The 57671-nt window shown below is 63.7% G+C and carries 46 protein-coding genes and 3 pseudogenes (1 of these 49 running past the window's edge); 26 read left to right on the top strand and 23 right to left on the bottom strand.

Features of this window, described 5'->3' with window-relative positions; genetic code table 11:
• The 3 genes in view from CFB24_RS18370 to CFB24_RS18360 are tightly spaced (at most 53 nt apart) and all read right to left on the bottom strand, a layout consistent with a single transcriptional unit that may run on beyond the window.
• Nucleotides 1–48, bottom strand: partial view of a HAMP domain-containing sensor histidine kinase gene (locus CFB24_RS18370; RefSeq protein ID WP_088522100.1) — the 5' end (the start) only. It extends 1260 nt beyond the left edge of the window; only the first 48 of its 1308 coding nucleotides appear in the window; the start codon lies at nucleotides 46–48; its stop codon lies off the left edge, out of view.
• Complete coding sequence (locus CFB24_RS18365) at nucleotides 45–731, bottom strand: response regulator (RefSeq protein ID WP_275936880.1); 687 nt, start codon at nucleotides 729–731, stop codon at nucleotides 45–47. Before CFB24_RS18365 ends, CFB24_RS18370 begins: the two co-directional genes overlap by 4 nt.
• Before the next feature lie 53 nt (nucleotides 732–784).
• The gene (locus tag CFB24_RS18360) at nucleotides 785–1294 is read right to left on the bottom strand and encodes a Spy/CpxP family protein refolding chaperone (protein ID WP_158255268.1); all 510 of its coding nucleotides are present in this window, start codon (nucleotides 1292–1294) and stop codon (nucleotides 785–787) included.
• 538 nt (nucleotides 1295–1832) lie between these two features.
• On the opposite strand from CFB24_RS18360, the gene CFB24_RS22675 reads away from it, so the two are divergent.
• The 7 genes and pseudogenes from CFB24_RS22675 (at nucleotide 1833) to CFB24_RS18325 (ending at nucleotide 9061) form a co-directional block, all read left to right on the top strand.
• Nucleotides 1833–2102 (top strand): hypothetical protein, encoded by a 270-nt coding sequence (locus CFB24_RS22675; protein ID WP_141098501.1) that lies wholly within the window; start codon nucleotides 1833–1835, stop codon nucleotides 2100–2102.
• A gap of 228 nt (nucleotides 2103–2330) precedes the next feature.
• Nucleotides 2331–5012 carry a two-partner secretion domain-containing protein gene (locus CFB24_RS18355; protein ID WP_088522097.1) on the top strand — a complete coding sequence of 894 codons (2682 nt, stop codon included), beginning with the start codon at nucleotides 2331–2333 and terminating at the stop codon, nucleotides 5010–5012.
• Between the two features lie 562 nt (nucleotides 5013–5574).
• On the top strand, nucleotides 5575–6492 hold the full coding sequence (locus tag CFB24_RS18345; protein ID WP_088522095.1) for a POTRA domain-containing protein: 918 nt from the start codon (nucleotides 5575–5577) through the stop codon (nucleotides 6490–6492).
• Nucleotides 6468–6728: pseudogene (locus CFB24_RS18340) on the top strand (PQQ-dependent dehydrogenase, methanol/ethanol family); the annotation flags it as partial. The gene CFB24_RS18345 and the pseudogene CFB24_RS18340, both read left to right, overlap by 25 nt.
• A gap of 220 nt (nucleotides 6729–6948) precedes the next feature.
• The gene (locus CFB24_RS18335) at nucleotides 6949–7563 is read left to right on the top strand and encodes a pentapeptide repeat-containing protein (RefSeq protein WP_244593260.1); all 615 of its coding nucleotides are present in this window, start codon (nucleotides 6949–6951) and stop codon (nucleotides 7561–7563) included.
• Nucleotides 7560–7964, top strand: a complete 405-nt coding sequence (locus tag CFB24_RS18330) for a hypothetical protein (RefSeq protein WP_141098500.1) — start codon at nucleotides 7560–7562, stop codon at nucleotides 7962–7964. Before CFB24_RS18335 ends, CFB24_RS18330 begins: the two co-directional genes overlap by 4 nt.
• Nucleotides 7937–9061, top strand: coding sequence for a DUF1194 domain-containing protein (locus CFB24_RS18325; RefSeq protein WP_088522093.1), 1125 nt, complete (start codon nucleotides 7937–7939; stop codon nucleotides 9059–9061). Before CFB24_RS18330 ends, CFB24_RS18325 begins: the two co-directional genes overlap by 28 nt.
• A 246-nt stretch (nucleotides 9062–9307) precedes the next feature.
• Here CFB24_RS18325 and CFB24_RS18315 read toward each other — a convergent pair whose 3' ends face one another.
• Genes CFB24_RS18315 through hemP form a run of 4 tightly spaced genes read right to left on the bottom strand, consistent with a single transcriptional unit; the run spans nucleotide 9308 to nucleotide 12574 of the window.
• Nucleotides 9308–10153, bottom strand: coding sequence for a heme ABC transporter ATP-binding protein (locus CFB24_RS18315; protein ID WP_088522091.1), 846 nt, complete (start codon nucleotides 10151–10153; stop codon nucleotides 9308–9310).
• Nucleotides 10150–11223 carry a FecCD family ABC transporter permease gene (locus tag CFB24_RS18310; protein ID WP_088522090.1) on the bottom strand — a complete coding sequence of 358 codons (1074 nt, stop codon included), beginning with the start codon at nucleotides 11221–11223 and terminating at the stop codon, nucleotides 10150–10152. Before CFB24_RS18310 ends, CFB24_RS18315 begins: the two co-directional genes overlap by 4 nt.
• The gene (locus CFB24_RS18305; protein ID WP_088522089.1) at nucleotides 11220–12119 is read right to left on the bottom strand and encodes a heme/hemin ABC transporter substrate-binding protein; all 900 of its coding nucleotides are present in this window, start codon (nucleotides 12117–12119) and stop codon (nucleotides 11220–11222) included. The genes CFB24_RS18310 and CFB24_RS18305 overlap by 4 nt, the downstream gene beginning before the upstream one ends.
• A 14-nt stretch (nucleotides 12120–12133) precedes the next feature.
• Nucleotides 12134–12574, bottom strand: coding sequence for a hemin uptake protein HemP (gene hemP, locus CFB24_RS23665; protein ID WP_244593261.1), 441 nt, complete (start codon nucleotides 12572–12574; stop codon nucleotides 12134–12136).
• Here hemP and CFB24_RS18295 point away from each other — a divergent pair.
• The 7 genes from CFB24_RS18295 (at nucleotide 12559) to CFB24_RS18265 (ending at nucleotide 19164) form a co-directional block, all read left to right on the top strand.
• Nucleotides 12559–14676, top strand: a complete 2118-nt coding sequence (locus CFB24_RS18295) for a TonB-dependent hemoglobin/transferrin/lactoferrin family receptor (RefSeq protein ID WP_088522087.1) — start codon at nucleotides 12559–12561, stop codon at nucleotides 14674–14676. The genes hemP and CFB24_RS18295 overlap by 16 nt on opposite strands.
• A 10-nt stretch (nucleotides 14677–14686) precedes the next feature.
• Nucleotides 14687–15523: an energy transducer TonB gene (locus tag CFB24_RS18290; protein ID WP_088522086.1), complete on the top strand. Its 837-nt coding sequence runs from the start codon at nucleotides 14687–14689 to the stop codon at nucleotides 15521–15523.
• An 18-nt stretch (nucleotides 15524–15541) separates the two neighbouring features.
• Nucleotides 15542–15883 carry a heme-degrading protein HmuQ gene (gene hmuQ, locus CFB24_RS18285; protein WP_088522085.1) on the top strand — a complete coding sequence of 114 codons (342 nt, stop codon included), beginning with the start codon at nucleotides 15542–15544 and terminating at the stop codon, nucleotides 15881–15883.
• Nucleotides 15880–16410: a ChuX/HutX family heme-like substrate-binding protein gene (locus CFB24_RS18280; protein WP_088522084.1), complete on the top strand. Its 531-nt coding sequence runs from the start codon at nucleotides 15880–15882 to the stop codon at nucleotides 16408–16410. The genes hmuQ and CFB24_RS18280 overlap by 4 nt, the downstream gene beginning before the upstream one ends.
• A 202-nt stretch (nucleotides 16411–16612) precedes the next feature.
• Complete coding sequence (hutX, locus tag CFB24_RS18275; protein ID WP_088522083.1) at nucleotides 16613–17170, top strand: heme utilization cystosolic carrier protein HutX; 558 nt, start codon at nucleotides 16613–16615, stop codon at nucleotides 17168–17170.
• Nucleotides 17171–18532 carry a heme anaerobic degradation radical SAM methyltransferase ChuW/HutW gene (gene hutW, locus CFB24_RS18270; RefSeq protein ID WP_088522082.1) on the top strand — a complete coding sequence of 454 codons (1362 nt, stop codon included), beginning with the start codon at nucleotides 17171–17173 and terminating at the stop codon, nucleotides 18530–18532.
• Nucleotides 18529–19164, top strand: coding sequence for an NAD(P)-dependent oxidoreductase (locus CFB24_RS18265; RefSeq protein ID WP_088522081.1), 636 nt, complete (start codon nucleotides 18529–18531; stop codon nucleotides 19162–19164). Before hutW ends, CFB24_RS18265 begins: the two co-directional genes overlap by 4 nt.
• A gap of 54 nt (nucleotides 19165–19218) precedes the next feature.
• On the opposite strand, the pseudogene CFB24_RS18260 reads toward CFB24_RS18265, so the two are convergent.
• The 3 genes and pseudogenes from CFB24_RS18260 to CFB24_RS18250 all read right to left on the bottom strand — a co-directional run.
• A pseudogene (locus CFB24_RS18260) lies at nucleotides 19219–19563 on the bottom strand (flavodoxin domain-containing protein); the annotation flags it as partial.
• A gap of 54 nt (nucleotides 19564–19617) precedes the next feature.
• Nucleotides 19618–21165 carry a DHA2 family efflux MFS transporter permease subunit gene (locus CFB24_RS18255; RefSeq protein WP_088522079.1) on the bottom strand — a complete coding sequence of 516 codons (1548 nt, stop codon included), beginning with the start codon at nucleotides 21163–21165 and terminating at the stop codon, nucleotides 19618–19620.
• Entirely contained in the window at nucleotides 21162–22319 is a 1158-nt protein-coding gene (locus tag CFB24_RS18250; RefSeq protein ID WP_158255270.1) for an HlyD family secretion protein, read from the bottom strand. The genes CFB24_RS18255 and CFB24_RS18250 overlap by 4 nt, the downstream gene beginning before the upstream one ends.
• 171 nt (nucleotides 22320–22490) lie before the next feature.
• Here CFB24_RS18250 and CFB24_RS18245 point away from each other — a divergent pair, with 171 nt between their 5' ends.
• Entirely contained in the window at nucleotides 22491–23159 is a 669-nt protein-coding gene (locus CFB24_RS18245) for a TetR/AcrR family transcriptional regulator (protein WP_158255271.1), read from the top strand.
• Between the two features lie 48 nt (nucleotides 23160–23207).
• On the opposite strand, the gene CFB24_RS18240 is transcribed toward CFB24_RS18245, so the two are convergent.
• Nucleotides 23208–23954 carry an SDR family oxidoreductase gene (locus CFB24_RS18240; protein ID WP_088522076.1) on the bottom strand — a complete coding sequence of 249 codons (747 nt, stop codon included), beginning with the start codon at nucleotides 23952–23954 and terminating at the stop codon, nucleotides 23208–23210.
• Nucleotides 23955–24056: 102 nt separating this feature from the next.
• Between CFB24_RS18240 and CFB24_RS18235 the strand changes: the two genes are divergently transcribed.
• On the top strand, nucleotides 24057–24452 hold the full coding sequence (locus tag CFB24_RS18235; protein WP_088522075.1) for a winged helix-turn-helix transcriptional regulator: 396 nt from the start codon (nucleotides 24057–24059) through the stop codon (nucleotides 24450–24452).
• Nucleotides 24453–24731: 279 nt separating this feature from the next.
• On the opposite strand, the gene CFB24_RS18230 is transcribed toward CFB24_RS18235, so the two are convergent.
• Entirely contained in the window at nucleotides 24732–25352 is a 621-nt protein-coding gene (locus tag CFB24_RS18230; protein ID WP_088522074.1) for a LysE family transporter, read from the bottom strand.
• Between the two features lie 716 nt (nucleotides 25353–26068).
• On the opposite strand from CFB24_RS18230, the gene CFB24_RS22665 reads away from it, so the two are divergent.
• The gene (locus CFB24_RS22665) at nucleotides 26069–26272 is read left to right on the top strand and encodes a hypothetical protein (RefSeq protein ID WP_141098499.1); all 204 of its coding nucleotides are present in this window, start codon (nucleotides 26069–26071) and stop codon (nucleotides 26270–26272) included.
• Between the two features lie 46 nt (nucleotides 26273–26318).
• On the opposite strand, the gene CFB24_RS18225 is transcribed toward CFB24_RS22665, so the two are convergent.
• Both CFB24_RS18225 and CFB24_RS23425 read right to left on the bottom strand, forming a co-directional pair.
• Nucleotides 26319–27266: a hypothetical protein gene (locus CFB24_RS18225; protein WP_206605485.1), complete on the bottom strand. Its 948-nt coding sequence runs from the start codon at nucleotides 27264–27266 to the stop codon at nucleotides 26319–26321.
• A 116-nt stretch (nucleotides 27267–27382) separates the two neighbouring features.
• Entirely contained in the window at nucleotides 27383–28456 is a 1074-nt protein-coding gene (locus tag CFB24_RS23425) for a hypothetical protein (protein ID WP_146610591.1), read from the bottom strand.
• 524 nt (nucleotides 28457–28980) lie between these two features.
• Here CFB24_RS23425 and CFB24_RS18215 point away from each other — a divergent pair.
• From CFB24_RS18215 to CFB24_RS18205, 3 genes are all read left to right on the top strand, one after another.
• On the top strand, nucleotides 28981–29820 hold the full coding sequence (locus CFB24_RS18215; RefSeq protein WP_088522071.1) for a hypothetical protein: 840 nt from the start codon (nucleotides 28981–28983) through the stop codon (nucleotides 29818–29820).
• A 96-nt stretch (nucleotides 29821–29916) separates the two neighbouring features.
• Nucleotides 29917–30123, top strand: a complete 207-nt coding sequence (tnpB, locus tag CFB24_RS18210; RefSeq protein ID WP_206605486.1) for an IS66 family insertion sequence element accessory protein TnpB — start codon at nucleotides 29917–29919, stop codon at nucleotides 30121–30123.
• Entirely contained in the window at nucleotides 30117–30788 is a 672-nt protein-coding gene (locus CFB24_RS18205; RefSeq protein ID WP_158255272.1) for a hypothetical protein, read from the top strand. Before tnpB ends, CFB24_RS18205 begins: the two co-directional genes overlap by 7 nt.
• A gap of 125 nt (nucleotides 30789–30913) precedes the next feature.
• Here the strand turns inward: CFB24_RS18205 and CFB24_RS18200 are convergent, their stop codons facing one another.
• The 5 genes from CFB24_RS18200 to betC form a co-directional block, all read right to left on the bottom strand.
• A complete protein-coding gene (locus CFB24_RS18200; RefSeq protein WP_088522069.1) occupies nucleotides 30914–31882 on the bottom strand; it encodes a magnesium and cobalt transport protein CorA in 969 nt (322 codons plus the stop codon).
• 262 nt (nucleotides 31883–32144) lie between these two features.
• Nucleotides 32145–33371, bottom strand: coding sequence for an anaerobic sulfatase maturase (locus CFB24_RS18195; RefSeq protein WP_088522068.1), 1227 nt, complete (start codon nucleotides 33369–33371; stop codon nucleotides 32145–32147).
• Complete coding sequence (locus CFB24_RS18190) at nucleotides 33368–34567, bottom strand: MFS transporter (protein ID WP_088522067.1); 1200 nt, start codon at nucleotides 34565–34567, stop codon at nucleotides 33368–33370. Before CFB24_RS18190 ends, CFB24_RS18195 begins: the two co-directional genes overlap by 4 nt.
• Before the next feature lie 2 nt (nucleotides 34568–34569).
• Nucleotides 34570–36909 carry a TonB-dependent receptor gene (locus CFB24_RS18185; RefSeq protein ID WP_088522066.1) on the bottom strand — a complete coding sequence of 780 codons (2340 nt, stop codon included), beginning with the start codon at nucleotides 36907–36909 and terminating at the stop codon, nucleotides 34570–34572.
• Between the two features lie 25 nt (nucleotides 36910–36934).
• The gene (betC, locus tag CFB24_RS18180; RefSeq protein WP_088522065.1) at nucleotides 36935–38440 is read right to left on the bottom strand and encodes a choline-sulfatase; all 1506 of its coding nucleotides are present in this window, start codon (nucleotides 38438–38440) and stop codon (nucleotides 36935–36937) included.
• A gap of 161 nt (nucleotides 38441–38601) precedes the next feature.
• Here betC and CFB24_RS18175 point away from each other — a divergent pair, with 161 nt between their 5' ends.
• A complete protein-coding gene (locus CFB24_RS18175; protein WP_088522064.1) occupies nucleotides 38602–39540 on the top strand; it encodes a LysR substrate-binding domain-containing protein in 939 nt (312 codons plus the stop codon).
• A 405-nt stretch (nucleotides 39541–39945) separates the two neighbouring features.
• On the opposite strand, the gene CFB24_RS18170 is transcribed toward CFB24_RS18175, so the two are convergent.
• The gene (locus tag CFB24_RS18170) at nucleotides 39946–44238 is read right to left on the bottom strand and encodes a cadherin domain-containing protein (RefSeq protein ID WP_088522063.1); all 4293 of its coding nucleotides are present in this window, start codon (nucleotides 44236–44238) and stop codon (nucleotides 39946–39948) included.
• 907 nt (nucleotides 44239–45145) lie between these two features.
• Here CFB24_RS18170 and CFB24_RS18165 point away from each other — a divergent pair.
• Complete coding sequence (locus tag CFB24_RS18165; protein ID WP_088522062.1) at nucleotides 45146–46915, top strand: PAS domain-containing sensor histidine kinase; 1770 nt, start codon at nucleotides 45146–45148, stop codon at nucleotides 46913–46915.
• A 132-nt stretch (nucleotides 46916–47047) separates the two neighbouring features.
• Here CFB24_RS18165 and CFB24_RS18160 read toward each other — a convergent pair whose 3' ends face one another.
• Together CFB24_RS18160 and CFB24_RS18155 are read right to left on the bottom strand one after the other, a co-directional pair.
• On the bottom strand, nucleotides 47048–49006 hold the full coding sequence (locus CFB24_RS18160; RefSeq protein WP_088522061.1) for a M48 family metalloprotease: 1959 nt from the start codon (nucleotides 49004–49006) through the stop codon (nucleotides 47048–47050).
• A gap of 135 nt (nucleotides 49007–49141) precedes the next feature.
• On the bottom strand, nucleotides 49142–49813 hold the full coding sequence (locus tag CFB24_RS18155) for a PspA/IM30 family protein (protein ID WP_141098495.1): 672 nt from the start codon (nucleotides 49811–49813) through the stop codon (nucleotides 49142–49144).
• Between the two features lie 275 nt (nucleotides 49814–50088).
• On the opposite strand from CFB24_RS18155, the gene CFB24_RS18150 reads away from it, so the two are divergent.
• Nucleotides 50089–50604 (top strand): LemA family protein, encoded by a 516-nt coding sequence (locus CFB24_RS18150; RefSeq protein ID WP_244593262.1) that lies wholly within the window; start codon nucleotides 50089–50091, stop codon nucleotides 50602–50604.
• Nucleotides 50605–50850: 246 nt separating this feature from the next.
• Here the strand turns inward: CFB24_RS18150 and CFB24_RS18145 are convergent, their stop codons facing one another.
• Nucleotides 50851–54297, bottom strand: a complete 3447-nt coding sequence (locus CFB24_RS18145) for a PAS domain-containing hybrid sensor histidine kinase/response regulator (RefSeq protein WP_088522058.1) — start codon at nucleotides 54295–54297, stop codon at nucleotides 50851–50853.
• A 1146-nt stretch (nucleotides 54298–55443) separates the two neighbouring features.
• Between CFB24_RS18145 and CFB24_RS18140 the strand changes: the two genes are divergently transcribed.
• The 3 genes and pseudogenes from CFB24_RS18140 to CFB24_RS18130 form a co-directional block, all read left to right on the top strand.
• Complete coding sequence (locus CFB24_RS18140; protein WP_141098494.1) at nucleotides 55444–55701, top strand: hypothetical protein; 258 nt, start codon at nucleotides 55444–55446, stop codon at nucleotides 55699–55701.
• 236 nt (nucleotides 55702–55937) lie between these two features.
• On the top strand, nucleotides 55938–56792 hold the full coding sequence (locus CFB24_RS18135; protein ID WP_206605487.1) for a class I SAM-dependent methyltransferase: 855 nt from the start codon (nucleotides 55938–55940) through the stop codon (nucleotides 56790–56792).
• Between the two features lie 119 nt (nucleotides 56793–56911).
• Nucleotides 56912–57671 (top strand): annotated as a pseudogene (locus CFB24_RS18130) (IS256 family transposase); the annotation flags it as partial.

Genomic DNA, 57671 nt, shown 5'->3' with positions numbered 1-57671 from the left:
GAGGCTTGCAAAGAGCGCAAGGGTGATCCGAAGATAGAAGCGCCTCATCGGTCCTGCGCCTTTGCGAACACATAGCCGGCGCCGCGCACGGTCAGGATTCGGCGCGGGCGTTTCGGATCGTCTTCGAGGACCGCCCGAAGGCGCGCGATGTGGACGTCGATCGAACGATCGAACGCAGGGTCGTAGTCCTCGCCGCCGCGCACAAGGTCGGCGAGCGTTTCGCGAGACAGGACGCGGCCGGCGCGCTCGGCCATAGCGTTGAGAAGATCGAACTGGTAGCTCGTAAGCGGCTTCTCCTCGTCCCCGATCCGCACGATGCGGCTGCTCCGGTCGATTTCGAGACGCCCGAAGCGAAGACTGTCGGACGGCGCCGGCGCGCCCCGCCGCAGCACCACGCGGATGCGCGCCAGAAGCTCGCGCGGCTCGAAGGGTTTTGCGACGTAATCCTCCGCGCCGATTTCGAGGCCGACAACCTTGTCCATGGGATCGCCCCGCGCCGTGAGCATGATGATGGGAACGCGGGCTGCGGACAAAGGTCTGAACAGCGTGAGGCCATCCGTATCCGGCAACATCAGATCGAGCAGGATCAGATCGAAGTTTTGCCGCCTGATCGCGGCGAGGCCTGCGGCGCCCGTCGCGGCGTGCAAAACCTCGAACTGATGGTCGCGCAGATAGTCCGCGACCATGGCGGCGAGCCGGGCGTCGTCGTCGATGAGAAGGATGCTGGGCACGGGCTCCCCACAGATTGGATCATGCCATCCATGCCCAGCGCTGCGCAGAAAAGCTAGCTCGAAACGCGGCGGTTCCAGCGTTCGGTCAGGTCTCGACGCTGTTCGGGCGTCAGCACCTGGCCCGCCTCGGCGACGGCTTGCGCGATACGCTTTGTCGCCGCGTCCCATTTCGTGCTTTGCTCGGCGCGAAGCGCTTCGATGGCGTCGGGATCGATCTGGTCCGCCCGGAAGAGGTTTAGAAATTTTGTTCGGCTTTCACGAGGCGTGAAGCCGAGCTTCGACAGGTCGGCGACGGCCGCTCTCGCGATGGCGTTCACTTTCGCTTTCTGTTCGTCGGTCGCGTCTACACGCGAGAGCACATGGTCCACCTTGCGCTCGACCATGGAGGCGGTTTCTTCCGGGGTCAGCTTGTCCGGCGCCATCGCATGCCAGAAGAAAGATGACGTCTTATACGCGCCCAGGGCAAAGCCTCCGGCGCCGCCAAGTCCCAGCAGCAGCGCCGCCGCCAGGACCGTTCTTCCCCAGCGCCGCGGCGGCTGGGGCGTTTGCGTTTCAATTGTCATGTCGATCTCCCTCGCCGATGAATTCATGCACATGAACATGTGCACGGGAGGAAGGTGAGGGGTTCATGTTTCTGGGAAAGGCGACGACTGTAAAGTTTTGTAAACGCGAGCCGACAGATGCGCGCACCATAAAACCTGGCGTTAGATCGCCGTCATTCACTGCGGCCATCGTCCGTCCCCATCGCCGCCAGTTTGCCGAGCGGCAAGCTGCGCGATGGGAACTTTAGACCCAGCGCGTGTAGCCCCTAACGCAATCCGTCAGCACTTACTTCCGGACCCTCGCTGTAACGTCGGAATGAGCCGAGAGCGCAAGTTCGAGCTTGGACGTCACTTTAATCCTGCAACGGTCGAAGCATCCGGCGCTTGCCGGCGGATTACGACATGATGGTCCCACCGGCGGGAGTCGCTCACTCAGCGGACGTTCCGGGAGCAAGATAAACTCACACTCATGACCCTAAGCCGTCGAGGATCAAAAGTATGTATGGCGTCGCGTGACCGATAGCAGTCGTTTAGGACGAATGACCAAGGGAGCAGGGTGGTGGCGCATCGTTTCGTCAAAAGGGCTGGCGACGCGCCTGTTTGCTGCGAGCGCGTCGATCGCCCGGCGGCGCGGTCATTTCACGGCTTTGATCGCCTCGAAGGTCAGCGGCTCCTTGCCGGCGTCGGCGGATTCCAGCACGCGAGCAATGTGAATGCCCTCTTTGGTCCGGATCGGCGGCGAAATATCGCCCTTCTTCGCCTTGGCGAGGCCGGCGCGGAAGGGGAGAACTCCAGCAGCAAGACCGGTATAGGGAAATTAAGTAGTTAGCGCAGATCAAGCGAATGCCAGAAAATATGGCGAAATATCAGGCGTATATTGCTTAAAACAGCAACATGCCAACGAAACGCTACCCCTACGCCTGACTATAGGCAGTCATAAAATCATTTAAAAACAGCATCGAAGGCGTTTTGCTGGATGTAAAAATTAAGGCTGCCCTTGGCGCGAGCTTTACCTTACGTAAAGCAATGTATCTAAATTACATGAATCGAGACTTGTATGACGGATCAAGCGGATTGCCCATCACAGGCATCGCTGAAAGAGAACGAATTCCAAGTTCATTTTCAATATTGTCCCAGCCTCGGTGGGACCGGCTCCGCGCGGTCCGTCAAGTGTCTGCTTTTGGCCACTACGGCGCTGGTTGGCGTCGCTGTCTTCGTCCGACCGGTTCACGCCGGCCCGCAGGGCGGCTCAGTCGTTGCCGGCTCGGCGACCATTTCGGCGCCGACTTCCACTGCGACCGTCATCACCCAAGCCACCAGCAAAGCTATTATTAACTGGCAGGGCTTTTCCATCAATCAAGGGGAAAGCGTCAGCTTCAACCAACCGGGCGCCTCCTCGGTCATACTGAACCGCGTCACTGGGCCTGAGGCCTCGACCATCGCTGGCTCGCTCAACGCCAACGGCCAGGTGTTCCTCATCAACCCGAATGGCGTGCTGTTCGCCAAGGGCGCCTCGGTCAATGTTGGCGGCCTCGTCGCGTCGACACTTGATATTTCCAACGCGGATTTCCTCGCCGGAAAATATACGTTCGCCGGCAATTCCTCGGCCGCGGTCGTCAACCAGGGCAAAATCGCGGCTTCCGCGGGCGGCTATGTCTCGCTGATGGGCAAGACGGTCTCGAACAGCGGGGCGATTACCGCCGATTACGGCGCGGTGGCGATGACGGCCGGCAGTAAGATCACCCTCAATTTCGAGGGCGATTCGCTGTTTGACGTGACCATCGACAAGGGCGTGATGAATGCGCTGGTCGAAAACAAGCAAATGATCCGCGCCGACGGCGGCAAGGTCATCATGACCGCGAAGGCCGCCGACGCCATTCTGTCGGCGCAGGTCAACAACAGCGGCATCGTGCAGGCGCGCACCATGGCGGCGCTCACAGGCGGCGGCTACAAGTCCGGCGCGATCAAGCTTTACGCCCATGGCGGCAAGACCAGGGTCTCCGGCAAGCTCGACGCGTCGGCGCGCAAGGGCGGCGACGGCGGGACCATCGAAACATCCGGCGATCATGTCTCCATCGCCGATAAGGCAAAAATCACGACGTCGGCGGCGCTCGGCAAGACCGGGACATGGACGCTTGATCCTACCGATTTCACCGTCGCGGCCTCGGGCGGCGACATGAGCGCCGCAACGCTGAACGCGCGGTTGGGCAGCAACAACATTGTCCTTTCCACAACGATGGGCGCTACGGGAGCCTCCGGTAATTTCTATGTCAACGACGCCCTGTCGTGGTCGGCGAATACGTCCTTGACCCTCGCTGCGGCCAACAATCTCTATATCAACAAGACGATCACGGCGACCGGCGACAAGGCCGCGCTCAATCTCACCGCTGCGGCGGGAACCGTGGTGTTGCGCGACATCGGTCTCGTTGACGCGAATGTCAGTGGATACGGCTATGTGGGGGCGCTGATCGGCGGCATTTACGGCTTTGTCAGCGAAAAAACCAACGTGACCATAACCAACAGCTATGTTGGTGGGAACAGTACAGTTACAGGAAACAATCATGTCGGCGGTCTGGCGGGCAGCGCCAATACGATCGACTATGCCTATTCAACGGCAAACGTGACGGGTTCTACGGCTGGCGGGCTGGTGGGGTTCGTGTATGCGGACACCGATGACGAAGGGTTTTCGATTTCCTCGCGTGTGTCGCACGCCCATGCCACAGGGCCTGTGTCGGCCGACGGCGGTTTGATTGGCGAAGCCGTCGATACGACGATAGACCTTGTCTATTCTACGGGACCTGTAAATGGATCTGACGGGCTTATTGGCAGTTTAACTTTGAGTACGTCGATATTCAACCCTTCACTTACCAATTCATTTTCGACGGGTAACGTTATTGGCGGCTCAATGGCGGGCGGCCTGATCGGACGCGTGAACGGCGCCTATGGCGACGAGCGACTCGCCGGCAAGACCATAACCATCGCAAATGTCTATGCGACCGGCAACGTGACAGCGAACGATACAACGCCTTACGGCGCCGCCGCCGGGGGGCTCATCGGCGATGTCGACCTCGGTTACTGGCATATGGACCTTTTCCCCAATGCCCCGACCTTCTCCATTACTGGCGCCCTTGCGACAGGCAACGTGACGGTCGTCAGCACCATCGACAACTCAGGCGCCAACATAACCGGCGCCGGCGGGTTGGTCGGGAAGATTGAAGGCAGCCGCTATTCTGCTGCATCCGGCGGCGCGGATACGGGTTCTGGCCTGATGGGGACCATTACAAACAGCCATGCGACAGGAAATGTCGACGCCTCCGGGGTGACTGTGGCTGTCGGTTACAGCGTCGGCGGTCTGGTCGGATCCTCGACCGAGACAAGCTATAGCGGCGTCAGCGCCACCGGGGCTCTCACGGGCGCTTCGTCGTCGGCGGGCCGGATCGGCGGCCTTGCGGGCTTTTTCACCAATGGCGCCATATCCAACTCCTTCAGCAATGTCACCATGTCCGGGGGCGCGCGCTCGCAAGGAGGATTGATCGGGCACGCGGCGAACGCCGAGATCGACAGCACGACATTTTATAACTCCGACGCCAACGCCAATGGCGTCGGCTTTGGGACAAACAACGTCGAGAACAATGGGGTCGGCCTGACGACGTCGCAAATGGCCGACATCAAATATTACCTGGACGGCACGATCGGTCAGGTGCTGGCTGATCGCGCCGACAAAGCCGCTGCGGATTAAAGGCCGCGCAAGACGCCAAGGCTGCTCAAGACGCCAAAGCCGCGCAAGACGCCAAGGCCGCGCAAGACGCCAAGGCCGCGCAAGACGCAAAGGCGGCTAACGCCCAAGCCGCCGCCGCAGTCCAGGCGGCTGGGGCGGGCACGCGGCAGGCGCTGGCCAACGACGCCGGCCCGTCCGCCGCGACCACGGCGCCTGAACCCGCCAATGTCGGGCAAACGCCCGCGCCGAAGTTCGACGCCGCCAATCAGATCGCGCTGGATCCGAGCGACGCGGCGCCGACCGCGCCGGCGCCTCTGCCGTCCGAGCCGGAAGAAAAGCGCCGTCCGAAGGACAAGGCCGGGGATCACGGCCGAGGCGATGGCGCCTCTGGCGGTGGGTCCGGTGGAGCCAGCAACTATGGCGCGACCATCCGCTCGCTCGACGTCGGCGGCCGTCATTTCGATCTCGACAAGACCGGCGCGCCCGCCGCTGGGCCGGCGAACGGCGCGCCGTCCCCGGCCCAACCGGCGACGTCCGTTCCCACGGCTCCAGCTCAGACTCCGACTCCGGCGGGAGCCAACTGATGGCGTCCCGCCTGCGCTTCCGCACCCTGCCGATTTCGCGCTTACAGATGTCTCCTGTCGGATTTGTACTCATGTCTGCTCCTGCCCGCCGCTACCTGGCCACCGCGCTCTGCGGCTCGGGCCTCGCCCTACTGGCGAGCGCGCCCGCCCTGGCCCAAAGCGCGGCGGGCGCGGCTTCGGCCGCTGGCGCGGCCTCACGCGAGGCGGAGCAGTCGCGCCTCACCCAGCCCGTGCCTGAGCCGGCGCCGCGGCTGGCGCTGCCGCAACTGGTCGAGCCGCAATTGCGGCTCGACGCCAAGCAGAAGCTGCTGATCAAATCGGTGACGGTCGCCGGCGAACAGCCGCTTGGCGCCGAGGAAACGCGCGCCGTGCTCGCCCCCTATGAGGGCCGGAAACTGTCGATGGCCGAAATCTACGAGATGGCCGACAAGCTCACCAATCTCTATCGCAGCAAGGGCTATCTCGTCGCCAAGACGTACGTGCCCGCCCAGGACGCCCGCTCCGGCCAGTTGCGGCTCAAACTGCTGGTCGGCCAGTTCGGCGCCGTCACCGTCAGGAACGAGTCGCTTGTGAACGACGAACTGGTCAAGGGAACCATCGCGCAGGCTTTGGCCGGGGAGCCCAATATCCAGCAGTCGGCCATCGAACGGGCGCTGCTGTTGACACACGACCTCCCCGGCGCGGGCGTGCCCAAGGCGACCATCGGCGCTGGAGCCGCGCCCGGCAGTTCGGATTTCAATTTCGCCGTCCCGCCGGATCCGCGCTTCGCCGGCTATGTGATGGGCGACAATTGGGGCGCGCCCTCCACCGGGCGCGAGCGTCTGTCGGCGGCGCTCAGCGTCAATTCGCCGCTTTCGAGCTGCGCTATCAATTGCCGGAGGTTTTCGGGGTCACCGGCACATCAGACGGTTTCGTGAAAGCCTTCGACGCGCGCAACGGCAAGGAGCTGTGGAAGTTCCAGACCGGCTCGGGCGTGGTGTCGATCCCAATCACCTGGGAAGAGGACGGCAAGCAATATCTCGGCATTTCCTCGGGCTATGGCGGCGCCGTGCCGCTGTGGGGCGGCGATATGGCCGATCTGACCAAGCAGGTCAGCCAGGGCGGATCGTTCTGGGTCTTCGAATTGCCGCCCGAATTGGCCCAGTCGAAATAACCGTATCCCAGACAGGCTGGCCTCATTTCCTTCACGGCCGGTCTTTGCTCGCGTCGCCTCCCATCCCATTCCAGGCGGCGGCGCGCGTGGGCCAGCGAAACGTCCATGCGACATGGGCGCACAATCCTTACTCCCAAGAAGGACGTTGTTCATGTCACATGGCGGTCCATCCTGCAGCGCGACCGGTTCTCGCTGGCCCCTTTTTCTTTCCCGCTTCCTTTTGGCCGCGGCGCTGACATCCGCGCTCGGCGCGCCGGCGCGCGCTTACGATGTCATCGTCAACAAGGAGCCCCGGCCCGACCCCTGGGTGGAGAACGGCTGCGCGATCGCGCCCAAAACCCAATGCCCCGGCGTCGATCTGCGCCATGTCGATCTCAAGGACGCCAACCTGTCCGGGGCCAATTTGTCGGGCGCTAATCTGGCGCGCGCCGACTTGCGCCACGCCAACCTCACCGGCGCCAATCTCGAAGGCGCCAACCTCGAAGGCGCCAAGCTCTGGGCCGCCTTCATGCAAAGTTCGAACGTGAAGGGCGCCAATCTGCGCGGCGCGGATCTGTCATTCACGCGGATCGCGCGCGCCGATTTCACCGGCGCCGACCTGACGGCGGCCTCGCTCGAACACGCCCGCGCCAACGCCGCCAATTTCTTGCAGGCCAAGCTCGTCAACGCCGATTTGCAGGAAGTCCAGCTCTACGACGCCAATCTCGCCAAAGCCGACATGACCGGCGCTTTAAAGCGCTACGCCATCTTCCAGGATGCGGTGATGGACGGCTGCGTGGGCTGCCCGCAGGACTGGCAGCGCGGTCCTCGCGCCTGGGAATTGGGAAAGAAGTGATCCGACGGCTGTTGGTTTTGGCGCTTGCCGCGACCTGCACAGGCGGCTTTGGATTTGCTCAGACGCTGGCCGAAACCCTGCTCGCCTGTCACGCTGTCGCTTCTGCGGGAGAAAGGCTCGCTTGCTACGACGCCCTGGCGCGCGCGGCGGCCCCGCCACGCTTCGTCGGCCATCATAACGCCGTGACCGAATTGTTCACCCTGGACCGGCCGCATCGGCTGCGCTTCCGCTCCGACGGCGTGATCTTCGTCCTCTATCTGATGGACGCCAAGGGTGAGGTGATTCAGAATCTGCATATCGGCGGAGCGGGTGAAGACGAATATCTGATTGAAAAGCCGGGTGTCTATCAACTGAGGATCAATGGAGCGGAAGGATGGCGCATCTGGCTCGATCCCGAATGATCGCCGGACTGGCGCTGGCCTGCGTATGCGCCGCCGCGGCGCCGGCGCGGGCCGAAGATTTCGACACGGCGCTGATCCTGGCGGTCGATGTCTCCGGCTCGATGGACGACGCCCGTTATCGCGTGCAGTTCGAAGGCATCGCCCGATCGCTGGAGGATCCGTCCGTCGTTCAGGCCCTGCTCGGCGGTCCGCATCATCGCGCGACGGTTTCGATGCTGGCTTGGTCCGACAATGCGCATGAGGTCATGTCCTGGCAGGTCGTCGCCAACGCCGAGGACGCCCGCCGCATCGCCGGGCTGATCCGCGCCATGCCCCGCGTTTCCGGCGAATTCACCTGCTTGGCCGCCATGCTGCGCGCGGCGCGCGAAGGCTTGGTTCACAACGTTCCCGGCCAGGCCTCTGCGACCGTCATCGACGTGTCTGGCGACGGCCCCGACAATTGCGCCGGCGCGCGCGCGACCGAGGACGAGCGCGACAAGACCGTCGCCTCGGGCGTGACCATCAACGGCCTGCCCATTCGCACCGAGAATGAATTCATTGGAACCGGCGCCTATCGCGCGCCCGGCTTCAGCATGGAAGAACTGCGCGATGAGCCGCACATGGCCGGAACCACCATAGAGGATTGGTGCAAGCAGCATGTGATCGGCGGCCCAAACGCGTTTCACGTCATCGCCAACGGCTATGCCGATTTCGAGCGCGCGTTCCGGCGCAAATTTTTGCTGGAAGTGGCGTCAGCGCGCGACGACGCGCGCCCGCTGTCATTGGTCGCGCGGGCGAAACTCAAGATTTCCGTTGGACGCGACCCCAATCGCGCCGCCTGCGTGCGAAAAGATGTTTTTGCGCCGCTGAGTTTTGAGGACCTGCTTGCGCGTGGCTGTCCTCGGGGCGCATTGGGACGCAAGACGGAGCCACCACTTCGCAAGCACGGCCCATCGCAACGATCTGGCGATAAAAGCTATAGCCGGTCGGGCCAGCTTCATAGCAAAAGTGCAACCGCTGGTTCTTCTCAAGCTTATGCACGAACCGTTCTACCGCCGCAGGCGTTGCTTCAATCTCGCCAAAATATCGCACTGCGTCCGTTCGACCTGATGCCGTAATAGCGACTGCGTGGTTCGCCTTCGACACATCGAATCCAACACAAGTGAGGCTCTCATCGCCTATGCGCGCTGGCGAAGCAGACAAGGGGCTTGCCGTCGTGGCGTCGGATGTGAAGACCTTAGCCGGCCTGACGGCCAAAGCGACCGATGCGTTCGCCTCGCAGATCAAGAGCATCCACGAGGCGCCGGGAGGCGCGGTCAAGGATTTTCACGGCGATTCCGCGCCGTCGCCGAAATCCACCACACTCAGAATCGCGCCAAGAACGCTTGGGCGTGAACGTCACAGCGGTTAATATTTGTCTGCGGCAGGACGATCGGCAGTCCGGTTGCGGATTCGCGGTCGACGCGCATGGTCGCGCGGAAAATCTCGCGCACCAGCGCTTCGTCGATCACCTGAGCGGCGGGGCCGTCCGCGACGACGCGGCCGCCAGCGAGGACGACCAGCCTGTCGGCGAAACGCGCCGCAATGTTGAGATCGTGAACAATGGCGATCACGGTCACGCCGCTGCCGACGATCGCCCGCGCCGCGCCCAGTAGCGCGAGCTGGTGCTCGAGGTCGAGGCTCGACGTCGGCTCGTCCAGCAGCAAGGCCTGGCAAAAGCGGCCGTGCTCCTGCGCGGCCTTCAGCTGGCACAGGGCGCGGGCGAAGCGGGCGCGCTGCTGTTCGCCGCCGGAGAGGGTCAGAAAATTTCGGTAAGACAGATGTTGCACGCCGCTGACCGCCAGAGCGCGCGTGACGATCTTGTCCGCCTGTATTTTCGGCAGGCGCCGGCCGACCACCGCGAGGCCCTGCCGCGCCACCTCGTGAACCGGATAGGAAAACGCCAGCGCCGCGCCTTGCGCCATCACGGCGCGGCGGAGCGCCAGCCGCGCGGGCGAAAGTTTTTCGGCGGGTTCGCCGGACCAGGCGACCCGTCCCGCGCTTGGCCTTAATTCGCCGCTCAGCAGACGCAGCAAGGTTGATTTGCCCGCGCCATTGGGGCCGATGATGGCGACGAATTCGCCGGGATCGAAGCCGATGGAGACCGCGTCGATCAGCTTGCGCCCGTTCACGGCATAGGAGAGGTTTTCGGCCTGGATGAATGTATTCATGTCGGATCGCTCCGCGTGGAATCCCGCAGCAACAGCCAGAGGAAGAAGGGCGCGCCAATGCTGGCCGTCAAAATGCCGACCGGCAGTTCCGCCGGCGCCAGCAGCGTGCGCGCGAGGGCGTCGGCGCCGACCAGCAAGGTGGCGCCGCACAGCGCCGAAAGCGGCAACAACATGCGATGATCCGGCCCGGCCATCAGCCGGACGAGATGGGGCGCCGCCAGGCCGATGAAGCCGATGGCGCCCGCCGCCGCGACGCTCGCGCCCACCGCCAGCGCGATCAGGCCGATGGCCGCGCCCTTGATGAGTTCGGCGCGCAAGCCGAGATGGAACGCCTCGGCCTCGCCGAACGCCAGTCCGTTGAGGCCGCGCGCCAGCCAGGGCATGGCGAGCAGCGCCGGCGTCAGCGCCAGCGCCAGGGTCGCCGCCTTGCCCCAATTCGCCCCGCCCAGGCTGCCGAGGAACCAGAAGCTGAGATCGCGCAATTGCCGGTCGTCGGACAGGTAGGACAGAAGCGCGGTCGCCGCGCCGGCGAAGGCCGACAGAGCGACGCCCGCCAGCAGCATCACCGTCATCGACGTGCGGCCGCCGCGCGTCGCCAGGACGTAGATGAACCCGGTCGCCGCGAGGCCGCCGAGGAAGGCGTCGGCGGGCAGCGCCGCGACATGCAGCCATTGCGCGCCCGCGCCCCAAATGTGTTCGCCCAGCACGATGGTCATGGCGACCGCCAGCCCGGCGCCGCTGGTGACGCCGACCAAGCCGGGGTCGGCCAGCGGATTGCGGAACAGGCCCTGCATCATCGCGCCCGCCAGCGCCAGCGCGGCGCCGATTTCGAGGCCGAGCACGACGCGCGGCAGTCGCAGGCCGACGACGATGAAATGCTCGCCCTCGGCGGAGGCAGGACCGCCGAGGGCGAGTTCACGCCATAGCGCGGAGGTCACGCGCTCTGGCGGAATGGAGGTCGCGCCGAGGCAGAGGCCGAGCGCTGCGGCCGCAAGGCAGGCGCAGACCGCGATCAGCAGGACGGGCGCGCGATTGTCGGCGCGGGCGAACAAGGGCTGGGCGAAAATCATCGCGCCTCCGCGCCGCTGGAGGGGCCGCCGGAGGGATAGAGCCGGCTCATCAGCTCCGCCGCCGCCTCGGGCGCGCGCGGGCCGAAGCCGAGCAGATAAAGGCTGTCCATCTCGAAAATCGCTTGATGCTGCGCCGCCGGGGTGCGCGCCGCCGCCGGCGCGGCCTTGATGGCCTCGGCGACGGAGGCGCCGTCGCGCGCCATGCCGACGATCGCCTCGGGCGCGGCGGCGATCAGCGCCTCGTCGGTCATGGCCTTGTAGCCGTCGAAGCCCGCGACATTGACCGCGCCGGCGAGCCGCAGCATGGAATCGGCGGCGGTGCCGCCGCCGCCGCATAGCAGGCGGCCGTTCTGCACCGCGAGCACGAACAGCGCGCGCTTGGGCGTGGCGATGGACTGACGGCGCGCCTCCAGCGCCGCGAAACGCGCGCGGACCTCCGCCGCCAGCGCCTCGGCGCCTGGCGCGGCGTCGAAGGCGGCGCCGACGGCGAGGATTTTTTGCGCGACGCCTTCTGGCGTCGGCTGGTCGGCGACGCGCTGGACGGGGACGCCGGCGGCCGTCAAGGCGTCGAGCGTCGGCGGCGGCCCGGCGCCCTCCACCGCCAGAATGCGCGTGGGCCGCAGCGACAGCACGCCTTCCGCCGACAGGGCGCGGAAATAGCCGATATTGGGCTTGTCCTTGAGCGCCTGCGGCGGGAACAGGCTGGTGGCGTCGACGCCGACGATGGCGTCTTGACGTCCCAGCGCATAGGCGATTTCGGTGAGGGCGCCGCCGACGACGACAGTGCGTTCCTGCGCCGGGGCGGCGATCGGCGCGATCTGGCGCAAGCACAGGATGAACAAGGCGGCGGTCAGGACGGGGCCGAAATTCGCGATGCGCTTGCGTTTCGATGTCATGGGAGGCCTGTCGGTCATTTGGTCAGGATCAGCTTGTTGTTGCCGGTGATGCGCAGGCGATAAGGCTCGCCATCGAGCAGGAGCAGCGCCTCCTTGCGGCCTTTCAGCAGGCTGCGCGCGTCGATGGCGTCGAGCGCGAGGGCCGTGGCGAAGGCTGGCGTCGGAGCTGCCGGGCCGGGCGGGAATTTCGATGATTTATCCATGAATGAACGCAAGGCATGTGTGACGATGCCGCAATGGTAGGAAGCGGCTGCGCGCGCTGTCAAAACAATGAGCAGTTTTTTGAACCGTTCTAAATATTGACGGTTCGCTTGCCGCCGCGTTTCCAGTTCGTCACTTTCATCGCAACGTGATGCGCGTGTCCGACAGGGCGCGCGCCAACCAGCCAGCCAGGCCCTCCCGCCCAGCCAGCGCATCTTGCATGGGTTGGGGGTATTGAATGTCTGGCATTCCATCGGCAAAGCGGCGCGGCGGCGCGGGACGCGCCTGTCTGGCGGTCGCGCTGGCGGCCGTTTCAACCCTGGGCGAAGCGTTGGCGGAGCCCGCCGCCGACCCGTCCGGCTTCGACACGATCAATGTCACCGCCACCAAGACGGACGAGAAGACCGTCGACACGCTCGCCGGCGCGAGCACGGTCACGGCGGCGGAGGCCGGGCGCTTCCAGCCGTCGACGGTGTCCGACCTGCTGCGCGACGTCCCCGGCGTCGCCGCGCAGCAAACCGCCAACGATCCCGGCCAGTCCATCAACATCCGCGGCTTGCAGGATTTCGGCCGCGTCAACGTGCTGGTCGACGGCGCCCGCCAAGACTACCAGATTTCCGATCACGGCCCCTCCGGCACGTTTTATCTCGAACCGGAATTTTTGGGGCGGGCGGAAGTCACCCGCGGTCCCGTCGCCAATGTCTATGGCTCCGGCGCGATCGGCGGCGTGGTGTCGCTGAGCACAAAGAGCGTCGACGACATTCTGAAATCCGACGAGCGCTATGGCGTCGTGCAAAAGTTCGGCGCGGGAACCAACGGACAGAATTTCCTCAACAGCACGGCGGCCGGCGCCCGCATCGACGATTACGCCGACCTTTACGCGCAATTCCTCTACCGCAACCGCGAACCCTATCGCGACGGCGACGGCGTTCGCGTCTCCGACAGCGGCAATGACGCGGTCGGAGGACTGTTCAAGGGGCGGTTGCGCCCGGCCGAAGGCCAGGAAATCAGCCTCTCGGCGCTGACGCAGAATTTCCAATACGCCAACAACGGCACGAGCGCCGCCGGATCTCGGTTCAACAACGACGTCAACGCCGGAACCTATTCGCTCGGCTATCGCTTCAACCGCCCGGACATTCCGCTGCTCGACCTCAGCGCCAAGGTCTATCTCACCCAGACCCACAACGAGCAGACGCTGGCGTCAGCCAATGCGACCTATGCCGCGCTGGGCGCCCAGGTCGGCGGCAAACGCTCCGACAAGATCGACACCGAAGGGTTCGACCTCCACAACACCGCGCGCTTCGCTACGCTCGGCGCCGATCACGCGCTCACCTTCGGCGGCGACGCGTCGTGGGACCATGTCAAGACCTATGACGACGCCGGCGGCTTCATCGCGGCGCTCACGCCCTCGGGGCGGAGAACGCTGTCCGGCGCCTTCGTCGAGGACGAGTTTCGTTATGGCGGCTGGCTGCGCGTGATCGGCGCGGCGCGCTACGACCGCTACCAGCTCAACGGCGGCGTGTATGAATCGAGCGGCGACCGCGTGTCGCCCAAGGTCACCGTGGGCGTGTCGCCGGTTGAGGGCGCCGAAGTTTTCGCGACCTATGCCGAGGGCTATCGCGCGCCCTCGATCACGGAAACGCTGATCGCCGGAGCCCATCCGTTTCCGGCTTTCACCATCCTGCCCAATCCCAGCCTGCGCCCGGAAGTCGCGCATGACGTCGAGGGCGGCGTCAATCTGAAATATGACGATGTCCTGCGCGAGGGCGACAAGATGCGTGCGAAAATCACCGCCTTCGACAATCGCGTCACCGACTTCATCGACATGGAGACGGTCGGCGCCTCCTACCTCGTGCCCTATATTCCCGGCATGCCCGCCACGGTGTGCGCGCGCGCCCCGCGATACTGCATGGCGATGCAGTCCTATCAATATCTGAACGTCGCGCGCGCGGAAATTTACGGCGTGGAGCTTGAGGCCGCCTATGACTGGCGCGACGGTTTCGCCTCCGTCAACGCCACCCTGAACCAGGGGCGCAATCTCGAAACCCGCGCGCCGCTCAACAGCGTGCGTCCGCACCGTCTCGGCCTTACGGGCGGATTGCGTTTCCTCAACGAGGCGCTGACCATCGGCGGGCGCGCCACATTCGTGGGCGACAGCCCCAGGGACGTGACCACGCCGAGCGGCGGCTACGCCCTGTTCGACCTGTTCGCGGATTATAAGCACAATGACTGGCTGAATGCCGGTTTGAGCGTCACCAACCTGTTCGACCGGCGCTATGTGCAATATCTCGATACGCTGGCGAGCCCCGGGCTGACGGCGAAACTCACCCTCACCGTCAAATATGCCGCGAAATAGGGTGGGGATCATGATCCTGTCCAGCACGTTCGCCGCGCCATTCCTTCAGGACACCGCGCCGGAGCGGCCGGAGGCGCGGGCGTGGCGCCGGCTGGCCTGGTCGTCCCTGGCGTCGCTGGCCCTGCACCTCACGCTGGCGATCGCCGTGTTCGCACGCGCCCCGGCGGACGATTCGGCCCAGGACTTTGCGGGTGGGGAGCGGACCCTGGACATCGCCTACCTCTCCGCCGACGATCTCAACAGCCTCGACTCCGAGGCGGCGCCCGCGCCGGTCGAGGCGCCGCCGCAACCGGCGATCGACTCTGCGCCGGTTGCGGCGGTCTCGCCGTCGGGCGAGGAGGCTCCGCCGCCGGTTGGCAAAAGTGTTTCGCCTGCGCGGCCCAAGCCGGTTCCCTCGCCGCGCGCCGTCAAGAACGTTCCAAAACCCACGCGACCGACGCAGCCCCGGCGCGCCGTCGAGAAAGAACCGGCGCCTCTGGCGCAAGCCGGGCGCGGGAGCGAGCGCCAAAACGCCCGCGCGGGTTCACAGGGCGGCGCGCGCGGCCCGGCGCCCGCGTCCGGCGGCGCCGAGGCGCAAAACTGGCGCGGCGCGGTGCTCGCGCAACTGGCGCGCCACAAGCAATATCCCTCCGTCGCGCGCGACCGCGACGTCACCGGAATCGCCGTGGTGGCCTTCACGCTGTCGGCCTCCGGCCAGGTCCAGGGCGTGGCTCTGGCGCGCGGTTCAGGATCGAGCGCGCTCGATCAGGCCACGCTCGTGATGGTGCGCAACGCCGCGCCGTTTCCGCCCGCGCCGGCCGGGGCGCGCCTGAGCTTCACCACGGCCGTCAACTACTCCCTGCGTTGATCCAGAAAAGGCGAAACCATGTTTGTCGCGATGAATCGTTTCAAGGTTTTGAGAGAAAACGCCGCCGCATTCGAAGCCATGTGGCTGGCCCGCAATTCGACGCTGCATCAAATGCCGGGCTTCATGACCTTCCAGCTCCTCAAGGGATCGGAGGAAGCGGAGCCGATGCTCTATTCGTCCTACACTTTATGGGCGCGCAAGGCGGATTTCGAGGCCTGGACCCGGTCGATGCAATTTCGCGCCGCGCATGATCGCGCGGAACAGCGCGCGCCGCTGTCGATCGGCCAGCCGCAGTTCGAGGGATTTGAGGTTCTTCAGGCGCTCAGCGCGCCCTTGGCGCCACGGGAGGCGGCGGAATGAACCTCGTCGTCACGATCCCCGCGAGCGATTTCGCCACGCGGCTCCAGGCGGCGCGCAGCGCGTTGGCCATCGGCGACGTCGATCTCGAAGAGATCGCGCGCCGGCATGACCTCACCTTGCGCGACGTGCTGGCGCTGCTGCCGTCGTCGCAGGCCTGCAAGGCCAGCGGCCGATATTTCGCCCAAATCTGGGACGAGCTGGCCGGTTGGGGGCGGGTCGTCTTCGCGACCTCCGACGCGCATGGCGGTTTCGAAATGACGACGCAGCTCCAGCCCGGACGAGCGGGACGCAGCCTGTTCAACCTGTTCGCCCTCGCGCCGGCGGCTGACGCGCTGTCGCGCGACCTCTGCGCCACGGTCTGGCTGGTGGACCGCTCCCTGTCCGGGCGCAGATCCTGCGCGGTGATCTTCCTGAATCAGACCGGCGACGCCCTGTTCAAAATCCTGGTCCGGCGCGACGTTGCGGGGGAGCCGGACGCAAGCCAATTGGCGAAATTCGCGGCGATGCGGGCGAAGTGGCGGAAATGACTCCCGCTCATCCGCTTCGGAAGCATGGACCGAGGCCAAGGCCTATCGAATCGTAGAAACGTTCTAAAGCGGCCCATGTTTGTTGGCGCGGATCGGCGGCGCTGCTAGCCTGTTCTCCTCGACCGCGCAGCCAGCCGCATTTTCGCTCTCGCCCGCCACCGGTCTGCTTCTCAAGAAAACGCAAGAATGAAGGGGAGTCGTCATGGCGGCTGTTGAAAACGCGAATCCGCGTCCGAATGGACACAAGCGCAGGGAGATCGCCACGCGTCTGATCGAGGATTCCATGCTGGCCGTCGAACAGGTCGCGCGAGAACACGGGATGACCCCGGCCGACGTCCTTCGCCTGCTGCCGGACACGCTGTGCCGGTGGGCGCCGGGGACGGCCTTCGAACAGGCGATGGCCGATGTCAGCGGCTGGGGCGAGGTGCTGTTCCTGTTGCACACCGTCAACGCCATCGTCGAAGTGAAGGCGACGATTCCGCCGGGCCGGTTCGGCCATGGTTTCTTCAACCTCCATGGCCCCGGACCGCTCGGCGGCCATATTTCGGCCAGCCGATGCGCCGACATCGCCTTCGTCCGCCGCCCGTTCATGCGCGCGGAGACGCGCTCGATCCAGTTCTACGACATCGAGGGCGAGGGCATGTTCAAGATTTTTGTCGGACGCGACGCCGAACGCCGCCTCATCCCCGACCAGCTGCGCCGCTTCGACGCCCTCGAAGCGCGGCTGTGCGGCGCCGCCGCCGTTGCGGGGGAGGCGTGAATGATCGCGCCGGAAATGGCGACGAACGACCCGCTGGCGCCGTTCCTTCCCGCGCGCACGGGTCCGGCGCTCACCCACGCCTTCGCGCGGCGCAGCGCGATGATGCCCTGGCGCGGTCTGCGCGCCGTCGCAGACGCGGATCTCGGGGCGCGCGTCGCCCGGCTCGAAGCCACGCCGCGCCCGAAAACCGCGGCCGTGGCCTATGTCCATGTTCCCTTCTGCGTCAGCCGCTGCCTGTTTTGCGGCTTCTACCGCAACAGCTATGACCGCGCGCGGACGCGGCGCTACGCCGATTTGATGGTCGTCGATCTCGACCGCGCGGCGGCGCTGCCCATGGTCGCCGAGGGGCCGCCGCTGTCCGCCGTCTATATCGGCGGCGGCACGCCGACCGCCCTGACCGCGTCCGAGATCGCCCTTCTGGTCGGCGCCTTGAAGACGCGGCTGCCGCTGGCGGCGGATTGCGAGATCACGCTGGAAGGCCGCATGTTCGGCTTCGATGACGCCAAGATCGACGCGGCGCTGGACGCTGGCGTCAACCGCATCTCGCTCGGCGTGCAATCTTTCGACACACGCGTGCGTCGCCGTCTTGGCCGCAAGCTCGACGGCGCGCAGCTTGTCGAAGCCATCTCCGGTCTCGTCGCGCGCGGCCGCGCGGCGGTGGTGATCGACCTCATCTACGGCCTGCCCGGCCAAACGGAGGAGGTGTGGCGCGCGGACATCGAGACCGCGGCGGCGCTGGGGCTCGACGGCCTCGATTATTACGCGCTGGGCGTTCACCCGAACGGGCCGCTGGCGCAGGCGATCGCCGCCGGCAAGACGCTTCCGGTTCCGACGCTCGCCGACCAGGCGCACGCCTACGCCGCCGCGCGCGCCTTCTTCGCCGAACAGGGCTGGACGCGGCTGTCGCAGGCCCATGTGGCGCGCACCCCGCGCGAGCGCAGCCTCTACAACCGGCTGGTGAAGACGGACGCCGCCTGCCTCGCCTTCGGACCGGGCGCGGGCGGCGGTGGCTTCGGGTCGAGCTGGTCGATGGAGACGGATTTGGACGCTTGGGCGCGGGCCGTCGAGACGGGGCGGTCCGCCATCGGCCGCATGGGCGATCTGCCACCCGTTCACGCAGCCGACGCGCTGATCGCGGCGTCGCTGGAGAGCGGCCAACTCGATCTCGTCGCCGTCGAGAGGCGGCGGCCCGGCTTTGTCGACGCCGCGGCGCCGCTGCTCGGCGCCTGGCGCGAGGTCGGCCTGATCGCGCTGGACGGCGGCCTCCTGCGCACGACAATCGCCGGCGATTTCTGGATGACGACGCTGGCGCAGGGCTTGGCGACAGCTTGCGAACACGCGCGGGGGAGGCGCGCCGCATGAAACAAAAACGCATGCTGATCTTCGGCGCCACGGGCCGCACCGGCGCGCATCTCGCTGTTCTCGCGCGAGAGGCGGGCTGGCGAGTGATCGCCGCCGCGCGCGATCCCGCGCGCGTTGCGGCGGCGGATGAAATCGTGTGCTGCGATGTGCTGTCGCGCGAAGCGACCATTGCGGCGGTGACGCAAGTGCGGCCCGGCGTGGTGATGTCGACGCTGGGCGGGCGCGGCGAGTTGACCGTTGAAGATCTGGGCCTGCGCCATGTCGCCGACGCCTGCCTCGCCGCGGAGGTGAGACGCCTGATCGTCGTGACCTCGCTCGGCTGTGGCGGTTCACGCCGCCACGCTTCGCCGCGTCTGCTCGCCGCCATCGGCGACGTGCTCGCGGCGAAGACTCGCGCGGAAGATTACATTATCGCCCAAAACCTCGATTGGACGCTGGTTCGCCCTGGCGGTCTGGTCGAGTCGGAGCCGACCGGGAGCGCCGTGCTGGTTGACGACGAGACCGCGCATGGGTTGATTTCCTGCGCCGATCTCGCCGGCTTGCTGCTGCGCCTGGCCAGCGACGCGGCGAGCGTGCGTCAGGTGTATTCGGCTTACGACCCCGCGCGACCAACGCCGGCGCGCGGGACTTAAGTCACTCAGCGGCGGTCGCCAGCGCGAACGGCTGCGCTTCGATAACTTCTGCGATCAGAGCAATTGATTCAGCCATGCCGTGACTCTTTTCTCGGTCATTCCGGATTGGGTGTCGAGATCGAGGGCGAGGCCGACGAACCAGCCATCGCGTTCGGCCGTAGACTCGATGTCGTCGAAACCCGCGGTGTCGGTGAAGCCGACGACATGGGCGCCCAAAGCCGAAACCTCGTCGTAGAGAATGCCCATCGCGTCGAGGAAAGAGGTGGGATAGTTCTGCTGGTCGTCCGTGCCGAACAAGGCGATCTTCTTGCCCTTGAGATTGGCGCCGCGCAGCTTGCCGATATTGTCTTCCCAATCCGTTTGCAGGGTTCCGTCGCCATAGGTGCGTGAGGAAGCCAAAGGGGGCCAACGCATCGCACGCGACGTGCTCCAAAGCTCCCGTCGCCGGTCGCGCTAATGCCCACCGCTTGGCCGCGGCCCTGCCGGACGCCGCATCAACGGCGCGACGGCGATGACGGAAAGCGACAGGACGGCCACGAACAAAAAGACGTCGGACATGGCCAGCACGGTCGCGTCGCGACGCACGATCAGCGCCAGTTGCTTTGTCGCGGCGCGCGCGGCGTCGGAGCCATGGCTCGCAAAGGCGCCCGTCAGGTTGGCGAGCGTTTCCTCGGCGCGGAAGCGGCCCCAGCGCACCGTCTCGTGCATGCGCTGCAGATGCAGGTCGAGCCGCTTGTTGATCATCGTGTTGATCATCGCGAGCCCGACCGCGCCGCCGAGATTGCGCGTGACGTTGAACAGGCCGGACGCGTTCTTCATTCGCGCGGGCGGCATGGTGCCGAGCGCGAGATTGTTGATCGGCACCATGCACAGCATCAACGAGAAGCCGCGAAAGATTTGCGGGATCAACAGCTCGCCGAAGGCCCAATCCTTGGTGATGAAGGTCGCCAGCCACGCGCCATAGGAAAAGCCCGCAAAGCCGCAGACAATCAGGATGCGCGGGTCAAAGCGCGTCATCAGCCGGCCGACGATCGGCGCCGCGATGAACTGGCACAAGCCGGTGACGAACATGGTCGCGCCGATCTGAAGCGCGGAATCGCCGCGCACGCGCGCAAGATAGACCGGGTAGAGATAGGTCAGGCCGTAAAGGCCGATGCCCATCACGAATGAAGCCAGCGAGCCCGTCCAGAAATTGCGATCCCGGAAACAGGTCAGGTCCACGATCGGATTTTTCGCGGTGAAGGCCCGCCAGAAGAACGCGACGCAGCCGAGCGACGAGCCGACTGCGGCCCACACGATGGCTTCCTCGTCGAACCAGTTCTTCGTCGGCCCCTCTTCAAGCAAATATTCCAGCGCGCCGAGAAACAGCGCCATGGCGGCGAGGCCCGCCCAGTCGAAATTCTCCAGCAATTTCAAGTCGGGCTTGTCAAAATCGACCAGCAGCCAGCTTGCGGACGTGACGCAAATTCCGGGCAGGACGTTGATCAGGAACAGCCAATGCCAGGAAAACAGGTCCGTCAGGTAGCCGCCCGCCGTCGGGCCGATGGTCGGCGCGAGTGTCGCCACAAGCCCGATCAACGGCGCCACCATCGGCATTTTCGAGCGCGGAAAGATCGTGTAGGCGGAGGCGAACACGGTGGGGATCATGCCGCCGCCGACAAACCCTTGCAAAGCGCGATAGACGATCATCTGCTCGATGCTCGTCGCCGTGGCGCAGAGCAGGCTCATCAGGGTGAAGCCGGCGCAGGACAGCGTGAACATGATCCGCGTCGAGAACGCGCGCGACAGGAAGCCCGACAGCGGGATCATCACGACCTCGGCGACCAGATAGCTGGTCTGCACCCAGGCGACCTCCTCGGGGCTGGCGGAAAGCCCGGCCTGAATCTCCGATAGCGAGGCGGAGACGATCTGGATGTCGAGAATCGCCATGAACATGCCGAACACCATGGCCAGGAAGGCCACGAGGCGGCGTGTCGAGTATTCCGGTTCAGCCGCGCTCATTTCGTCTCGGCTTCGCGCGTGTCGACATCGACGATCACCGACATGCCCGAGCGCATCAGCGGCTGAGCTTCGGCCGGCAGCCGGATGCGCACTGGAAAGCGCTGGATGATCTTGGTGAAATTGCCCGTCGCATTCTCCGGCGGCAGCAGCGAGTAATCCGCGCCCGAGGCCGGCGCCAGGCTCTGCACCTCGCCGGCGAAGACGCGGCCGCCATAGGCGTCGACGCGCGCCTCGACCTTCTGGCCGGGTTTCATGTGCGCGAGCTGGGTTTCCTTGAAATTGCCCTCGACATAGAAGCCCGCATCCGGCGCCAGCGCCATCAGCCGCGTTCCCGTCTGCACATATTGCCCCGGCTGCGCCGCGCGATTGCCGACCACGCCATCGAACGGCGCCTTCACCACCGCGAAGGAGAGGTCGCGCTCGGCGCGGGCCTTGGCCGTGACCAGCTCGGCGCGCAGCCGTTCGGCTTCGCCCTGTTGCGCGTGCAACACGGCGAGATTGGCCAGCGCGCCCGCCGCCGCCGCCTCGGCGCCGACAACCGACGCCGCCGCGCGGTCGCGGTCGGCCTCGGCCTGCTCAAGGCGCTGGCGGCTGGCGAAAGCGTTGGCGACCAGGGATTTGGCGCGCGCGAACTCGGACTCGGCGCGGGCGGAGTCGGCCTTGGCCGCCGTCACCTGCGCGCGCGCCTGCGCGATCGCCGCTTGCTGCGCGTCGATCTGCGTCTTCACGCGGGCGATTGTCGCATCTTGCGAGGAAACCTTCTGCGCGGCGGCGACGACGGCGAGATCGTAATCCCCGGCGTCCAGCCGCACGAGAACCTGCCCGGCCTTGACGTGGTCATTGTCGGTCACCAGCACCTGATCGACGTAACCAGGGACTTTCGGCGCCAAGACCGCGAGGTCCGTGCGCACATAGGCGTCGTCAGTCGAAACGATGAAGCGGCCGACCTGATAATATCTCAGTCCGGCATAGCCCGCGCCCAGCGCCGCGAGCAAGGCGGCCCCAATCAGAAGCGACTTGCGCGATGTTTGCTTGTTTTTACGCGTGGTGACGGGCGGCGATTGCGGCGGCCGGGCGCCAGGCGCGGCGCGCTCGAACACCGGCTCGACCGGTTCATCGGTGTTTTCGCGCAACAGGCGCACGGGCTCGTTCATTGTCACGTCGGCAGACCTTGTCCAGCTGATTGCCCTCTGCTTCGCTATATGATTGAACTGAACGGTTCGGTCAATACGCAACGATCGACGCGGCCGGGCTCTTGCGCCACTTCGCGACATTATGGTTTCTAGGCGGCGGAGGCTCTTGGGCGGGAAATGAATGTAAAAACGATGGAGAAGAAAGACGCTTCGACGGACGACGGCGCTGTCGCCCATTCGAAGGTCGCCAAGACCAACGACGCCAAGATGCGTCAAATTCTCGACGGCGCCCGCGCGGTGTTTCTCGCGGACGGCTTCGACGGCGCCTCAATGAACGACATCGCCCGGGTCGCAGGCGTTTCCAAAGGCACGCTTTACGTCTATTTCGATTCCAAGGTCACCCTTTTCCAGGCGCTCATCCGCGATGACCGGCGTCGGCAAGCCGAACAATTGTTCCAGTTCGACCATGACGACGACGACATCGCCGAAGTCCTTTACCGCACGGCGACCAGCATGATGCTGCGCCTGTGCAGCGCCGAGCATGTCGCGCATATGCGCATGGTGATCGGCGCGGCGGCGAAACATCCGGAAATCGGCCGCACCTTTTACGAGGCGGGGCCACAATGCGGCGCCGCAAAGGTCGCCGCCTACATGCAGCGGCAGATGGACGCCGGACGCCTTCGCGCATCCGATCCGCAAACGATGGCGGTTCATTTCCTGCAACTCAGCCAGGGCGGATATGCGAAGGCTGTCTTGTTCTGCGTGGCGGAACCGGGAGACTTGAAGGAAATCGAGCGCTCGGCGCGAGAGGCCGTGGACGCGTTTTTGCACGGCTATGGCGGGGCGGCAGGCAAACAGTGACGTCCGCCGCCGCCGCGACAACAAGGCCGCGAGGGCCTGCGGCCCCGTCTATCCCTTTGGGTTGAGCGCCGCCAGCGTCTCCGCGAAACGACCTTCGCTCTCGGCGAAGCGCAGGAAGCCGACGCGTTTGACCAGTATTTCGGGCGGCGTCGGCTGGGCGCTCAGGATCGAGAGGGTTTCATCCGCAAAATCCGCAAGCGGCATGTAACCCTCGCGGGTCTCCTGGCCGGGCGTCAGTCCCGTCTGCACCGCGGGCGGCGCCAATTCGATCACCTCGACCTTGCCTTTGAGGGCTTCGCGCAGGGACACCGTATAGGAGTGCAGCGCCGCCTTGGTCGCCGAATAGGTTGGCGTCGCCACAAGCGGCACGAAGGCCAGCCCCGAGGTGCAGTTGATGATCGCGGCGTCGGGCTGGTTCACCAGATGGTCGATGAAGGCGTTGGTCAGCCGGATCGGCCCCAGAAGGTTGGTGCGGATGGTGGCTTCGGCGTTGCCGAGATCGCGTCGCCGGTCCAGCGCCTCCATCCGCATGATTCCGGCATTGTTGACGAGCACGTTCAGAGCGGGATTATCGGCGATCACTTGGCGGGCGAAGGCCTCGACCGCCTGGGGATCGTCGGCGTCGAGTTCGAGCGGCACGATCTGATTGCGGCCGGCGGCCGCCGCTTTGAGCGCCTGAAGACGGCGCCCGGCGATCAGCACACGATTGCCCAGATCATGAAGGCGGTGCGCCAACGCTTCGCCAATGCCCGATCCGCCGCCGGTGATGAGGATGGTGTTTCCCTGCATTTTCATAACGGCTCTCCTTTGAACAACTGATAGTATTTTATTCGCCGTTATCGTCGTCTTGAAAGAAGGCACCCAAAAGAATTATACTAACCAAAAAGAGAGCGTCATATGAAACAACCTCCTGTCCCCGTAAAACCCTGGCCGGAGAGCGATCCCGCCGTCGATGCGCTCGTGACGGAGGTGATCGGACGCGTCGCGGACAAGTGGACCATGCTCGTTCTTGAGGTGCTCGCCGATCACAGCGAATTGCGCTTCACCCAGATCAGCCGGCTGGTTCCGGATGTCAGCCAGAAGATGCTGACGCAGACCCTTCGCCAGATGGAGCGCGATGGACTGGTGGTGCGCACGGTCTTCCCGGTCGTCCCGCCCCGCGTCGAGTACCGGCTGACCGATCTGGGCCTCAGCCTCGGCGCGGCCTTTTGCGGCGTGTGGCGGTGGGCGGAAGAAAATTTGCGCCGTATCGAGGCGGCCCGCGCTGAATTTGACGCGCGGCAAAAGCGGTAGCTCTCGGCCGCGCGGCGGAGGCTCGGAGAAGTCCCGGCCCCACCTGTGGCCGTAAATACCCGATGAGCGATCAGATGGTGGTCGGCGTCATCCGGGTCTGGTCCCGTCTCCTCGCTGCCGAACGATTGAACCTGCGCGAGGGCGCCGGCGCGGGCGGTTTGACCCGCACCCTTGACCGCGGTTCATAGGAGTGGATTGACGGTCGCTGGGCCAGCGCGGGCGGTTGCGCTGCGGCCGGAGGGATACAAACCTCTTGCGGGCGGGGCGCCACGTTGACCGTCATCTTTTTGCCAGGAGAACGCCAAACCCCACCAGCACGACCCCGCAAGCAGCATCGATTGCGCGACGCAGCCGCCGATATCCGCCCTGCACGCCCTTGTTGGTGAAAGCCACGGCCAGTCCCACATGCCATCCCAGCGACAGGGCGGCGATCATCAAAGCAGTGGCGGCAAACATCCACGTCGGCGCATTCGACGGAAACGTCGTCGCGAATGCGCTGGTCCAGAACACCCCGGATTTGGGATTGGTCAGGCTGGTCAGAACGCCCTTACGGAAGGCGCGCATCGGCTCCAATGCGGCGGCGTCATAAGCAATCTGCGCTTTGGGGCGGGCGGCGGCGTGCAGCATCTTCGCGCCGAGCCAGATCAGATAGGCCGCCCCGGTGATCCGCAGCGCCAGGTGGAGCCACTCCGCACTGGCAAGCACGGCCGCAACCCCCGCCATTGCAAGCAACACCCATATGATCGACCCGAGGGATATTCCGCAGGCGGCCGCGAGCGCCGCCTGCCTTTGGCCGCTGAGCGACAATTGGCCAATCACGAAAAAATTCGGGCCGGGACTGGCGACCGCGATCAGGTAGAGTCCTGCAATCATCAGCAAGCTCGATACGTAGGCGGTCATATCCCCATTCCAGTTCTATCTTATCCCACCGGACCTGGTCGGACGAAGTCGACCCGCGCCATGCCGCGACCGTTCTCACCGATTCTTCCCAGTCGGGACGCGCTGGCCGCGACCGATGGCGGAGCGTCGGCGAGATAGTCTCCGGGCGCCGAAATCGCTTTCCCGCGCGGGGCCAAAGCGCATGACGATCTCGGTGTGAGGTCGCTCGGGAAGCCGCCATGTTGGATGGCGGCAAGGAAGGACCGCAGCAACATGAGATCGCGCATTATATTTAACCCATCGGGTATATTGATCATATTTGATCAGTTAATATCGTTTGTCTATATCCGACCCCGGCCCCAGGCTTCCAATCGGGAATTCTAAGCCGTTTAAGCGACATTCATGACCACGCAAGATCGCGATGGCTCATCGTTTTGATCAAAATTTCCTATCGATTAAGCTGAATTTCACCCCCGGCAAGGCTCAAGATCAGAGTTCTGGAGGCGAAGATCATGACCGCATCAATTAAGTCATTAAGATCGCTCTATGACTTTCACGGGATCGCCTCGCCCCGTCTTCCCGACGCGGTGACCATCGCCCCGGAGATTTCGAGTCTGGAGGATGATCCTGGTGATCGTCGGACGCGAGCGATCGAGCGCGTTTGACAGTTTGGCGTTCTCGCCCGCGGTATTGCTGATCCGGAATTCCGCTCGTCAAAATAGGAGGTTACAAAGCACATGAGTCCGACGCGACAGCGCCGTGCTCATGTTTATTCGGTGATCAGCAATGCGATCCAGTCCCGGCGACGTCGCCAGTTGAATCGAGCCGCAATCATGCGGCGCTTTGACTGTTTGGCCGGCGATTTCCAAGTTTTTGGCGGTATCAAATCCATCTGCCGCTTTCATCACGGCATGGCCGGTGCGTTGGAAACCGCTCCTTGAGATCGGCGTCCGCGCCGGCGTGCGGCTGACGCACGCAAGCCCTGCCTCAAGCGCCGGGGCCTCCGGCGCCGTTCTGCGCCTTCCTCCATGACGGCGCCCTGGAAGGCCGTGGCAGAGGCGGGATCTCGAAACGCGGCAATTCTCGCATGCTGAAAAACACCAGAAGGAGCACCGGCGGGAAGTTGAAAAGCAACATTCGAAACGGTGACTCATCCGAGACGCCTTCCAGCGTCAAGGCCAAGCCGCCTACCAGGAGGACGAGCGAAAACAACAGAGGGATCGTGCGCCGAAACACCACGGCCCAACGCGCCCAGCGGAACCTTTCGTGAAATCGACGCGGTGGTTCCGCAAGCGTCCGGGCCAGATGCGCCACGGCGGCCTTCGAGGCGGCTTCGATGCGGCGGCTGCGGCCGGGTTCACGGCTTGGCGCGCGCACGGAGGCGCGCCACATAGTCCCGCGCCGGCGCAGCACCCGCCAGTCCCAGCCCAGCGCCGCGAGAAGGTCGTCCGGCAGGTCCAGCAGATGTTCGGCCTGAGGCGTCAGTTCGATCTCGGCCGGATAGCCCCGTCCAGTGTCCGCGTTCAGGGCGAAAGTGAGACCGTCGAGGCGGGCTTCGGCCGCCGTGAGCGCCATGTGCGGCGCAGCGCCTTCGGAGCCGGCGGCCGGGGTCAAGCGATAGCTTTGGGCGATGGGTATGGCGCCGACCCATTGGAACAGACGCTGCAGGGGAACGCTGCCGAGGCGGTCCAGCAGGGCGCCGAGGTCCTCGCCCTCCGTCGTCAGTTTCGCCGCCGCGCCGCATCGGAGGGTCAGTGTGCGCGTCAGCCGATAGGTTTCGGCTTGAAGGTTTTCAAGTTCAAGGCGCTCGCAGGCTCCGTCATAGGCTGGCGTGTCGCTGTCATGCGAGATTGGCTTGAACGTAAGGCGCCGTTCGATGCGCTGGCTCGCCTGCAAGTCGACGTGGTGGCCTCGCCGGATGAACGGCTCGATCAAGCGCATGATTTCATGATGGGTCAGCGGTTGCAGAGCCGTCCGCCGGCCATTCCGCAGGCGGCGCGCGACGGGCGCTTGCGTCCCTGATGCTGGTTCGTCCAATGCGTCGTCGGATGTCAAGCGATTGTCTCCCGCTTGCTTTCTAAGCTGAAATCTGGACGACTCTTGGGCCGGGAGCAAGAGCTTGCTGATTTTTGATTTGATCCAAGCCGCCTCGGCCCCGCTGCGCGAGAGGTTTTCACCGGATCCAATCTTGACCACGTGCGCAAGGGTGAGATTTTGCGCACATGGGCGGGCCGCGCCTCGGGCGCGCGCTCCCTATCCGTGTCCGATGCGCGTTCCCCCTCCTGCACGTATTCTGTCGCCGAGGGTTCGTCCTGCATTGTGAAGCTTGTCCTCCAGGCTTCTGGCGGCGCTGACCGCCTTACGGACGCGAAAGGGTAGTCGATGCCGCTCTCCTCCCCCGCCGCTCCGTCGCCTCGCCTGGTTGGCGGTGGACCGGCTGAGGGCTGTTGATTTCCACTGATTACGGTGTCGGACGCCGTCCGTATTCTGCTGACTCGCGCGGCGAATGAGGGCGCTCTGCGGTGCTGAAAACCCAAGCGAATGATGTCGGGATTCTGCTCCGCGCGAACGACGAGCGATTGTTTGATCAGCAGGCTCGCGCGCGCCAGCAGCGCGTCCTCCGAAACGTCTACTACGGGCGCAGCGCTCTCATCCGGCCGCCTGCCTGTTTCGTTGGCGACTTCGCCTTGCGGTCCGCTATTCAATTGCCGCGTCGCCGCCGCGCCAGCGTCTCGCGCGCGCGCCCCAAGGAATTGGTCGATCAGATTCTTCTCGAGCAATTTCGATCGATCGACCACCTTGTCGAAGCCGACATCCCGAATCGCCGCTCGCAAGACGCCGTCGCTTTGCGCGACCATCACCAGGGATTGCATCAAGCGCGATGTTTGCTGGGTTTGGTCGCCGCCCTGTTTTTCCGGGACGACCATGAGTTCCGCGGACGCCCGGTATGGCCAGGAGTAATTGGTTAGAAGCAGATACAGGATCGCGGTCATCGGGCCGAAAACGGCGCCGGTCAGCAGACGCCGTTTGCGAAGAACCTGGATGGCGCTTTTTAGGGCCTCACGGGGACCGTCGTCATGCGGTGATTCCGGCGACCGTTTTGAATAATTACGAACAGTCTGCACCCGAGCGCTCCTTAATAAAAGTCAAGCTTTAAAGCGACGTTTCGGCTTGCGGTTCGTTTCTAAACCGAAGATCCAATCGATAGTACGATGGATAAAGCGGCGCAGCCGCGCTTTTGCTATTAGCAAAACCAAATATATGATTGCATTAGTATTCAATATTTTTCGTACCATAACCTTTTATATGTGAATTCCGTTGATTTACCAGGGCCAAAGACAATTAAGTTACGATATTTGCGCCTGCGCGATTGCGGCAATTCGCAACTATAGGCGCATAACTATGAGTTATGTTGATTTTGTGATGGGATTAAAACACAAAATAGTCAAAGATAAACATTTGTTCACAATATTTTGAATTGCGGCAGCGTCAATTCACGCAAATGCTGCAGTGCACAGAGCGGTTATGGCCTCACTGTTTTGGCGCCTGAAAGACGGCGCCAAAACGCACCACCTTCAATCATGACCTGATGTGATGGAGCGCGCCCAAGGCCTTTCCGGTCCACGGCCGTCAGACATGGAGCAGGAGTTTGTCGTCCTCAGCCGTTTTCCTGCAGTCGGAATCCGACGAGGGGCCGTCGAGCCAATGGCCGGCGATTGCGCTGCTGGCGGCGGCCATGGGCTTCAACGCCGCCCTCGCCATCATCAACGGGCACGCGGCGCCGATGAGCCAATTCCAGGTCGTCGCGGCTGAAGCGGCGATCTTCGCGTGGACGATCTTCGTGATCATCAGGCGCTTTCCCGAGGCGGGGCCCAACATCCGCCTGGCGACGCCCTATCTCGCCGGATTCATCCTCCTGTTCGTGTGGGTCACACTTACGAACGGGATGTCGTCGCCCAAACCGCTGCGGGATTTTCTCGTCGTTCTTCTGTTCTTCATGCTGGGGGCGCTTTGCACGTGGCGGTCGTTGATGGGCGCGTTCCGGACCCTCACGCTGATGATCATCGCAGTTTCATGTGTGAAAGGGTGGTTCCCTGATCTCTACGTGAACATTTTTCAGCCTGCGAGCTACTACGTCAACACGCGCGACGCCATCCAGAACGCTTACGATCAATCCGGATTGTTCCAGAACGCATTCGCCTACTCCGGGCGGTTTTCCTTTGCGCTTTTCGATGATCGCCGCCTGTCCTCAATCTTCCTCGAACAGGTGTCCCTTGCGAACTACGCCATGGTGCTCGCCATTTTCGCGATCACGTTCTGGCCGCGGCTCAGCCGCTTCGACAAGCCGCTCTACCTGGCTTCGATCGCATTTCTGATCGCGGGGAACAGCAGCCGCACGGGAACCGCTCTCTGTTTGGCGATGCTGCTCGGTCACCCTGGCGCTCCGTCGTCAGCGATCGGGGCGGCCTTGAAGGCTTTGCGGTCATGATCCCGATTCCCTCGGGATGCCGCGTCTGGATCGCGATGGGCCACACCGACGTGCGCCGAGGCATGCAGGGCTTGGCGCTTCAGGTTCAGGAGCAAGTTGAAGCGCGATCCCCATGCCGGCGACCTGTACGTCTTCAGGGGGCGTAGAGGCGATCTGGCGAAAATCCTTTGGCATGATGGCGTCGGCCTATCTCTGTACGCGAAGAGATTGGACCGGGGGAAGTTCGTCTGGCCCTCCGCGAAAGACGGCGTCGTTTCCATCTCGGCCTCACAGATGGCCTGCATGCACGATTATCCATGTTGATGCCCCTGGGAGCGAGGCTGACAGATTCTGAGGTCGAGGCTGTCGATCGTATGCTTTCGCAATCGCCGCACGCCTTCAAGAACCGCCGCGGTATGCCTCACCGCGGCGATTCCTACGTTTGGGCGAGGATCGCGCTGGAATGCAAGGCTGGATATTTCGCCGAGGCGATGGTGGATTATCGCGTGCATGGCGGAAGCATGATGTCGACGTTGAGCCGGGAAAATCTTGCGCGCATCATCGAGGACGACATTGCCGTGCCCTGGCGGGTCAAGGCCATGGCTGAAGAACGGAAGGTCGCCGAGATCGTGGATTACAGCAACAAAGCCATTGCGGGCGCCTATGCTTACTTGATGTCGTCGCGCCACGCCTGCCGGGGAAGCCGCTATGTTCTGACTGTGGAGGCGTTTGAGGCGTCCGTGTCAAAATGGACGGCGGATCCGGCCGTGCGTTCGCGGATCAGAAGTGAGACCGCCACGCAACTCTACTGGCGTGGCGTGTTAGATGTGTGCCGAGGCCAATTCCATCGCGCTCGTCACGCCTTCCGCGCGTCGTTCCTGCTGTGCGCCAGATTGCGCGTTTTCCCCCCGGCGAGACTCCTGACGAAGTTCGGAAAACGCGTGGGCGTGGTTCTCGCGGACATGAACGCGCGGCTTCACGCCGGATAGAGCCATGGAGCAGCCGCCGAAAGGCGTTGGATCGCCGCATTGTCGATAAAATGCCGCGTGTAGGCTTGGGTTTCCCGACGAAGGCGCCCGCCCACCAGATCAATTAAGAATAAAAACATCCGCTGTCAGAGCCATTTGGCGCGCTTGAATCTGACGTAGAGACCGACGCATGCCGCCGTGATCACTCCGATGACGACGAAATAGCCATATTCCGTTTTCAATTCGGGCATGTTCTGGAAGTTCATGCCGTAGATGCCGGCGATCGCCGTGGGCACAGCAAGGATCGCGGCCCATGCCGCGAGCTGGCGGGTGATCGCGCCAGTGCGCTGTTGTTCGAGCAAATTGCTGAATTCGAATACCGAGGTCAGCACCTCGCGCAAATCGTCGACCATCGTCTGCACCCGACGCACATGGTCGAGAACATCGTTGAAATAGGGACGCGTTTCGCCATCAATGCAAGGCAGGTCGGTTCGAACGAACTTGCTGGCGACCTCGCCCATGGGAGCGAGCACACGCTGGAATCGGATGAGTTCACGGCGGAGCGTGAAGATGCGGGTGATCTCCTCCCGGCCGAGAAACGTGTCGATGGTGCGCTGTTCCATCGACAGGACCTCCTCCTCGATCGTCTCGACCATTGGCAGATAGCCGTCGACGATGAAATCAAGGATCGCATGGAGGACATAGTCGACGCCGTGGATCAGTCTTGTGGGGGCCGCTTCGAGCATCTGGCGCAGTCCGCGGTGCGATCGCGCCGATCCGCTTCGAACGCTTATGATGTGGCTGTGGCCGACGAACATCGCGGTTTCGCCATAGGCGATCACTTCGTTCTCCAGGTGCGCCGTCGTGGCGACGACGAACAATTGGTCGCCATAAATGTCGACCTTGGGCAGTTGGTTCGCCTTCAGCGCGTCCTCAACCGCCAGCGGATGTAGATCGTAGGTATGCTGGAGCTTGCGCAACTCCTCCTCGGACGGATCGGCGAGGCCGATCCAGACGAACTCCGTCTTGTCCTGCGCGCAATCGGCCTTCTCATCGATGGAAATCTCGCGAACGCGCTGGCCGTTGCGATACAGATAAGCGGCGACAATCGTCATGAACCAACCTTACGAGCGAAGGCGCAGCGTCATCGGAGCGCCGCGCTAAAACCTCAGATGGTTCTGCCAGCGCTTCAAGCGTCACGTTATAGGTGGCGCGCGCGATCCTGTCGACGGCTCTGGGTCGCGACTGTGAGTTCATCTTGTTATCGATAGTAAGAATGCCTCCCGACACGACGCCACTATGCGCGCCGGCGGGGAGGTCTGGCGCGAGAGCTGCGGTCATTGCGAGGGTTTCCGGGCATCGGGGCGTGTCTGAGTTTCACGCGATGAGGGAGGCGCGGCCGGCGCCGTGGCAGCGCTTGAATTTCCGGCCGCTGCCGCAGGGACACGGCGCATTGACGCCGATCTTGGCGCTCGTCGCCGGCAGCATCGCCGCGAGGTGGCGCATGGGGCTCTCGACATGGCGGAAAAACGCCCGGTAACCCTCGCATAAATAGTTTAGATCAGCCCCGCCTTGCGGCGACGTCACGAACCGGTTCTTGGGACACTCGCCTTGACAGGCGAAGCGCACGTCGCAGGCCAGGCACTGCGCCGGCAGGCCGTCGCGCTTGTCCTGGCCGAACCGCGCCAAATCTCCGCTGGCGGCGAGATCGGCCAAAGGCGTTTCGAGCAGATTGCCGAGCCGATGCCGCGCGTCGACAAAATGATCGCACATGAAGACGTCGCCGCCGTGCTCCAGCACGAGGGCCTGGCCGCAGGTCGGGGCGAAGGCGCAGACCGGCGAGGGCGCGCCAAGCTGGGCCGCCAGCGCGGCCTCGAAGATCTGCACGGAGACGCGGCCGACGTCGCGCCGCAGCCATTCGTCGAAGATCGCGATCAGGAAACGGCCCCAGGCGATCGGCGCGACCGACCGGCGGGCGACCTCGCCGGTTTCCGTCCGCTCCACCACGGGGATGAACTGAAGGAAGCGCGCGCCGGCCTCGTCGCGGAGAAACCGGTAGACCTCCAGCGGCCACGCCTCGTTGCCGGCATGAATGGCCGCCAAAATGTTGAATTCCACGCCATGCTCCGCCATCCGTTCGATGGCGCGGAGAACCTTGGCGAATGTCCCGTGCCCGGCCTTGTCGCGGCGATAAAGGTCGTGGCGATCCGCCGGTCCGTCGAGGCTGATCCCGACCAGAAAGTTTTCACGGCGCAGAAACGCGCACCAAGCGTCGTCGAGCAGAATCCCGTTGGTCTGCAGGCTGTTGCGCACGATCTGGCGGGGCCTGCGAAACCTCTGCTGCAAGGCGACGGCGCGACGATAGAAATCCAGCCCCGCGAGCGTCGGTTCGCCCCCCTGCCACAGGAACACGGCCTCGGACCCGGATTGCGCCAGATGTTGACGGACGTAGGCCTCCAGCACCTCGTCGGACATCCGGAACGAACTGCCGGGATAGAGCTGCGCCTTGCCAAGAAAGAAGCAATAGTCGCAGGCGAGATTGCAGGCCGCGCCGGTCGGCTTGGCCATGAGATGAACGGCGGTTCGCGCGGAAGGCCTGCTCATGAGCCGCTCCGCAGCGCCATGGTTGCGCGATCGAGCGGAATGCTGACACAAAGGAAAACCGCCGCCGCGGATGCGCAGCAGATCAGGCCAAACCAGCCGATCGCGGCATAATTCCCGGCGTCGCCGGCCGCGCCGGCCAGCACCGATCCAGCCGCCTGGGACAGCAGCCAGCTGGCGGTGCACAGGGTGGGCAGGCGGCCGACAGGATCGAGCGCGCAAGCGGCGCCGATCAGGGCCGGATAGGCGAGAAACCAAAGCGCGTAATTGGCGACGAAAGCGATCGCGAAGGCCGGCCCATCCGGGGGAGCGGCCTGAACAAAGCAGGCGACGCCGCTGGCGAGCAGAAACACGAGCGTCGGAACCGTGCGGCCGAAGCGCGCGCCAAGCAGGCCGCCGCCGACGCAGGCGGCGAAGCCCAGCACATTGCTGACGCTGGTCAGGAAACCGAATCCGGCGCGGTCGATGCCGGCCGCCAAGCCGATCCGCTCGGTAAAAGGCCAGATCGCCAGCGAGCCGAGGGTGAACAGCGCCGTCGCCGCGAGCATCGGCGCGACATGCCGCAGTTTCGGCCAGGGCCGGTGGGCTTTCGTCTCCGGCGCAGGCTTGCGCTCCGGGGCGCCGGACGGCTGCAGCAGCATGAACGGGATCAGCGCCAACACGAAGGCGCCCAGCGCCAGGAACATGCCGGGCCGTCCGCCGATCTCGCCCGCTTTCGGCAGGACGAATCCCATCGCCGCGAACAGAGCCGTCTGGATCGCCATGGCGAAGGAAATGGCTTTGTCCGGATTCGGGCTGCGCGCGGCGAACACGTTGACCGCGGTGTTGAGCAGGCCGAAACCGGTTCCGGTCGCCACGCGCAACAGAACCAGCAGGACATAGCTGTCGAGCACGGCCGACAGGATCTGCCCGGCCGCGGCGAGAAGCGCCGCGCCAAAAGCCAGCGCCGGGAGCGAAAGCCGCCCGGCTCGGGGGGCCAGGATAAACATCGAGACCGCATAGGCGAGCATTTCCGTCATGCTCCACACGCCCATGCGCGTGGCGGAAAAATGCAGCTCCTCGATGAGGCCGCCGACCACGAACGGACCCAGCGAATTCATGCTGTGCGCCGCTGAATCGACCGCGCCGACCGCGAGCCAGTCGCGCGGCCGCAGCCGGCCGGGCGCCGGGAGCGGAGAGGTGGGCGGGGCTTCGGTCACGATCAGAATTTCTGCGTCAGTTCAAGTCCGACGAAGCGGCGCTCGCCCGGATATTGCGTGATGCTGCGGTTGAAGAACATCCCGAACGCATTGGTGTTGTAGGCCCGGTCGGTGACGTTATGCACCCAGGCGGCGATCTCGGTCTTCTCATCCGGGCTATGCCAGGCGATGCGGATATTGCCGAGCAGCAGGTCGCCTTGCGAGAAGGAATTGCGGATCAGCACTTGCGCCGCGGGCGTCGCCAGGAACGGCGCCGGCGTCACATTGGTGGCGTCGGACCAGGCCTGGAACCGATAACGGCTGGTGTAGCGCCAGTCGGTGCTCAGGTCGAACGAGCCGAACGAAACGGGGATGTGATAGGTCACGCCGAGGTTCGCCGACACTTTTGGCGCGCGTTCGAACGGTTGGCCGCTGAGGTCGATCGGATTGCCCAGGTTGACCGGATAGGGCGCGCTGGCGTTGGTGAATTTCACATAATGCGCGTTCTGGTAAGTCACGCCAAAGTTCACGGTCACGTCTTCGAGCGGCCGGACCTTGCCTTCGAGTTCGAAACCGTCCGAGACGGCGCTGGCGGCGTTGGTCGTGGTGGTTCCCGTGTTCTGCAGGATCGTCACCTGCATGTTCTGATAATCGTAGTGGAAGCCGCTGAGATTGAGCTGCAGGCGGCCGTCCCACAGCAGGGTTTTGACGCCGGCCTCGTAGTCGGTGAGGATTTCCGGTTCGTAGAGCGCGAAATCGGAGGCCGTCGCGACATAGGTGTTGTAATTGCCGGAGCGGAAGCCGCGGGCGAAGCGCGCATAGACGGAGTCGTCGGGGGTGAGCTTGTATTTGAGCGTCACATCCTCGCTGTCGTGAATCCCGCTGGTCGACAGCGCCGGACCGGTGATCGGCAGGCCGGTCGCCGGGTCGACGTACAGGCCGGCGCCGGTGTTGATATAGGTGAGGTTGCGCGCGCTCGTGTCGAGCGGCGCGGCGCTGTCGGTGACGTAGGACCAGGCTTCGCCGCTGGCGCTGCGCCGCTCGTGGGTGAGGCGGCCGCCGACGGTCAGGGTCAGCTTGTCGGTCAGGTCGGCGGACAGCGAGGAAAACGCCGCGATATCCCGCGTTGAGATGTTGAAATTATACGCGTTGCCGTCCAGCCCAAAATTCAGCGGGCTGTAGAGCGGCTGCTGGCTGTTGGAATTGGTCTGGTTGTCGAGATAGTACAGACCGCCGATGAAGCGGACCGGGTCAGCCTCGGGTGAAGCGAGGCGGAGTTCGTTGCTGACGACGTTGGAGCGACCGGCGATCCGCTCCTCGTAATTCAGCGGCGCGGGCGACGCGTCATCGTCGGAGAAAATGCTGAACTTGCTGGATTCGTAGGCGAAGATGTTGGTCAGCGTCCAATCGTTGGGGAAATGATAGCGCGTGTTGAGCGACACGCCGGCGCGGCGATTGAACGAGTCGCCGCTTCCGTTATTGGCGAGCACATTGCTCCCGGGCGCCTGCGCATAGCCTTGGGCGTCAAGGCCGCCCGCGAGCAGGCCGACATGGCGCAACGGCACGTCGGTCTTGTTGTCGCCGGCATGCAGTTTCAGCAGCATGGTCAGGTCGTCGGTGGCGAAGAACTGGAGTTGCCCGCGTGCGTCCCAATAACGTTGTCCGCCGACGGTCCTGTTGCGGTAGAGGTCGTTAAACTGGCCGTCGTGGCCCTGACTGGTGAAGGAGAAGCGTCCCAGCAGCTTGTCCTGGATCAGCGGGCCGCTGATCGCGGCCTCCTCGCCCCTGCGGCCGTAATCGCCGATGGTGGTGCGGGAATAGCCTTCAAAATCCGCCGTCGGGCGCTTGGTGTAATAGTTGATCGTTCCCGCTGTGGTGTTCTTGCCTTGCAGCGTGCCCTGCGGCCCGCGCAAAACCTCGACATCGTTGAGGTCGTAAATCGGCACGCCCTGGGCGGAGCCGGCGTCGAGAAACACGTCGTCCTCGGAAACGCCCACCGCCGGAATCATATTGGCGGAAAAGTCGTTGGTGCCGATGCCGCGAATGCGGTAACGCGGATTGGTCGCGCCGGAGGTGGTTTCGGCCTGCAGGCCGGGGATGGCCTGGGCCAGCGTCAGCGAATCATGCACGGCGGTCGTCTCAAGCGCCGCGCCGGAGACCGCCGTCAGCGAGATCGGAGCCTCCTGCGCTTTTTCCTCCTTCTTCTCGGCGTGGATGACGACATCCGCGACGGTGGCTTCCGTTGCGGGCGTCGCGACCGGGGACGGCGGCGGCGTGACCTTGTCTTCGGCGAAGGCGGCCGAGACCGGCAAGGCGAGCGGCAGCAGCGCCGCGAGCGCGCGGCGGGAATGGGTCTTGGTCATTTCGATCCTGTCGGGCTGGGGCTTGTCAGCGGGAGGCGCGGCGGCTTGGCAGGCGGCAGTCCGCCTCCAGCCGTTCGATCGGCTTGTGGGTTCGAATGTAGGCGGAAGCGGCGTCGCCGGGCGGCTGGTAATCCCAGGCGGTCACGCGTCCGCGCCGCAGCGCGTCGGCGACCAGCGTCCGCCGGCTCTGACTCGCCAGCACGTCGGCGGCGATTTTTTCCAGCGGCCATCGTCGCTCGGCCTCCGCGCGAAATTCTTCGGCCTCCCGCGCGGATGCGGCGAGGTTTTGAAGTTCGTCAGGGTCGGCGTCGAGATCGTAAAGCTGGTCGGGATCGCCCGGCGCATGGATGAATTTCCAGCGTCCGCGCCGGATCATCACCATCGGCGCCACCACGCCTTCGGCGCAATATTCGCCAAAAACCTCATCATGTCCGCCGGCGCCCCGGAGGTGCGGCAGCAAGCTGCGCCCGTCGACGGCTTCGGGCGGAGCCGCGCCGGCGAGATCGCACAAAGTCGGCAGCAGATCGACCAGCGACACCGCCTGCGCGACGACGCGCGGCTGGAAACGGCCGGGGGCGTGGACGATCAGCGGAACCCGGCAGGCGCCCTCGAAGAACGACATTTTGTACCACAGGCCGCGCTCGCCAAGCATTTCGCCGTGATCGCTGAGGAAAATTGTGATGGTGTCCTCGGCGAGGCCGCATTGGTCGAGGCTGTCGAGCAGCAGGCCGATCTGGTCGTCGACGAAGGAAACGGCGCCGTAATAGGCGTGACGGGCGGCGCGGATTTGGTCCTCGCTCACCGGTTCGGCGTCGATGCCGCAGACAGTTCGCAGCCGCGCGCTGTGCGGGTCTGGATCAGACGGGCGCGGCACGCGCGGCAGGTCGATTTCGGATTCGGCATAGCGATCCCAATAATCCCGTCCGATGTTGAAGGGATCATGCGGATGGGTGAGCGACACGACCATGGCGAACGGCCTGTCCCTGCCGAAGCGAGCGAGATCGAACAGCTTTCGCCGCGCGGTAAAAACCACCTCCTCGTCGAAGTCGATCTGGTTGCTGCGCGCGCAGGGGCCGGCGTGACGCACGGAATCCATCGAGTGATACCAGTCGGGCCGGTGGTTCGGCCGGGTCCAGTCGGGGGTCCAGGTGAAATCGGCCGGGTAGATGTCGGTGGTCAGCCGCTCTTCAAAGCCGTGCAACTGGTCGGGACCGACAAAGTGCATCTTGCCGGACAGGATGGTGCGATAGCCGGCGCGGCGCAGATGATGGCCGATGGTCGGAAGCTCGGCGCGCAGTTCGCAGGCGTTGTCATAGGCGCCGATTCCCGCCGGCAGGCGCCCGGTCAGCAAGGACGCGCGGGAAGGGCCGCACAGCGGGCTGTTGGCGTAGGCGCGGTCGAACCGGACGCCTTGCGCCGCCAGCCGGTCGATGTTGGGCGCGCGGACGACCCTGTTGCCATAAGCGGGCAGGGCGCCAGGGGTGAACTGGTCGGCGACGACGATCAGCAGATTGGGGCGGGCGGACGGCATAAAACGGGCTTCCCGGTTGGACGCGCCACGCAGAACAGCCTGTTTCAACAGGGGTGGCGTCGTGGGGGGCGGCGGGTTAGATAACAATTGCTATCAAATTAATATACTAATAAGAAATCTGTGAAGACGCTTTTCCCTTATGGCCCCCATGAGCCGCGCTAATGCCAGACGCCTCCTCCCGACTTCTGCTCAGCGCGCTCGCCAGTTTCGAAGCGGCGGGGCGGCGCGGCAGTTTCAGCGCCGCCGCCGCCGAGCTGCGGCTGACCCAATCGGCGGTCAGTCAGCAGATGCAGGGGCTGGAAGCGGAGCTCGGCGTCGCCCTGTTCCGCCGCCTGCATCGCGGCGTGGCGCTGACGCAGGCGGGTCAGACGCTGTTCGAGGCGGCGGCGACGGCGCTGCGCCTGATCGATGGCGCCGCCTCCGCCATCAGGCGCGATCCCGTGCGCAAAAGGCTGGTCGTGTTCACCGATTTCGCTTTCGCGGCGCTGTGGCTGATGCCGAGGCTCGCCGCGCTGGAGGTCCAGCTTCCCGGCGTCGAGGTGCGCATCCTTACGGCGCAGAGCGTGGTCGATCTGCGCGGCGAGGAAGCGGATGTGGCCATTTTGTTCGGCGACGGCCGCGGGCGGTTTTTTCCGCCCGGCTGGGAAACCAGCCTGTTGTTTGGCGAGGAGGTGACGCCGATCGGCAGTCCGGCGCTTCTGAAGGACGCTAAGCCGCCGCTGGCCCCGAATCAGATTGCGCAGATGCGGCGGCTGCACCTCCAAGGCGGCGACGACCGCTGGTTCACTTGGGCGGACTGGATGAAGGCGCACGGCGTGGTGGAAAATCCCGGCGCGCTCCCCCAGCCGCAGGATCTGAGTTTCGGCAATTATCCGCTGATCCTGCAGGCGGTCATGCAGGGCCAGGGCGTCGCGCTGGGCTGGAGCCCGCTGGTGGATGACGGGCTTGGCGCGGGTTGGATCGTGCGTCTGACCGAGCAGAAACTGACCAGCGATCGCGGCTATGTCATCGCGGTTCCGGCGCAACGCAACCCGGTCGGGCGCCAGTTCCGAGACTGGGTGTTTGCGGAACGTGACCGGGGACAGCCGGCGATCACGTGACGCTGCGAGGGCTGGCCGTCGCTCCGGCGGCCGTCGCGTTTCAACGTCTCGAAGGTCGCGTCCTTGGAACGAACATCGCGTTGCATTTTCAGGATCAACGCTTCGGCCAATGGGACCAGGCGTCAGGCATTAAGCCAGAGCTGAAGCCAGCCGACGCCCTTTGCCGACGCCGGATCCTCAGGTGCTGAGAAACCGGAAGCGCAGCCGTCCACGATTGCACTGCCGAAGCTCACCGGCATGTCCGTGTCGGCAGGCGCAACCGTTGCGCTTCACGCTGGAAGCCCGGGGCGTCAGCTCTGTTTTGATCTTCAGCCTCCCCACCATGGCGCGAGTCCTCGCCGCGCCATGGAAACAGATCAGTTCAAGCGTGCGAACCGCTCGCCAGTAATACGGGAAGGCCGTTTGTCACACGAAGAAATCCCATTCCGTCGGCGTCAAATAGTGTGTTTGCATTTCGCGACCCAGCATGAAGGCGTCCGCCACCTGTTCCAGCGTCAAGGCGCCCGATTGCAACTGTTGCGTCCATGCAGCCTTGCCTTTGCTGTCCGATTCACGCCCCAGAAGGGCCTTGTAGAGCATTTCCACGTCATTCCCGGCATCGCCGTTCAGAACGAACCCATGGGCCCTAGCCTCGTCGGAACGGATCATCTTGATGGCGATGCTCCCCAGGCTGGCGCCCGAGGATTGCAGATTGGCCCAACATTCAAACCCGTAGAGGTCAGCCTGCCGATCGACGATTTGCATATAAGCTCCGGCCAGCACATCCAGCGCATCCCGAGTCGGGACGGTCTCGCTGGTGTCGGCAAACTGCAGGGTTTCGGTGTTGATCAGCAGCGTTGTCTTGCTTGGGTCAGTATTGTTGATCACCTTGACGTAGCCATCATGATGCTCAATCGTGTAATCGGAACGGCTGCCGGTGAATTTGGCCATGTCGTCGCCCGCGCCGCCATGCAGCATGTTCTTGCCGTTTTCGGCGCCGAACGTGTCGTCGCCATTCTGGCCGAACAGTTTGTCGTCGCCTTTGCTGTTGTTCAGAACATCGTCGCCCGCGCCCGCATACACCGTGTCGTCGCCGGCGCCGAGGTCCAGGGTTTGCGATTTGTCGTCAGCGATCAACAGTTGGTCGCCGTCCCCGGTGGTGATGTTCACCTCGCCGACGACCGCTGCAAAATTGATGTTCTCCGTGGAAACCTTGCTGTTTTTCGGCAGGTGACTGAAATCCAGCACCAGAGCGGAGGAGGCGTCGCTGTCGCTGGTCTGGCCGCGGAACACCAGATTGCCGGCGGCGTCCTTGTTGGAATCGGCGCTGATGATGACTGTGCGCACCCATAGGTCGGTAGAGGCGGGGAGGGCCTTGAGGAAAGAATGGCCCAACTCCACCATAGCGTTCTGGTCGGCCGACTTGTCCACCGTGCGGCTTTCGATGGCGGCGATCAGGTCGGTTTTGTCTGCCTTGGCGCCGTCGCCGCCTTCGCTGGTCATGCCGATGCCCACCGGAATTTCGGCCTTGATCACGGGCGCGCCGGCGCCGCCCGCGAGCGGAATATCGGCGGCGGCGCTGGCGCTGTCTTGATCATGGCGGTCCCCGGCAATGACCGGAATCGTCGTCGTCGGCACGATGCTTCCATCGCTAAGGATAGCAAAGCCAGCGGCGACATGGACGCCGTCTATCAATGTGTCGGTCGTTCCGCCGCCGCCCCCTCCAGCGGCGGCCAGGGTCAGGGCGATCGTTGCGCTCACCGTCTGCGCCGCGCCGCCGGTAAAGCCATTGTCGTCGCTCTGGACGGTCAGCGTCACCGTGGAGCCGGCCGTCGCGCTGGCGTCCGGGGCGTACGTCACGCCGCCGCCCGCAAGGAACGTGTTGATGGCGCTTTGCGAACCGGACAGGGTTACAGCGGCCGAGCCCGAACCGCCAATGGTCACGCCGCCGCCGCTGGCGGCGGTCAGAACGCCCGCCGCGGCGCTTAAGGTGAGCGCGATGGCGTTGGCGCCGGCATCCTGATCCGACACGCTGATGCCGGACAGGGCCGTGGCCGCGCCAAGCGTTACGCTTTGTGAGGCGGGCGTGGTCAGCTCGGGCTTGTCGTTGGCGTTAGTCAGCGTAATGGCGAACGCCTTGTCGTAGCTCTGGCCGCCCTGGTCCGTGCTGCGCACGGTGACGGCATAGCTGCCCTTGGTTTCGTAATCGAGCGCGGCGCCCGCCTTGAACTGCAAGGCCGCCCCGGTCAGCTGAAAGCTGGCCTGGTCGGCGCCCCCGACAATGCTGTAGCTGAAGGTGTTGGCGACGTCAGGGTCCGTGCTGGTCAATAGACCGATGTTGACCGCGCTCGAGGTGTCGGTGCTTTCCGCGATACTGCTGGCCGACAGGGCGATATTGGTCGGCGCTTCGTTGACGTCCGTGACATTGATGGTCAGCGCCCTGGTGGCGGTATGGCTGGCGTCGCTTGCGTTGAGCGTGATGCTGTAGCTGGATTTGGTCTCGTAATCGGCGGCGGCCGCCAGCGTCACCGCGCCCGTGCTGGCGTCAATCAGGAAGGCCGCGGCGTCGGTCCCGGTCAAGGCGTAGGTGAGGGTGTCGTTGTCGGCGTCGGTGGCGGCGGCCGTGTACGCCACAGTGCTCGTGGCGGCGTTTTCCGCGATGGAGCCGGACGCGCCCGAGGTGATCACGGGCGTCGAGCCGGGCGCCACAATGTTCAGCGTTTCGGTCTTGACGTCGGTCTGCGTGCCGCCGGACCCGGAATTGCCGCCGTCGTTGGAGCCGATGCTGAGGGTGACCGAGCCGGTGGCGCCGGCCGCCGAGGTGTAGGTCGCCTTGCTGGCGGAAATGAAGGCGTTGATGTTGGTTTGCGTGCCGGTCAGCGTCAGCGAACTGGCGCCGCTGCCCAGCGCCGTCACCCCGCTGCCAGAGGTGGCGGTGAAGCTGCCCGCCGGCGCCGACAGCGACAGGGTGATCATGTTTGAGCCGGAATCCGGATCCGCAACGCTGATGCCGGTCAGCGCGGTGGCTGTCTCCTGGTCCACGTTCTGCGAGGCCGGCGCCGTAATCTCAGGCTTTTCATTGACGTTGGTCACGGCAATGGTGATAGCCTTCATCCCGGTGTTGACTCCATCGGAGGCCAGCACGTTCAGGCTATAGCTGGACTTGGCTTCATAGTTCGCCGAGGCGTTCAGCCTGATGGCGCCCGTGCCGCTGTTGATGTTGAAGGAGGCCGCATCCGTGCCGGACAGCGAATACGTAATGGCGCCGCCTTCCGGGTCGGTGGAGGCGGCGGTGTACGCCACGGTGGTGGTGGCGGCGTTTTCCGCCACGCTGCCGGAGGCGCCGCTGGAATATGTCGGGGTTTCGTTGACATCATTGATATTGATGGTCACCGCCTTGGTGCTGCTGAGCGAACCATCGGAGGCCAAAACATTCACACTGTAGCTGCTCTTGGCCTCGTAGTTGGCGGAGGATAGCAGACGCATCACCCCGGTGCTGCTGTTGATCGTGAGCAAGCCGGCGTCGGCGCCGGTCAAGGCGTAGATGATGGCGTCATTTTCGGCGTCGGTGGCGGTGGCGGTGTACACCACCGTGGACGTGCTGGCGTTTTCATTCACCGACCCGATCGCGCCGCTGGTGATCGTGGGTGCGGTGTTGGCCGCAGCCGGAGCGCCGATATCGAAATCGTCCACCGCAATGCCCGTGGCGGAGCTTGAGAAGTCTATGCTCAGGCTGGTTATATTGTTGAAGTTGCTTGAAGTGGTTGGGGAAAATGTCGAGTAGGAATCGATCATGCTGTTCAGCAGGATGGTTTCTTGCCCGGTGGTCGAACCATTGGGTTTGATGACGTAAAGCCCGCCGTTGAAGCTCGGATCCGACAGCTTGAAGCTGTTGAACGAGAACGCGTCTCCAAAGGAACCGTTGTTGTCCATATCAACGGTCAAGGTCACGTTGGTTGAGGAGCCGGCTTCGTTGAGGCCCCAATTTCCGGAAAACGTGGTTGAATAACCGTTGGACGCGTCATTGCCGGCCTTCCACACCCCTTGTGCGGCGGTCAGCATGATCGAGACATTACTCGTGTTGTTCTTGAGCGTGAGGGCCGACGTGCTGGCGCCGGTGATGGTGTCGCCGGATTCAAAGTTGTGGGTGATGGCTAAGGCGCCACGATAATCGGTTTCCACGCGGGCCACCCAATCGGGCGCAGCGCTGGCGGCGCCGGTATGCGCTTCCAGCGCCCAGTCGCCCCCTTGACCGGTCCGGTTAACCGAAGCCGACACGTCGGCGCCGGTCAAACGCGCCAGCGCATCGATGAAGTGTCGCCCCTCTGCGCCCCTGGCTACGTCGCAACCGTAAATCTGCCAATCCGCCTTGTCGGACAGGGCTTGGCCAATTTGGCGCAGGCTGTCGGCGTTGGCTTGCAGGGCGCTCATCGTCAGCGTCAGGCTGCCCAACTGCACCTCGCCCATTGAGCCGTGGCTCAGCAGTTGCAGGGAATCTACAGAACCGGCCGGTTTTGCCGACAGATAGCGCGCCATTTGGGCAAGACCGTCCTCACGGCCATCCAGAATCACCACTTCAGCAGACGCGGGCAGCAGGCCGGCCAGTTTCTGCCAATTGTCCAAGGTGTTTTCAATGAAGATCACTTGGCGCGCCGCGCCGTCGCCGATCTCTTGATTAAAATCAATATCCGGCACAGCGGATGCATTCACAAGAGTCATTGTATTGCCTCAATATGGAGGTGTTTTTCAATTCGATATCCAAAAACATACCAATATAAACATCAGGCGACAATACGGTTATTTTAAAAAAGTTCATATTTACTCACGTCAACACGTGTGCGGGGCTCAATCTCTTTTAAAAAACATTTAACCTAATCACGGATGGTTGGAAGTGGTGCGTATCCTCAACGAGAGCTGGATGCACGTATTCGCAAATGCGCATCTTAAAATTTGCTAGTATCGTAAAAAACTTCTTAAAACAAGTGAGGTTGAAAGCTCATTTTTTATCGACGCTTGTTGATGTTTACGTACGTCAATGGTTGCGCCGACATTCGAAAATGCCGACTCTGCTTGCTATAAAGCAGCTATCGCGAATGTCGCCGGCCCAGGGGGACTGGAAAATCGGGGGCGGCGACCGGCGTTGATGAGGCGTGAATCGAATGCAGGCGTCCCCGTGGAGCTTCAGGAACGAGTCGCTCCGATGCAAAGGGAGCCGCGTTCGTCCGTGAGGCCGCGCAGCCGCGTCAACCAGCGACATTAGAAACGAGGAGGGCTTCTTTGCGTCTGCGATTTGCGGCTCCGCAGCCGGCGCATTCGCTATCCAGACTGCTCGGCGCGGTGAAGCAGAAAGTCGGAGCAGACGAACACACCCCCGCTTCTCCAAAAAAACGTCCTCGGCTGGCGTCATTTAAGATTATTCGGACCGTCCCTTCCAGGCGGTCGAGAACTTCGTCATCACAAATATTTGATTTCACGATGCTCGGTGCATGACTTTCTAAGGCCATGCTTGACCCGTAGAGATTTCAGGCGGGTAGTTTTAGTTCAACCTCAGCCTGTGAATTTACGCCTTTCTTGCCGCGCCTCTCAAGCGCCGCGCGCTTCGTGTCCAGTCAAAGACGAGGCACTCATGACAAGTCAAATCGGTGCGTCGGACGACGTCACCGCCGATCCAACGGCGATCTTCGCTTCCTTGTCCGACGCCATCCTCAGTAAGACCCTCGACGGCAAGATCACGAGCTGGAACGCCGCCGCGACGCGCGTGTTCGGCTATGGCGTTGACGAAATTGTCGGTAAGCAGATCACGTGCATTTTCCCGCCCGAAAAGCTCGATGAAGCACAGATGATCCTGCAGCGGATTAGAAACGGCGAGGTCATCGAACATTATGAAACCACGCGCCTCGCAAAGGATGGCCGTCGGATCGAGGTTTCCCTCACGATTTCGCCGATCAGGGACGCCGCTGGTCATGTGGTCGGCGCCTCGAAGGTCGCTCGCGACATCACCGCTGAGAAGCGCGCCGCGCGCGAGTTGCGCGCTTCGCTCAAAGAGGGCGGCGACCTGAAGTGGGCGCTCGACGAGCATGCGATTGTCGCCATTGCCGACCCAAAAGGCGCGATCACTTTCGTCAACGACAAGTTCTGCGCCATCTCGCAATATTCGCGCGGAGAACTGCTCGGGCAAGACCACCGCATCGTCAATTCCGGCTTCCACCCGCCCGAATTCTTCCGCGACCTGTGGAGGACGATCGCCAGCGGAAGGGTCTGGCGCGGCGACATCCAGAACCGGGCCAAGGACGGCTCGACTTACTGGGTCGACACCACGATCGTCCCCATCCTCGAAGGCGGAAAGCCGAGCCGTTATATCGCCATTCACGTCGACGTCACCGATAGAAAATGCACAGAAAGCTTGCTGGCCGAAAGTCAGCAGCGAACCCGGCTGGCGACAGAGGCGACGGGCGTGGGAATCTGGGAATGGCATGTTCCGTCCGGAAGGATCCGGTGGGACGCCCAGATGTTTCGCATCCACGGGATTCCTCTGACGGACGAAGGCTTGATCAGCTACAGCGTCTGGGCGGCGGCGGTCCACCCCGAGGATCTGGCGCAGCAAGAAGAGCAGTTGCGCAAGACGATACGCGACCGAGGACCTGGGGCCCGTCAATTCCGCATCCGGCGCAATGACACCGGCGAATGCCGCAACATTCGCGCCGTGGAAGCTGTCCGCGTCAACGCTCTCGGGCAGACCGAATGGGTCGTCGGGACAAATCTCGACGTGACCGATCAGATCAGGGCCGATGAGCAGATTCGCTTTCTCATGGGCGAGGTGAATCACCGCTCCAAAAACCTGCTTGGCGTGGTGCAGTCGATGGCGTTGCTGTCGGCGAAAACCGGCGACCCCGCCGCGTTTGCGACCGATCTCGCGAGCCGCATTTGCGGGCTGTCCGCGTGCCAGGACCTTCTGATGTGCAACGAATGGAGCGGCGTCGATGTCGGCGCCCTCGTGCGGGCCGAGCTTGCCCATCTGAGCGACCTGATTGGAGGGCGGCTCCTGCTCGTGGGACCGCCTTTGCGGCTTTGCCCGAAAGCGGCGCAAGGCATTGGCATGGCGCTTCATGAACTTGCGATCAACGCGGCCAAATATGGAGCGCTGTCCGACGACAAGGGCCAGGTGCGGATCGACTGGAGCGTCGCGGAGACGGGCGAGACGCCAACATTCGTAATGCACTGGATCGAAGATGGAGGTCCGAGCGTCGTCGCGCCCACTCGCAAAGGATTCGGCGAGAGGGTGATCGTCGCGATGGCGGAACAAGCTGTCAAAGGCAAGGTGGCGATCGAGTATCGCGCAATGGGCGTCAGCTGGGAGTTGACGTCGCCGGCGCGAACGACATTGGAGACCGCGTAAAGGCGGCTGGCCTGCATGACGCCAACGCGCGCCCTCGCGTTTGAAAAACCTCGGCATAAGCAACACATAGCCGGCGAACGCGCCGGAATCGGGCCGCGAGGCCGACGCGGTCTCTTCGCGCCGCTTTCGGCCTCAATCCCAAAAGCGCTTGCCTTTCTCAGTGACCGGCAGTTGCTCCCCGAGACCCTCGCGCCATTCCCCCCTCCTGTGACAGGGCAGGAAATCCTCCGCCGCCCGCTCCAGCGTCATGCGGAGCGCGTCATACTCTGTCGGGAACTCGTGAACATCGATCTCACCGCGCCCCACGCGCGCCCTCACATCGGCGATGATGGCGTCATCCTGCCTGGCTCGAAAATAATTCTGAGCGAAGCCGACGCCCGCGGCGCCATAATTGCGGTCGTACGCTCGCACGAGAATCATTTTGTGCGTCATGTAAGAGCTCAGCATGCTCTTGTAGAAGCTGAGCCTTTCACCGGCGCAGCCGTTAGCGACGCAATCGTTGAGCGCAAACGTCATCGCAGACTTGTATTGCCAGGCGAGATAGAGCGACTCGTCAGCATATCTCGAATTCTTGATGGTCTCGTCGTCCACAGGTTTGTAGCGAAACGGCTGATGGCCCGACTCATACGGCTCCGCGAACCCGACAGGGAAACATTTGGCGACCTTGGTCCTGGCGCGGGTCAGCTGGTTCATGTAAGCGCCCGCCTTCTTGCCGTGAAGCTCCTGGTCGATGCCGAAATAATCCTCGAAACTGCCCCCCGTGTCGTCGGAAGACGCCTGAACGTCGCTGGCCGGCCCCCCGCCGCCGATTTGCTTGAAACCGCTGTAGTCATGGGAAAATCCGCCTCCCCAGCCGCCTGAGCGCGCGAAGATCATGGCCGAGGCGTATTGCGGATCGATCACGTGGGCCACGCCGAAATTCACGATTGCGGTCAACAGGGCGACGGGGATGATCACGATGGGCCGTATCAGCCATTTCGGCATCTGGTCGGCTGCAGCGCGGAAATTTGCCCAATTCAGCTCTTCCGGCCGTTCCGCGACGCGTTCGACCGCCTCGGCCGGGATCATGTTGGGAAGCGCGAAGTGCAGAGCGGCGATGCGTTCGCGGGGGCTCGGATGGCTTGCGAACAAACCGCCCGCCTTGCAGACAAACATCATCGCTTGCAGCGACATGTCCGCGCCTTCCACGACCTCGCGCCCCTCAAGCTTGCGAAGCGCTGAGGCCAGCGCCATCGGGTCGTGGGTCAACTCGACCGCGCCGGCGTCGGCGATATATTCGCGCGCCCGGCTGATGGCGAATCGCGCCATCCATGAGCCGATGACCACGACCGCGATGGTCCAGAACACGAAAGGCAGCATGAAGCCGGAAAACGGCGGGATGAGCGCCAGCAGAAAGGCGCCGCGCCGAAAACCCTTTTCCAGCATGTGCCAGGCGGCGCCGAAGACCATGCCGCAAAAGATCGTATTCACCGCCATCAGGCGGATGTCCCGGTTGCGGATGTGAATGATTTCGTGGGCGAGCACCGCCTTGAGTTCACGGTCGTTGAGCGCGTCGAGCAGGCCGCGCGTGACGACGATCGCCGCCGACGCCGGAGCGAAACCCGCCGCGTAGGCGTTGCGCGCCGCGCTCTCGATGATCTGGACTTCCGGACAGGGCAAGCCAACCTGAATCGCGAGCGTCTCGACCATGTTGAACAGACGAGGCTCAAATCTGCGATCGGCGTTGCGGGCGCCCGTCGCCGCTTGCAGGGCATATTTGTAGATGAACCACGCGGCGGCGAACCACACGACGGCAAGCACCAGCGTCTGCCACCACATGTTGCGCCGCATCGCCTGCATGAACGGCGAATCCAGCAGGTCCTGCTCGGCCGCCTCGCGCTGGGTGGCGGGCTCAGCCACCGGGGCGGGCGGTTGGTTTGTGACGGTCTGCGTGACCGAGGCGATCGCGTGCTGGAAATGCTTCCTGTCCATCACGGGCGCCACCGCGGACATCAGGTGCAGCAATTCGAAAAGAAAGAAAAATGAGGTCAGCAGCAGCAGCGAACGGGCGTTATTACGCTGAATATGGCCGAATAGACCGTTGACGCGCATGGAGCTTCAATCCATTCGAGAAGAGGGGGCGATTGAGCCATCGCGGTCGGCCAGACAACGACCGGAAGCTTGCCCGACAAGCCGGCGCCGCAGGGCCGCCGGGGCCACAATGCCGGCGATGGGGCGCCGTGCGCTTCAACGCGGAAGATCGGCCTTGAGCGCAGTTAAACGCGCGTTGATTTTCTCGCTGCGTTCCAGCGCCTCGATTTCCGCCAGTTGTTTCGCCGTCTTCGGTTCAATGGCGCTCGGACCGGCGGCTCCTCCAGCCAGGTCCATGGCGCGGTCAAACGCGCGCTGCGCTTTCTCAACGATCCCGTCGTCATAGGTCGCGTCAGCCGCCGCCCCGGACGCGGCGCTGGCCTCGCGTCGAGCAGCGGCGAGCGCTGCAAAATCCGCCTCCATCTGCCGTTTGCGCGCAGCGAGAGCGGCCACGCAGGCGTGGAGATGTTCTTCTTCCTCCCCCGCTTCGCAACCAGCGGCCTCAAGCACGGGAACTTGGGCTTCGAGATCGACCTGGCGCGCGATCGCCGCTTCGGCGAGATCCTCGCGATTTTGTTCAAGTGCGAATTTGGCTTTTCCCTCAAGCTCCTTGAGTTTCGCGGAGACCATCTGAACCTGACGGAACGCCTGCGCCTTTCGGGCCGCCGCCCTTCCTGTCTCAGCCCGCGCATCGTCGAGCGCCCGATCGACTTCCCGAATGGCTTCGCGCATCACGCTCTCGCCTCCCGCCTTCTCCATGGAATCGATGAGATCCTCGACCCCGCCTGACACGAGGCGCCGGACACGCGAAAGGATATTTTCAGCCATGATTTGCTCCGATCCGAGCGTCGGCGGCGCCGGACGCAGCGCCACATCACCACCTAAATTTAAATCAACAGTATTCGTTTATGGTTTACGTTGCGAAAATATCGGAAACAATTGTTAAGCACGCTTAAAATGCGCCTGTCTTATTCGCCAGTGACGAAACGCTGTTTACATTTCAGTCGCGGATGTCGGCCAGACTTGGTCCTTTCTGTTCGCAAGGAAATATCACAATGGAATGGCATTGGTTTGCCCTTTTGGCCTTGGTCGGCGCCGGCCTCATGATCTGGCATGCCTTCAACCGGCTCGGCGCGCTCGACAGCCGTTGCGACCGCGCCTTCGCTGACATCGACGTTCAGCTCAAGCACCGCCACAACTTGCTGCCCAACCTGCTGGAAACTGTGCGCGCTTTCGCGAACCAGGAGTTGGAGATTCTAGGCAAGGTCACTGCGGCGCGCGGCGCCGCGCTGGGCGCGCAGACGCCCGAGCAAGTGATGGCGGCGGAAGCTGACCTTTCTGTGGGCCTGGCGCGATTGATGGCCGTGGTCGAATCCTATCCGCAATTGCAGTCCTCCGCGCATTTCCAGCAATTGCGAATGGAAATCTCCGATGCGGAAAATAAAATCGCGGCCTCGCGCCGGTTCTTCAACGCGAGTGTCGACGAATATAACGCGACTCTGCGTCAGTTCCCGGCCAATTTCGTTGCGAACCTCGCGCGTCATCACCGCCGGCGCACGTTCTTCGATATCGGCGTCGAGCGCGTTTTGCTCGACGAGGCGCCGGTGCTCAAATTCTGAAAATGCGGGAAGGGGCAGGAGCGAACAAATCTGTTCGTCGCCACGCCCCCGCCCTTTTTCTCAAGCGTGTCCCGGCGCCAATGCAGGCTCCAAATCTTCGCCACATGTCCTCAAGGAGGCGGGCGCAGACTCGCATGCCTCAAAGGCGCCGTGAATCCTCCGACGGCCTAATCCGAAGCGCGTCGCCGGCCTCCATATTCCGCTGCGCATGACAAGTTGGCGCACTCATTGGCAGTGTAGACGATATCACCCGGCATGTTGGGCTTTGAGGCCCGCCGTCACCCCCAGCAATGACGCCAGCGCTCGACGCAAATCGTCGGCGGCGACGGGCTTGTGCAGAAGGGCGAAGCCGCTCGCGGAGATTTCGGTGAGACGTTCCTCGTCCGTGTCGCCGGTGACCAGCATGGTCGGAAATGCGCGGCCGGCCTGACGTGCGATTTCAGCCGCGGCGGCGTTGCCGGTCAGACCGGGACCAAGCCGGTGGTCAGCGATGATGGCGTCGAATTCCCACTTCGACTGGGCGGCGAGGGCGAGCGCTTCCTCGCCGTCGCCGGCGCTCAGGGTTTCGTAACCCCACTCCTTCAACATGATCTCATAGGCCTGCCGAATGCCGGAATTGTCCTCGATGATAAGGATGCGGCCGCCGGCGTCTTCGATCGCCGGCGTGGCCCGCGCGCGCGGCGGTGTGGACCTGTCGAGCGGGAGAAACAGCGAAAAGCGCGCGCCGCGGCCGACGCGGGACGCCACCTGCACCTCGGCGCCGAGGAGACAGGCGAGACGGGAAACGATCGCCAGGCCCAGGCCCAATCCGCGGCTGCTGTCGCGCGCGGGATTGCCGAGTTGGCGGAATTCTTCGAAAATTTCCGTCTGCTGCTCGGCTGGAATGCCGATTCCCGTGTCGATGATGTCGAGTCTGACGCGTTCGCCGCGTTGACGCGCGCCGATCAAAACGCCGCCTTCCTCGGTGAAGCGCAGCGCATTTTCGATCAGGTTGCGCAAGATGCGCTCCAGCAGCGAGCCGTCGGTATGCGCCCGCAACGCGCGCGTCGCATGGCGAAGCTCAAGGCCGACCGCTTCCGCGCGCGTCGCATATTCGCGCGCCAACCGATCGACGAGGTCGCCGACATCGACGCTCGCCGCGACGGGTGTGATCACTCCCGCATCGAGGCGGGAGATATCCAGAATGCCCGTCAGCATGCCATTGAGGCTCGCCATCGACGCCTTGGCCATTTCGACCATGTTCGCGGCCTTTGGCTTGTCCGCCACCTGCCGCTCGATGACGCTCAGCAACAAGGTCAGCGACTGCACGGGCTGGCGGAGATCGTGGCTGGCGGCGGCAAGGAATTTCGACTTGGCGAGGTCGGCGCGTTCGGCCTCGGCTTTGGCGAGCAGGAGCGCCTGCTCCGATGTCTTGCGGGCGCTGATGTCGATGAACGTGCCGATGAAGAAAGCTGGCGCGCCCTTTGTGTCGCGGACAAGGGCCATGGCGACGTCAACCCACACCGGCGCTCCGTCTTGGCGAAGGTAACGCTTCTCCATCCGATAGGTGTCGACCTCGCCCGCCAGGATCGCGTTGACATGGCGGAGATTGGTCTCGCGATCGTCAGGATGGGTGACGTCCTGGAACGTCCGTCCGATCAATTCGTCGTCGTCATAACCCAGCATCGCGCTGAACCGTGGATTGACGCGCAGGAATCCGCCGTCGGCGCTGGCCGATCCAATGGCGACGCCGACCGCGGATTGTTCGAACACGGCGCGAAACAACGCCTCGCTGTCATGGAGCGCCGCTTCGGCCTTGATGCGCGCCGTGATGTCCACGCCGAGGCCGCCGACAAAACGCCGGCCTGCGCCGTCGCGATAGCTGAACTTATTGACATGGCACCAGATCAACCCGCCATCTGAATCCTGTGCGGCCTCCACGACTTCCATCACCTGGCCGGCGGCGAGCACGGCGCGATCGTTCTTCACGAATTGATCGGCGATGGCTTGCGGCCACAGTTCATGGTCGGTTTTGCCCAGCTGGAAATGGTTGCCGAGCCGGCGTTGGAAATTCCGGTTCAACAACTGATACCGGCCATTTTCATCCTTCAGCCAGGCGAAGACCGAGCTGTTTTCAAGAAAGGCCGTGAGCCTTTGTTCGCGCTCGCGCACGGCGTCTTGCGCGCGCTTCTGCTCGGTGATGTCGAGGTTGATGCCTGACATGCGCGCGGGCGCGCCATCGGCGTCATATTCAATCCGTCCGAGAGACGAGAGCCAGCGAATATCGCCGGAGGGCAGGATCACGCGGTATTCCGCCCGATATTCCGGCTCACGTCTCGCAATGATGCCTTGCAGCAGGCGCTCGGTGGGAGCCAAATCTTCGGAATGCAGGCAATCTCGCCAGAGTTCGTAGCGCGCCAGCGCGTGCGGGTCGCGGCCAAAGAGCGCCGCGCACTCCGGCGACCAGATCAATTCGCCGGTCGCAAGGTTCCATTGCCAGGCCGCAGCCTGGGCGCCGCTCAGCGCGAAACGCAGCCGCTCCTCGCTTTCGCGCAGCGCCCGTTCCATGCGTTTGCGCTCGGTGATGTCGCGCGCGATCTTCGACGCGCCGATGATCTTGCCCGCGGCGTCTCTGACGGGCGATATCGTCAAGGAAACGTCGAGGCGGCGTCCGTCGCTGGTCAGACGCTGCGTCTCGTAGTTTTCGATGCGCTCGCCAACCCGAAGCCGGGCGAGAATCCGGTTTTCGTCCTGCATCCATTCCGGCGGGATGATGCGCGCCAGCGGTCGCCCCACCATGTCCTGCGCCGCATGGCCGAAGAGACGCGCCGCCCCCGCGTTCCAGCTCATGATTTCGCCATCGAGCGATTTGCTGATGATCGCGTCGGTGGAGGAGGCCACGATCGCCGCGAGGTGAACGGAGAGCGCCTCCGCCTCCTTGCGCGCGGTAATGTCTTCCGAGCTGATGATGATGCCGCCGATTTCATCGCGCTCGTCCCGCCAGGGCCGCACCTCCCATTTTATCCACGGGGCGCTGCCGTCGGCGCGCGCGAACATTTCGCCATCGCAGTTTTCGACCGCGCCGGCGAGGCATCGCCTGTGCACGGCTTTCCAGGCTTCGGAAATTTCGGGGAACACGTCGTAATGGCTGCGGCCGACCGGCGTGTGCGCCAAGCCATAATCGCTGTTCCAGCGGGCGCTGGCCGCGAGATAGCGCATGGTGCGGTCGAACATCGCGATGCTGGCCGGAGCGTGCTCGATGAACAGGCTGAGTTGCTGCTCGCTCTCGCGAAGGCGCGCCGTCGTGGCCTGCTCTTCCGTGATGTCGCGCAACGCGCCGAGGACGTGAACCGGACTGGCGCCGTCGAACTCGACGCGCGCCTTGGAATGAATCCAGCGCTCGGCGCCGTCGTTCGCCCTGCATATGCGATACGTCAGCTCATAGATGCGGCCGCCGGCCGGATTCATCGCCGCCGCCCAGGCGTCCCGATAGCGCGGAACATCGTCGGGATGGAGCAGGCTGACGAACAGGTCCCGGGTCATCTCGACCTCGGGCTGAAGCCCGAAAATGGCTTTGGTCTGCGCGGGCCATATTTTTTCGCCCGTCGTCTCGTCCCAGCCCCAGGCGCCCATATGGGCGATATCGAGCGCCGCCTGAAGGGAGTCCTCCAGCGAAAACATCGTCAATGTCTTGGCTTTTACACTCTCCGGCATTCGGCGACGGGCCTCCCGGATGCGACTTCGCCCAAGATCAAGGCTATCCGATGATAATCATGAGGATAAACGACGCAAGGCGCTCAGAACGCTGGTCTTGCGAATTTTTGCACGCGCCCGCGCGCGGAGCCGGCGCCAACCGGTCATAATGCGCCTTGATGATTCCATAGCGCTCGCGCGCTGTCGCTCGAAGACCTTCGACATCGCGCCGTTCCTTTAGGAACGTTCGGCGCACGTCATCGGCGCGAGCGCCAGTCGCGCGATCAAGGTTTCGATTCGGGCGATCTCGCTGGCCGTTGGCCGGGGATCCATGACAGGATGGACGCAAAGCTTATCTTCATCACAGGTTCGAGGCGTCCGGCGCGATCATCCGGCCGCCGTGCTTTTCAAACCCGTCTCGAGCGAGCCGTCAAGCGTCATCGTCCGCGCTTCCGGGGCGATCGATGAACTTGATCATGATCTCCGATGGATGTCGTTCGGCCGCCTCATGAATTTCGTCCGGGACATTCGAGGAGGTCGTGGTGTCCATGCAGATTCTGACGCCGCATCCGGGACAGCACATCGTCTCCGGCGATCTGATCTGGCCGACCGTCGGTTCGAAGGCGCATCCACATTGCGGACATTGCAAAGGTATGACCCTGGCGTCGGCGTCGTTCAATGATGCGGTCCTTGTGCGTGAGCCATATTCGCCTTTTGCTCAAGTTCAACCGATGCTGCGGCGTTCGGTTCCGGCGCGCCGCCCGCAATCCCGAACCGATCGCTTTGAGCCGACGTTCGTTGGCTCCCACAATGGCGCGCGTGGCGGTAAACGCCGGCCTCACCCGGTCCCGGTCGGGGGGAATATGCGCGAAAAATGCCGTAAAAGCCTCGCGCCGGCCAGCAGATGCGCCTCAATCCACCCCAGAGGCGACTCTGGGACGGCAGTGCTTGGCAACATTCGATCGTCGTCTTTGCAGCCTTCGGAGCGGCGAAACATTAGGGCCTTGAATGGAGCGGAGACGCCGTAACCCTGGCGGCGTTGATCGTCTGCGCTCCAGCGTGTGCCGGACTTTTGCAACCAGGATGTTCACAAACGCCGAAGAGGCCCAGACTTTTTGTGGGACCTTATCAGCCCTCGTGAGTTAAGACGACCGAGAGTGAGGGCGTATGGTCGATTTTTGGCATGAAATGGTCTTTGGCCAAAGTGAACTAAACTGGAAGGCGCAACGTGTCATTGCGCTTCGTTTCAATAAATTCGCTTTTGACTTTTTTGACGCTCGCACGGAAGCCTATAAAATGGTCGACGAGAAAGTTCTTGCCTTCTCTGACGCCGCCATGAAGCTCGCTTCAGGCACATTTCCGCATGTCGTGATGGCGGATTTGCGTATGGTCGTTGATCAAAACCTGGAGCGGCTCTCCGCATAGCTTGGATATGCGCTGGCCCATCAGCGCCGCCGGTTGAACCGTCGCCGGCCGCGTCCACCACTGGCGGGGCGCCCGCCCGGAAGGGTTCAACGCCCGCCATCAGGCAAGGTGATTAGGCTATCAAGGGGCGCCCAATGACGGAAGGGACCAATACGGTCGACACGGGAAATCGTCGGGGTGGCGCGCGGTCGGCCGCTCCAACAGCCGCAGAACGGCGAGAGCCGCCGGAGCCGCGATTGAATGGGATCGTGCAAGGCCTCGGCGGCGTCTCGGAAACGATGCTCTGGTCGCTGTACCATCGCGCCTGCGAGGCCAGGCGCCCCGACGGCGTGCTCCAAGATCGTGAGAGTTTGCGGATCCAGTCGGCGATCGACTATGACTTCGCAGGTCACTTCGGCGAGCCTCAGGGCTCGCTCGCGGTCCGCGCAAGCGCAATTGACCGGACGCTGCGGTCGTGGCTCAAGCGCCATCCGGAAGGGACCGTCGTATCGCTCGGGGAGGGACTTGAAACACAAGGGCGGCGCGTCGACAATGGACGAATGCGCTGGCTATCGGTGGACCTGCCCGACGCCATTCGGCTGCGCGAAGTTTTTCTCGCGCCAACCCATCGTTTCCGCCACTTCGCGGCAAGTGCGCTCGACCAGGCCTGGATGGAAGAAGTTGACCCGTCATTCGGCGTCTTCATCGTCGCGCAGGGGCTGCTGATGTATTTCGCGCCAGAGAGCGTGCGGCGACTTGTCGTCGCCATCGCCGATCGGTTTCCGGGCTGCGAACTCGTGTTCGACACCATCCCGCGCTGGTTTTCGGATCTCACCCTGCTTGGACTGAACCAAACGAAAAAATATCGCCTGCCGCCCATGCAATGGGGAATCAACCGCGATGAAATTGAGCCGACCTTGCGGCGGTGGCATCCCCGTGTCGCTGATGTTACGTTTCTTTCCTACCAAAGTCCGCGAGGTTTGCCGCGCTTGTTCGAAGAGATGATGAATGTCATCCCTGTTGCTTGCAATGCGCTTCCCGGCCTTCCGCATGTCAAGATAGCGAACGCCGTCGAGGAGGTAGCGTCCACGAACGTGGTGGAGATTTTCTGAGTGATCCGGCGGACGGAGCTCCGCTTAGCGGAGGCCGGCGGCTTTGCCGGGGCGGTCATCGCGCCCTCTTCGGTTATGGTCGAGTTACTGAAGCTTGACCCCACCGACACGAGGACACAATGACCGACGACACAATGGCATTTCTTCATCAACTGCGCGAGCGCGGCGGGGAGGACCTGCTGAAGGACCTCGCCGAGGCGGTGTTGCAGAAACTGATGGACTTCGACGTCGACAACCTGATCGGCGCCGGACGCTACGAGCGTTCGGACGGGCGCACGACGCAGCGCAACGGCTATCGTCCGCGCGAACTCGACACCCGGCTCGGCACGCTGGAGCTGAAAATCCCCAAGCTGCGCAAGGGCAGCTATTTTCCCGGCTTCCTGGAGCCGCGCAAGACCGCTGAGCGCGCTGGTCGCCGTCATTCAGGAGGCCTGGATCAAGGGCGTTTCAACGCGAAAAGTCGATGATCTCGTCCAAGCGATGGGCATGTCGGGCATCTCGAAAAGCCAGGTGTCGAAGCTCTGTGAAGACATCGACGACCGGGTGAACTCGTTCCTCGACCGCAAGCTCGAAGGCGAGTGGCCTTATCTCTGGCTCGACGCGACCTATCTGAAAGTGCGCGAGAACGGGCGGATCGTCTCGGTCGCCGCCATAATCGCCACGGCGGTGAACGGCGAAGGGCGGCGCGAGATCATCGGGCTCGGGCTGGGGCCGTCCGAGGCGGCGGTGTTTTGGCTCGGCTTCCTGCGTTCGCTGGAAAGCCGCGGCCTCAAGGGCGTCAAGCTGGTCATCTCCGACGCGCACGAGGGCCTGAAGGCGGCGATCGCCCAAGTCTTCAAGGCGAGTTGGCAAAGATGCAGGGTGGGGCCGTTGAAAAAG

It is taken from the genome of Rhodoblastus acidophilus (assembly GCF_900187365.1).
Taxonomy (GTDB): domain Bacteria; phylum Pseudomonadota; class Alphaproteobacteria; order Rhizobiales; family Beijerinckiaceae; genus Rhodoblastus; species Rhodoblastus acidophilus.
This window is presented reverse-complemented; position numbering and strand designations above follow the sequence as displayed.

Coding starts and splice junctions, on each gene's coding strand:
- CFB24_RS22665 (WP_141098499.1), top strand. CDS start 26,069: ATGAGTCCGACGCGACAGCGCCGTGCTCATGTTTATTCGGTGATCAGC.
- CFB24_RS18245 (WP_158255271.1), top strand. CDS start 22,491: ATGGAGAAGAAAGACGCTTCGACGGACGACGGCGCTGTCGCCCATTCG.
- CFB24_RS18360 (WP_158255268.1), bottom strand. CDS start 1,294: ATGACAATTGAAACGCAAACGCCCCAGCCGCCGCGGCGCTGGGGAAGA.
- CFB24_RS18165 (WP_088522062.1), top strand. CDS start 45,146: ATGACAAGTCAAATCGGTGCGTCGGACGACGTCACCGCCGATCCAACG.
- CFB24_RS18230 (WP_088522074.1), bottom strand. CDS start 25,352: ATGACCGCCTACGTATCGAGCTTGCTGATGATTGCAGGACTCTACCTG.
- CFB24_RS18315 (WP_088522091.1), bottom strand. CDS start 10,153: ATGAATACATTCATCCAGGCCGAAAACCTCTCCTATGCCGTGAACGGG.
- betC (WP_088522065.1), bottom strand. CDS start 38,440: ATGCCGTCCGCCCGCCCCAATCTGCTGATCGTCGTCGCCGACCAGTTC.
- CFB24_RS18175 (WP_088522064.1), top strand. CDS start 38,602: ATGCCAGACGCCTCCTCCCGACTTCTGCTCAGCGCGCTCGCCAGTTTC.
- CFB24_RS18185 (WP_088522066.1), bottom strand. CDS start 36,909: ATGACCAAGACCCATTCCCGCCGCGCGCTCGCGGCGCTGCTGCCGCTC.
- hmuQ (WP_088522085.1), top strand. CDS start 15,542: ATGTTTGTCGCGATGAATCGTTTCAAGGTTTTGAGAGAAAACGCCGCC.
- CFB24_RS18295 (WP_088522087.1), top strand. CDS start 12,559: ATGTCTGGCATTCCATCGGCAAAGCGGCGCGGCGGCGCGGGACGCGCC.
- CFB24_RS18265 (WP_088522081.1), top strand. CDS start 18,529: ATGAAACAAAAACGCATGCTGATCTTCGGCGCCACGGGCCGCACCGGC.
- hemP (WP_244593261.1), bottom strand. CDS start 12,574: ATGGAATGCCAGACATTCAATACCCCCAACCCATGCAAGATGCGCTGG.
- CFB24_RS18155 (WP_141098495.1), bottom strand. CDS start 49,813: ATGGCTGAAAATATCCTTTCGCGTGTCCGGCGCCTCGTGTCAGGCGGG.
- CFB24_RS18145 (WP_088522058.1), bottom strand. CDS start 54,297: ATGCCGGAGAGTGTAAAAGCCAAGACATTGACGATGTTTTCGCTGGAG.
- CFB24_RS18290 (WP_088522086.1), top strand. CDS start 14,687: ATGATCCTGTCCAGCACGTTCGCCGCGCCATTCCTTCAGGACACCGCG.
- CFB24_RS18195 (WP_088522068.1), bottom strand. CDS start 33,371: ATGAGCAGGCCTTCCGCGCGAACCGCCGTTCATCTCATGGCCAAGCCG.
- CFB24_RS18255 (WP_088522079.1), bottom strand. CDS start 21,165: ATGAGCGCGGCTGAACCGGAATACTCGACACGCCGCCTCGTGGCCTTC.
- CFB24_RS18240 (WP_088522076.1), bottom strand. CDS start 23,954: ATGAAAATGCAGGGAAACACCATCCTCATCACCGGCGGCGGATCGGGC.
- CFB24_RS18325 (WP_088522093.1), top strand. CDS start 7,937: ATGGCGCATCTGGCTCGATCCCGAATGATCGCCGGACTGGCGCTGGCC.
- CFB24_RS18355 (WP_088522097.1), top strand. CDS start 2,331: ATGACGGATCAAGCGGATTGCCCATCACAGGCATCGCTGAAAGAGAAC.
- CFB24_RS18310 (WP_088522090.1), bottom strand. CDS start 11,223: ATGATTTTCGCCCAGCCCTTGTTCGCCCGCGCCGACAATCGCGCGCCC.
- CFB24_RS18160 (WP_088522061.1), bottom strand. CDS start 49,006: ATGCGCGTCAACGGTCTATTCGGCCATATTCAGCGTAATAACGCCCGT.
- CFB24_RS18250 (WP_158255270.1), bottom strand. CDS start 22,319: ATGAACGAGCCCGTGCGCCTGTTGCGCGAAAACACCGATGAACCGGTC.
- CFB24_RS18200 (WP_088522069.1), bottom strand. CDS start 31,882: ATGACGATTGTCGCCGCTTATCTGTATCGCAACGGCCAGCGCGTTCGC.
- CFB24_RS18170 (WP_088522063.1), bottom strand. CDS start 44,238: ATGACTCTTGTGAATGCATCCGCTGTGCCGGATATTGATTTTAATCAA.
- CFB24_RS18140 (WP_141098494.1), top strand. CDS start 55,444: ATGGTCGATTTTTGGCATGAAATGGTCTTTGGCCAAAGTGAACTAAAC.
- CFB24_RS18150 (WP_244593262.1), top strand. CDS start 50,089: ATGATCTGGCATGCCTTCAACCGGCTCGGCGCGCTCGACAGCCGTTGC.
- hutX (WP_088522083.1), top strand. CDS start 16,613: ATGGCGGCTGTTGAAAACGCGAATCCGCGTCCGAATGGACACAAGCGC.
- CFB24_RS18280 (WP_088522084.1), top strand. CDS start 15,880: ATGAACCTCGTCGTCACGATCCCCGCGAGCGATTTCGCCACGCGGCTC.
- CFB24_RS18235 (WP_088522075.1), top strand. CDS start 24,057: ATGAAACAACCTCCTGTCCCCGTAAAACCCTGGCCGGAGAGCGATCCC.
- CFB24_RS18305 (WP_088522089.1), bottom strand. CDS start 12,119: ATGACATCGAAACGCAAGCGCATCGCGAATTTCGGCCCCGTCCTGACC.
- CFB24_RS18205 (WP_158255272.1), top strand. CDS start 30,117: ATGTTGATGCCCCTGGGAGCGAGGCTGACAGATTCTGAGGTCGAGGCT.
- hutW (WP_088522082.1), top strand. CDS start 17,171: ATGATCGCGCCGGAAATGGCGACGAACGACCCGCTGGCGCCGTTCCTT.
- CFB24_RS18345 (WP_088522095.1), top strand. CDS start 5,575: ATGGCGTCCCGCCTGCGCTTCCGCACCCTGCCGATTTCGCGCTTACAG.